This window comes from Dyella lutea (assembly GCF_024158035.1).
In the GTDB taxonomy this organism is placed as follows: domain Bacteria; phylum Pseudomonadota; class Gammaproteobacteria; order Xanthomonadales; family Rhodanobacteraceae; genus Dyella_A; species Dyella_A lutea.
In genome coordinates, this window is sequence record NZ_JAMZEK010000001.1 from 645,344 (window position 1) to 702,294 (window position 56,951).

47 protein-coding genes and 1 riboswitch (2 of these 48 running past the window's edge) are annotated in these 56,951 nt (G+C 68.1%); of the genes, 12 read left to right on the forward strand and 35 right to left on the reverse strand.

Going from position 1 to position 56,951, the window contains the following annotated elements; translation table 11 throughout:
* A protein-coding gene (locus tag NC595_RS02865) for a YbcC family protein (RefSeq protein WP_253564765.1) crosses the window boundary here: on the reverse strand, positions 1-899 show its beginning. The gene continues 1,555 nt to the left of window position 1, outside the view; only the first 899 of its 2,454 coding nucleotides appear in the window; its start codon is at positions 897-899; its stop codon lies beyond the left edge, outside the window.
* Positions 896-2,473 (reverse strand): NADH-quinone oxidoreductase subunit L, encoded by a 1,578-nt coding sequence (locus tag NC595_RS02870; RefSeq protein WP_253564766.1) that lies wholly within the window; start codon positions 2,471-2,473, stop codon positions 896-898. The genes NC595_RS02865 and NC595_RS02870 overlap by 4 nt, the downstream gene beginning before the upstream one ends.
* Before the next feature lie 101 nt (positions 2,474-2,574).
* Here NC595_RS02870 and NC595_RS02875 point away from each other — a divergent pair, with 101 nt between their 5' ends.
* Positions 2,575-3,477, forward strand: coding sequence for a LysR family transcriptional regulator (locus NC595_RS02875; protein ID WP_253564767.1), 903 nt, complete (start codon positions 2,575-2,577; stop codon positions 3,475-3,477).
* A gap of 200 nt (positions 3,478-3,677) precedes the next feature.
* Positions 3,678-3,935, forward strand: coding sequence for a hypothetical protein (locus NC595_RS02880; protein WP_253564768.1), 258 nt, complete (start codon positions 3,678-3,680; stop codon positions 3,933-3,935).
* A gap of 77 nt (positions 3,936-4,012) precedes the next feature.
* Here NC595_RS02880 and NC595_RS02885 read toward each other — a convergent pair whose 3' ends face one another.
* The 5 genes from NC595_RS02885 to NC595_RS02905 all read right to left on the reverse strand — a co-directional run bounded on the left by NC595_RS02885 (position 4,013) and on the right by NC595_RS02905 (position 7,351).
* Positions 4,013-4,186, reverse strand: a complete 174-nt coding sequence (locus NC595_RS02885; protein WP_083966258.1) for a DUF1328 family protein — start codon at positions 4,184-4,186, stop codon at positions 4,013-4,015.
* Between the two features lie 53 nt (positions 4,187-4,239).
* A complete protein-coding gene (locus NC595_RS02890; RefSeq protein ID WP_253564769.1) occupies positions 4,240-4,443 on the reverse strand; it encodes a CsbD family protein in 204 nt (67 codons plus the stop codon).
* Positions 4,444-4,675: 232 nt separating this feature from the next.
* Positions 4,676-5,290 carry a hypothetical protein gene (locus NC595_RS02895; RefSeq protein WP_253564770.1) on the reverse strand — a complete coding sequence of 205 codons (615 nt, stop codon included), beginning with the start codon at positions 5,288-5,290 and terminating at the stop codon, positions 4,676-4,678.
* Positions 5,291-5,450: 160 nt separating this feature from the next.
* Entirely contained in the window at positions 5,451-6,272 is an 822-nt protein-coding gene (gene queF / locus NC595_RS02900) for an NADPH-dependent 7-cyano-7-deazaguanine reductase QueF (protein ID WP_253564771.1), read from the reverse strand.
* Positions 6,273-6,358: 86 nt separating this feature from the next.
* Entirely contained in the window at positions 6,359-7,351 is a 993-nt protein-coding gene (locus NC595_RS02905) for an aldo/keto reductase (RefSeq protein ID WP_253564772.1), read from the reverse strand.
* Between the two features lie 115 nt (positions 7,352-7,466).
* Between NC595_RS02905 and NC595_RS02910 the strand changes: the two genes are divergently transcribed.
* Positions 7,467-8,372: a LysR family transcriptional regulator gene (locus NC595_RS02910; protein WP_253564773.1), complete on the forward strand. Its 906-nt coding sequence runs from the start codon at positions 7,467-7,469 to the stop codon at positions 8,370-8,372.
* 243 nt (positions 8,373-8,615) lie between these two features.
* On the opposite strand, the gene NC595_RS02915 is transcribed toward NC595_RS02910, so the two are convergent.
* Positions 8,616-9,359 (reverse strand): glutathione S-transferase family protein, encoded by a 744-nt coding sequence (locus tag NC595_RS02915; RefSeq protein ID WP_253564774.1) that lies wholly within the window; start codon positions 9,357-9,359, stop codon positions 8,616-8,618.
* Positions 9,360-9,602: 243 nt separating this feature from the next.
* On the opposite strand from NC595_RS02915, the gene NC595_RS02920 reads away from it, so the two are divergent.
* A complete protein-coding gene (locus tag NC595_RS02920) occupies positions 9,603-11,930 on the forward strand; it encodes a S9 family peptidase (RefSeq protein ID WP_253564775.1) in 2,328 nt (775 codons plus the stop codon).
* A gap of 71 nt (positions 11,931-12,001) precedes the next feature.
* Here the strand turns inward: NC595_RS02920 and NC595_RS02925 are convergent, their stop codons facing one another.
* From NC595_RS02925 to NC595_RS02940, 4 genes are all read right to left on the reverse strand, one after another.
* Entirely contained in the window at positions 12,002-13,858 is a 1,857-nt protein-coding gene (locus NC595_RS02925; RefSeq protein ID WP_253564776.1) for a M56 family metallopeptidase, read from the reverse strand.
* A 1-nt stretch (position 13,859) separates the two neighbouring features.
* Positions 13,860-14,246 (reverse strand): BlaI/MecI/CopY family transcriptional regulator, encoded by a 387-nt coding sequence (locus NC595_RS02930; protein WP_253564777.1) that lies wholly within the window; start codon positions 14,244-14,246, stop codon positions 13,860-13,862.
* A 144-nt stretch (positions 14,247-14,390) separates the two neighbouring features.
* A complete protein-coding gene (locus NC595_RS02935) occupies positions 14,391-17,633 on the reverse strand; it encodes a TonB-dependent receptor (RefSeq protein ID WP_253564778.1) in 3,243 nt (1,080 codons plus the stop codon).
* Positions 17,634-17,803: 170 nt separating this feature from the next.
* Positions 17,804-18,829, reverse strand: a complete 1,026-nt coding sequence (locus NC595_RS02940) for a ribonucleotide-diphosphate reductase subunit beta (RefSeq protein WP_253564779.1) — start codon at positions 18,827-18,829, stop codon at positions 17,804-17,806.
* Positions 18,830-19,004: 175 nt separating this feature from the next.
* Between NC595_RS02940 and NC595_RS02945 the strand changes: the two genes are divergently transcribed.
* Positions 19,005-19,301 carry a GIY-YIG nuclease family protein gene (locus tag NC595_RS02945; protein WP_253564780.1) on the forward strand — a complete coding sequence of 99 codons (297 nt, stop codon included), beginning with the start codon at positions 19,005-19,007 and terminating at the stop codon, positions 19,299-19,301.
* A 133-nt stretch (positions 19,302-19,434) separates the two neighbouring features.
* Here NC595_RS02945 and NC595_RS02950 read toward each other — a convergent pair whose 3' ends face one another.
* From NC595_RS02950 to adh, 7 genes are all read right to left on the reverse strand, one after another.
* The gene (locus NC595_RS02950; RefSeq protein WP_253565687.1) at positions 19,435-21,843 is read right to left on the reverse strand and encodes a ribonucleoside-diphosphate reductase subunit alpha; all 2,409 of its coding nucleotides are present in this window, start codon (positions 21,841-21,843) and stop codon (positions 19,435-19,437) included.
* 476 nt (positions 21,844-22,319) lie between these two features.
* A riboswitch (cobalamin riboswitch) is annotated at positions 22,320-22,533 on the reverse strand.
* Positions 22,534-22,641: 108 nt separating this feature from the next.
* Entirely contained in the window at positions 22,642-23,028 is a 387-nt protein-coding gene (locus tag NC595_RS02955; RefSeq protein ID WP_253564781.1) for a DUF779 domain-containing protein, read from the reverse strand.
* 27 nt (positions 23,029-23,055) lie between these two features.
* Complete coding sequence (locus NC595_RS02960; protein WP_253564782.1) at positions 23,056-25,218, reverse strand: TonB-dependent receptor family protein; 2,163 nt, start codon at positions 25,216-25,218, stop codon at positions 23,056-23,058.
* An 87-nt stretch (positions 25,219-25,305) separates the two neighbouring features.
* Positions 25,306-26,535, reverse strand: a complete 1,230-nt coding sequence (locus NC595_RS02965) for a c-type cytochrome (protein WP_253564783.1) — start codon at positions 26,533-26,535, stop codon at positions 25,306-25,308.
* 15 nt (positions 26,536-26,550) lie between these two features.
* Positions 26,551-28,251 (reverse strand): methanol/ethanol family PQQ-dependent dehydrogenase, encoded by a 1,701-nt coding sequence (locus NC595_RS02970; RefSeq protein ID WP_253564784.1) that lies wholly within the window; start codon positions 28,249-28,251, stop codon positions 26,551-26,553.
* Positions 28,252-28,281: 30 nt separating this feature from the next.
* The gene (locus NC595_RS02975) at positions 28,282-29,484 is read right to left on the reverse strand and encodes a porin (protein WP_253564785.1); all 1,203 of its coding nucleotides are present in this window, start codon (positions 29,482-29,484) and stop codon (positions 28,282-28,284) included.
* Between the two features lie 256 nt (positions 29,485-29,740).
* Positions 29,741-31,261, reverse strand: coding sequence for an aldehyde dehydrogenase (adh, locus tag NC595_RS02980; RefSeq protein ID WP_253564786.1), 1,521 nt, complete (start codon positions 31,259-31,261; stop codon positions 29,741-29,743).
* 249 nt (positions 31,262-31,510) lie between these two features.
* Here adh and NC595_RS02985 point away from each other — a divergent pair, with 249 nt between their 5' ends.
* Positions 31,511-33,421 (forward strand): sigma-54-dependent Fis family transcriptional regulator, encoded by a 1,911-nt coding sequence (locus NC595_RS02985; RefSeq protein WP_253564787.1) that lies wholly within the window; start codon positions 31,511-31,513, stop codon positions 33,419-33,421.
* Between the two features lies 1 nt (position 33,422).
* Here NC595_RS02985 and NC595_RS02990 read toward each other — a convergent pair whose 3' ends face one another.
* On the reverse strand, positions 33,423-33,812 hold the full coding sequence (locus NC595_RS02990) for a peptidase C13 (RefSeq protein ID WP_253564788.1): 390 nt from the start codon (positions 33,810-33,812) through the stop codon (positions 33,423-33,425).
* Positions 33,813-33,898: 86 nt separating this feature from the next.
* Between NC595_RS02990 and NC595_RS02995 the strand changes: the two genes are divergently transcribed.
* Positions 33,899-35,575 carry an AMP-binding protein gene (locus NC595_RS02995; RefSeq protein WP_253564789.1) on the forward strand — a complete coding sequence of 559 codons (1,677 nt, stop codon included), beginning with the start codon at positions 33,899-33,901 and terminating at the stop codon, positions 35,573-35,575.
* A gap of 16 nt (positions 35,576-35,591) precedes the next feature.
* On the opposite strand, the gene NC595_RS03000 is transcribed toward NC595_RS02995, so the two are convergent.
* Together NC595_RS03000 and NC595_RS03005 are read right to left on the reverse strand one after the other, a co-directional pair.
* Positions 35,592-36,467, reverse strand: a complete 876-nt coding sequence (locus NC595_RS03000) for a pirin family protein (RefSeq protein ID WP_253564790.1) — start codon at positions 36,465-36,467, stop codon at positions 35,592-35,594.
* A 117-nt stretch (positions 36,468-36,584) separates the two neighbouring features.
* A complete protein-coding gene (locus NC595_RS03005) occupies positions 36,585-38,399 on the reverse strand; it encodes a sensor domain-containing phosphodiesterase (protein ID WP_253564791.1) in 1,815 nt (604 codons plus the stop codon).
* Positions 38,400-38,546: 147 nt separating this feature from the next.
* On the opposite strand from NC595_RS03005, the gene NC595_RS03010 reads away from it, so the two are divergent.
* Positions 38,547-39,173 carry an OmpW/AlkL family protein gene (locus NC595_RS03010; RefSeq protein ID WP_253564792.1) on the forward strand — a complete coding sequence of 209 codons (627 nt, stop codon included), beginning with the start codon at positions 38,547-38,549 and terminating at the stop codon, positions 39,171-39,173.
* A 52-nt stretch (positions 39,174-39,225) separates the two neighbouring features.
* Here NC595_RS03010 and zapE read toward each other — a convergent pair whose 3' ends face one another.
* Complete coding sequence (gene zapE / locus NC595_RS03015; RefSeq protein ID WP_253564793.1) at positions 39,226-40,341, reverse strand: cell division protein ZapE; 1,116 nt, start codon at positions 40,339-40,341, stop codon at positions 39,226-39,228.
* Between the two features lie 12 nt (positions 40,342-40,353).
* Positions 40,354-41,040: an alpha/beta hydrolase gene (locus NC595_RS03020; protein ID WP_253565688.1), complete on the reverse strand. Its 687-nt coding sequence runs from the start codon at positions 41,038-41,040 to the stop codon at positions 40,354-40,356.
* Positions 41,041-41,101: 61 nt separating this feature from the next.
* Between NC595_RS03020 and NC595_RS03025 the strand changes: the two genes are divergently transcribed.
* Positions 41,102-41,701 carry an acyl carrier protein phosphodiesterase gene (locus NC595_RS03025; protein ID WP_253564794.1) on the forward strand — a complete coding sequence of 200 codons (600 nt, stop codon included), beginning with the start codon at positions 41,102-41,104 and terminating at the stop codon, positions 41,699-41,701.
* A 51-nt stretch (positions 41,702-41,752) separates the two neighbouring features.
* Here NC595_RS03025 and NC595_RS03030 read toward each other — a convergent pair whose 3' ends face one another.
* Complete coding sequence (locus NC595_RS03030) at positions 41,753-42,274, reverse strand: c-type cytochrome (RefSeq protein ID WP_425493076.1); 522 nt, start codon at positions 42,272-42,274, stop codon at positions 41,753-41,755.
* Between the two features lie 376 nt (positions 42,275-42,650).
* Here NC595_RS03030 and NC595_RS03035 point away from each other — a divergent pair, with 376 nt between their 5' ends.
* From NC595_RS03035 to NC595_RS03045, 3 genes are all read left to right on the forward strand, one after another.
* The gene (locus NC595_RS03035) at positions 42,651-43,907 is read left to right on the forward strand and encodes an efflux RND transporter periplasmic adaptor subunit (RefSeq protein WP_253564795.1); all 1,257 of its coding nucleotides are present in this window, start codon (positions 42,651-42,653) and stop codon (positions 43,905-43,907) included.
* A 114-nt stretch (positions 43,908-44,021) separates the two neighbouring features.
* Positions 44,022-47,258, forward strand: coding sequence for an efflux RND transporter permease subunit (locus NC595_RS03040; RefSeq protein ID WP_253564796.1), 3,237 nt, complete (start codon positions 44,022-44,024; stop codon positions 47,256-47,258).
* Positions 47,259-47,452: 194 nt separating this feature from the next.
* The gene (locus NC595_RS03045; RefSeq protein WP_253564797.1) at positions 47,453-50,605 is read left to right on the forward strand and encodes an efflux RND transporter permease subunit; all 3,153 of its coding nucleotides are present in this window, start codon (positions 47,453-47,455) and stop codon (positions 50,603-50,605) included.
* 123 nt (positions 50,606-50,728) lie between these two features.
* On the opposite strand, the gene NC595_RS03050 is transcribed toward NC595_RS03045, so the two are convergent.
* The 10 genes in view from NC595_RS03050 to NC595_RS03090 are tightly spaced (at most 50 nt apart) and all read right to left on the reverse strand, a layout consistent with a single transcriptional unit that may run on beyond the window.
* Positions 50,729-51,535 (reverse strand): peptidoglycan-binding domain-containing protein, encoded by an 807-nt coding sequence (locus tag NC595_RS03050; protein ID WP_256488949.1) that lies wholly within the window; start codon positions 51,533-51,535, stop codon positions 50,729-50,731.
* Complete coding sequence (locus NC595_RS03055; protein ID WP_253564798.1) at positions 51,536-51,793, reverse strand: hypothetical protein; 258 nt, start codon at positions 51,791-51,793, stop codon at positions 51,536-51,538.
* 42 nt (positions 51,794-51,835) lie between these two features.
* The gene (locus NC595_RS03060) at positions 51,836-52,117 is read right to left on the reverse strand and encodes a hypothetical protein (protein ID WP_253564799.1); all 282 of its coding nucleotides are present in this window, start codon (positions 52,115-52,117) and stop codon (positions 51,836-51,838) included.
* Positions 52,118-52,166: 49 nt separating this feature from the next.
* Positions 52,167-52,967 (reverse strand): hypothetical protein, encoded by an 801-nt coding sequence (locus tag NC595_RS03065; RefSeq protein ID WP_253564800.1) that lies wholly within the window; start codon positions 52,965-52,967, stop codon positions 52,167-52,169.
* Positions 52,964-53,296: a hypothetical protein gene (locus tag NC595_RS03070; protein WP_253564801.1), complete on the reverse strand. Its 333-nt coding sequence runs from the start codon at positions 53,294-53,296 to the stop codon at positions 52,964-52,966. Before NC595_RS03070 ends, NC595_RS03065 begins: the two co-directional genes overlap by 4 nt.
* A gap of 27 nt (positions 53,297-53,323) precedes the next feature.
* A complete protein-coding gene (locus NC595_RS20535; protein ID WP_425493056.1) occupies positions 53,324-53,824 on the reverse strand; it encodes a DUF4189 domain-containing protein in 501 nt (166 codons plus the stop codon).
* Positions 53,821-54,333: a DUF4189 domain-containing protein gene (locus NC595_RS20540; protein ID WP_425493057.1), complete on the reverse strand. Its 513-nt coding sequence runs from the start codon at positions 54,331-54,333 to the stop codon at positions 53,821-53,823. The genes NC595_RS20535 and NC595_RS20540 overlap by 4 nt, the downstream gene beginning before the upstream one ends.
* 21 nt (positions 54,334-54,354) lie before the next feature.
* A complete protein-coding gene (locus tag NC595_RS03080) occupies positions 54,355-55,461 on the reverse strand; it encodes a TrbL/VirB6 family protein (RefSeq protein WP_253564803.1) in 1,107 nt (368 codons plus the stop codon).
* Positions 55,462-55,511: 50 nt separating this feature from the next.
* Positions 55,512-56,300: a TrbJ/VirB5 family protein gene (locus tag NC595_RS03085; protein WP_253564804.1), complete on the reverse strand. Its 789-nt coding sequence runs from the start codon at positions 56,298-56,300 to the stop codon at positions 55,512-55,514.
* A 30-nt stretch (positions 56,301-56,330) separates the two neighbouring features.
* Positions 56,331-56,951 carry the 3' portion of a VirB4 family type IV secretion/conjugal transfer ATPase gene (locus NC595_RS03090; protein ID WP_253564805.1) on the reverse strand. 1,860 nt of this gene lie beyond the right edge of the window, so the window shows 621 of its 2,481 coding nt (coding positions 1,861-2,481); its start codon lies beyond the right edge, outside the window — the gene reads right to left on this strand; the stop codon is at positions 56,331-56,333.

Consider the following 56,951-nt stretch of genomic DNA (forward strand, 5'->3'; position numbering starts at 1 on the left):
GGGTCGCGACCGTGCTCCACGAACCGTTCGCGGGCACCGGCCCAGGCCGCGGCGAGCCGCGGGCCGCCGAGGCGCAGCGCCAGCAGCTCCCACGCCAGCCGCACGGCAAGCAGTTCGGCCAGCTCGCTGCCGGCTTCGCCGCGCAGCTCGTCCTGCCAGTCGCGGTAGCGCGCATGGCCGGCCCAGCCGCCGAGCGTCGCCAGCAGGCGCTGGAAGTACAGCGGCAGGCCCGGCGCCGGCAGCGCCAGCGCGGCGGCCGCTTCGGCGATCAGCGCGGCGGGATCCGCCGGCAGCGCGCGCACCGCGGCGCGGAAGCCCGGCCAGCCCTCGATCTCCGGGCGACGGTCGCGCTGCGCCTGCTCGCGCCACGCCGCGTACGGGCGCAGCCCGCGCCAGGGCGAGGCCCACATCGCCTGGCCCTGGTCGTAGTGCGAGGCGGCCCACTGCGCGAGCTGGGCGTCGGCCAGTGCCTCGTCGTCGCGCCGGTGGACTGTCGCGGCCAGCGACAGCACGGTGGGCAGCGCATCACCGGCGGGGTCGTGCGGTTCGGCGAGCTGGCGCTTGAGCGCGGCCACGTCGGCCGGCCGGTGCGGGCCGGGCGCGACCTGGCGCAGCGCCTCGGCGAGGTCGGCGTCGGTGATCTCGCCGCGGGCGATCGCCTCGGCGTGGAGGCGCCGCGCGGGCGTGGCGCGGGCGCCCTCGGTGGCGGCGACCCGCTGCGCCGCTTCGGCGAAGGGCAGGTCGGTCAGGCCGAGGAAGGGATTGACCGCGACGAAGTGGGCGAGCGGCCACAGCGGGGCGACCCGGCGGCAGGCATCCGCGATCGCTGCCTGCAGGAGCGCCGTCGCGTCGGCGGTCGGGGCGGCGTCGGCTTCGGTGGGGCGCAGCATGGCGTTCATCGACGGGCCTCCGCGGCGGCGACGGGGGGAGTGGACACGCGGTTCTCCAGGCGATGCCACAGGAAGGCATCGACGTAGAGGCCCTGCGCGAGATGCACGTAGGCGGTGCGCCAGCCGCGGCGCGCCTGCAGCGTCTCGGGCATCAGCTGCACCAGTGCGATGGCGGCGAAGGCCAGCAGGGTCGGGCCGAGGATCGCCCAGGTGATCCAGTTCGCCGCCGGAGCGGGCGGCACACTGCCGGCCAGCGCGGCGCCGGCGATCGCGTGCAGCGCGGCGTAGGCGAGCATGGCGAAGGCGGCGAGTACGAGTCCGCGCACCAGATTGGCGGCCGGCTGCCGCGCCGGCGTGGCGCGTGCCAGCAGCATGCCGGTGCCGATCGCCAGCAGCAGTCCGAGCGCGCCGATGGCGGCGGGCTCCGGGTCGATGCGCTCCATCAGCGGACGCAGCGCGAGGTAGAGCACGATCGCCAGCACCGGGCCGAGCGCCCGCGCCAGACCGCCCGCGGCCGGTGCGGCAGCGCGGCGGCGGGCCACGGCATCCACCGCGGTGCCGGAGGCGAGGAAGCCGTGTGCCTTGTAGAACGAGTGGGCCAGCAGGTGCAGCAGCGCCAGCGGGAAGGCGCCGAGGCCGCACTCGAGCAGCATCAGGCCCATCTGGGCGATGGTCGACCAGGCCAGCGAGGCCTTGATGCTGGTCTGGGTCATCATCACCAGCGAACCGTAGACCGCGGTGATCGCGCCGATCGCCGCCAGCAGGTGCATCGCCGCTGGCACCGCCACCAGCACCTCGGCAAAGCGGATCGCCAGGAAGCCGCCGCCGTTGATGATGCCGGCGTGCAGCAGCGCCGAGACCGGCGTGGGCGTGTCGATGATGTCCGGCAGCCAGCCGTGCGCGGGGAACTGCGCCGACTTCAGCGCGGCGGCGATCACCAGCAGCACCGCCGCCGCCGGCACCGACGCGCCGGCCGGTGTGCCGTCGCGCACCTGCGCCAGCACCGTGGCGAGGTCGGCGCTGCGGCAGGTCCAGGCGAGCAGGGCGAAGGCGCCGAGCAGGCAGACGTCGCCGATGCGCGCGACGATGAACTTGCGGCCGGCCGCGCGCACCGCGGCGGCGCGCTCGGGATAGAACAGCAGCAGCCGGTGCAGTGCCAGGCTGGTGGCGATCCACGCCGCGGCGAGCAGGGCGAGGTTGCCGGCCAGCACCAGGGTCATCACCGCGGCCAAGGTCAGGCACAGCTCGGCGGCGAACAGGCCGCGGCGCGGATCGCCGTCGAGGTAGTTGCGGCTGTAGCGCAGCACGATCATCCCGATGAACCCGACCAGCAGGAACAGGCTGGTACCCAGCGCGTCCAGCCGCACCGACACGCCGGCGCCGTGCCAGCCCAGCATCGAGGCGGACAGCGGCCCGCGCATCACCGCCGCCGCCAGGGCCCCCAGCGCCAGTCCCACCGAGAGCGCGCCGGCCGCCTGGATCACCGCCCAGGAGAAGCGACGACGCCCTCCGGCATCGGCCATCGCCACCAGCGCGGCGAGGACGAACGAGGCGGGAGCGAGCAGCACGAGAGGGATGGGCATGGACGGGTCCGGACATATGAAAACCATGTCACCTTATCGCAGTGCGTTCATTCCATAAAATTCATAATATGAAGCACATGGTTCTATGAAAACGAACGATCATGGCCGCGCTCAACTACAACCACCTGCGCTACTTCTGGGCCGTTGCCCACGAGGGAAACCTCACCCGTACCGCCGAGAAGCTGCACGTGTCGCAGTCGGCGCTGTCGATCCAGATCCGCAAGCTGGAGGAGCAGCTCGGCCATGCGCTGTTCGATCGCAACGGCAAGCAGCTGCTGCTGACCGAGGCCGGGCGGATCGCGCTGGAGCACGCCGACACCATCTTCAGCGCCGGCGGCGAGCTGCTGAGCATCCTCGGCGACCGGCCCGGCGCGCGCCGGCAGATCCTGCGCGTGGGCGCGCTGGCCACGTTGTCGCGCAATTTCCAGATGGCGTTCCTGCGCCCGCTGCTGGCGCGCGAGGACGTGGAGCTGGTGCTGCGCTCGGGCACCACCGCCGAGCTGCTGCACGCGCTGGAGTCGCACCGGCTCGACGTGGTGCTGATCAACCTGCCGCCGGTCCACGACGCCGCCACGTCGTGGATTTCCCACCCGATCGCCGAGCAGCCGGTGAGCCTGATCGGCACGCCCGCCCACGCCGACCACGGGCTCGCGCTCAAGGACCTGCTGGCGCGCGAGCCGCTGGTGCTGCCGACGCTGGAAAGCAGTATCCGCATCGGCTTCGATGCGCTGGTCGACCGGCTCGGCGTGCGTGTGCGCATTGCCGCCGAGGTGGAGGACATGGCGATGATGCGACTGCTCGCACGGGAGGGCATCGGGCTGGCGGTGGTGCCGCCGATCGTGGTGCGCGACGAGCTGGCCAACGACAGCCTGGTGGAACTGGCGCAGTTGCCGGAACTGAGCGAGACCTTCGTCGCCGTGACGCTGTCGCGGCGTTTTCCCAACCCGCTGGCGCGCGAACTGATCGCCTCGTTCGCGCCCGCGGCGCACGATCCGGCCGGTTGAGGCGCCGTCGGCAGGGGGCGGGCGAGGGCGAGGCATCCGATCGATCCGGATCTGCGTAACAACAGCACCGTTGCAGCCCGGGCCGGGACCCGCGCCCCCCCTCCCGCACTTCCGGTCCGGGCTGCGCCGGTTCCCTGCCCTCCGACGGAACGCCGACGGCGCCCGCCGACCTGCGCGAGGCAATCGCCATGATGCCGAGGATGCCGTCTCCCGCGATCGCACCGAACGTGGCTCCTGCCCGGCTCGCGCGCGTCCACGCCGGCCAGGCCAGGACCCGCCGCTCGGTGCTGTCGCTGGCGCGGGCGGTCGAACCTGATGCGTGTGCGGTGCTGTTCTGGTACGACACGGTCGGCATCGACGAGCTGTGGGGTCGCACGGCCCGCGAGCTGGTCGATGCCGGGCAGGGGCGGCGCGTGCTCGGGTTCCTCGCCGAGGTGGCCAGCGGTCGCCGCGACTGAACAGCGCTCCTCCGGCGCGAAAAAAAGAGCGGCGTCCAGCGACGCCGCCCCGGGGAGAATCACGATCCGCCGATGAGCTACACGCGCGGCCCCCGTCGTATCCCGCCGAAGATCAGCGAGAGCACGAACAGCACCAGGAACACCACGAACAGGATCTTGGCGATGCTGGCCGCGCCGGCGGCAATGCCGGTGAAACCGAACAGGGCGGCGATCAGCGCGATCACCAGAAACACGATGGCGTAATGAAGCATGGGGAGGTCTCCTGCTTGGGCGGGTGGCGCGACGTTGGCGGTCGCGCTCTTGCTCAGTGGCGCAGCTGCTTTTCGAGAGCGCGGACCTGGGCCTCGGCCTCGTCGCGGGCCATGCCGTAGCGCTGCTGCAGCTTGCCAGCCAGGTACTCGGCGTTGCCTGAAGCAACGGTGAGATCGTCATCGGTCAGCTTGCCCCACTTCTGCTTGAGGGTGCCGGCGAGCTGCTTCCACTGGCCTTCGATGGTGTCCTGGTTCATGGCGGTCTCCTGTGGGTCGGGGGATGACGGGGCGACGACGCCCCGCGTGGGTCCATTCGATCCGGGTTGCCGTGAACGAGTCGTGCGTTTTCCGCAACCGCCGCGGGCGGCGTTCATCGCCGTGCAGGGACGATCACCGACCGTTCGCGGTGCCTCCACGCGAGTGTGAACGCCACGAAAAAAAGAGGCGCCCGGTGGGCGCCTCGGATCGCTAGCCGACGAAGCATGCAGGTCAGCCGGGACTCTTCACTTCGAAGGCGCGGGTCGACACCGGCTTGCCGTCGAGCGCGATCTCGACCTGGTACTTGCCGGCCGGCCACAGGTGCGGGTTCTGGATCTTGAAGGTGGTCACCGCCGGGCCGTCGGTGGCGATCGACTGGCTGATCGCGCTGACCAGCTGGCCCTTGCCCTCGAGGTAGCTCCAGCGCGCGCTGAGCGTGACGCCGTCGGTCTTGCCGCGGGTTTCCACGCTGGCATAGATCGCCTTGTGGTCGGCGGCGATGCTGTCCTTCGGCGCGGTCACGGCATGGCCGGAGTTCACCGCATCGCCGATCACCACCTGGTCGATGCCGAAGGCATTGTCGACGGCGGGCGTGGCGGCGGCTGTGGTGCCGGCATTCGCCGGGGCGCTGCTGCCGGCCGGAGCCGGCGCCGCTGTGGAGGCAGGAGCGGGCGCGGTGGCAGCCGGGACCGGCAACGGGCTCATCGGTGTCATCGGCGCAGTGGCCGCGGTGCTGGCGGGCGCCGGGGCCGGGGTAGTGTTGTCGTGCTTGCCGCAGGCGCCGAGCAGGAGCGCGCCGCTGGCTGCGAGACTGCATAACAGGAGATGGCGAGCGGACGTTTTCATGGCAGGTCTTCCGTCTTCGACTTGGGGAGTGGGAGGTGCCGTCCATGGCCGCACGGCGCGCTCGGCGCCGCAGGGTCGAGGAGGCTAGTCCGCCCGGTCTGAAGCGTCGGTTACCGTGGCGCTCGCCGGTTCATCTTGCAGTGAGGCAGGCCGCCCGCGGTTACTGCCGCGCACCGCGCAGATTGACCGGCACCTGCTCGCCGCTGCTGCGGAACGGATTGATGTCCAGCCCGCCGCGTCGCGTGTAGCGCGCGTACACGCTGAGGGTGTCCGGGGCACAGCGCGCCATCAGGTCGACATAGATCCGCTCCACGCACTGTTCGTGGAACTCGTTGTGGGTGCGGAACGAGATCAGGTAGCGCAACAGGCCCTCGCGATCGATCGGCCGGCCGCGGTAGCGGATCTGCACGCTGCCCCAATCCGGCTGCCCGGTGACCGGGCAGTTCGAACGCAGCAGGTCGGACACCAGTTCCTCCTCGACCACGTCCGTGCCGGCCACGCGCAGGTAGTCGGCCTTGGGCGGGCCGTAGTCGTCGATCTCCAGCGGCTGGTCGTCGATGTACTCGCCCTCGAGGTCGCGGATGGTGTGCACGATGGCCGCGGGCAGGCTCAGCTCCACTTTCACCGTCGCACCGGCGGCCGCGGAGAGGTCGCGTTCGAGCACACCGATCAGGTGCGGCGCATCGGGCATGCGTTCCTGCGAGAAGCCATTGAGATACAGCTTGAGCGACTTCGACTCGATGATGTTCGGCGAGGTCGCCGGCACGCGGATCTCGACGATCGCCACCATCGGCTTGCCGCGCGCGTCCAGCCACGAGAACTCGTAGGCGTTCCAGATATCCACGCCGTGGAAGGGCAACCGACCGGTGACGCCGATCTCCGCGCGCTTGGCGGCGCGGGCGATCGGAAAGAGCAGGGTCGGGTCGTAGCGGTCGGCGTAGACGGTGGTCTTGCCGAGCTGGGAGTCTTCGGGCGTGTTCATCGCACCAGTTTACCGGCGATGCGTGAACCGGCTGCGACGCCGGCCACGGCAGCGACAAGCCGCCGCGGCCGGCCGGGGCCGGGCAATCAGGCGTTCACGGCGCTCATCATCGCCTCGGGATAGCGGGTGCCGGCGGCGGCATCCGGTGGGAATACCGCATCGATCGCAGCCCGCTCGGCGGCGTCCAGCTGGACGTCGAGCGCGTCGAGGTTCTCGTCCAGCCGCGTGCGGCGCTTGGTGCCGGGAATCGGCACGATGTCCTCGCCCTGTGCCAGCACCCAGGCCAGCGCCAGCTGTGCCGGCGTGCAGCCCTTGCGGGCGGCCAGCGCCTTCACCTGGTCCACCAGTGCCAGGTTGCGGGCGAAGTTGTCGCCCTGGAAGCGCGGGCTGTGGCGGCGGTAGTCGTCGGCGTCGAAATCCCCGGGCTTGCTGATCGCGCCAGTGAGGAAGCCGCGACCCAGCGGCGAGTAGGCCACCAGTGCCACGCCGAGCCGGCGGCAGGCGGCGAGCATGCCGTTGGTCTCCGGGTCGCGCGTCCACAGCGAGAACTCGCTCTGCAGCGCGGCGATCGGGTGCACCTTGCAGGCGCGCTCGAGCGTGGCGCCGGAGGCTTCAGACAGGCCGAGATGACGCACCTTGCCGGCCTGCACCAGCTCGGCCATCGCGCCCACGGTTTCCTCGATCGGCACGCTCTTGTCCACGCGGTGCTGGTAGTACAGGTCGATCGTCTCCACACCGAGCCGCTTCAGGCTCGCGTCGCAGGCCGCGTGCACGTATTCCGGCCGGCCGTTGATGCCGCGCACGGTAGGGTCGTTCGGGTCGCGCAGGACACCGAACTTGGTGGCCAGGAACACCTCGTCGCGGCGGCCCTTGATCGCCTGGCCGACCAGCCGTTCGTTGGTGTGCGGGCCGTACATGTCGGCGGTGTCCAGCAGAGTGAGGCCGCGGTCCAGGGCGTGGCGGATGGTGGCGATCGACTCGGCGTCGTCACGGCCGCTGTAGAAATCGCTCATGCCCATGCAGCCCAGGCCGAGGGCAGAGACCTGGGGGCCGTTCCGGCCGAGGGTACGCATCTGCATCGTGATCGCTCCTTTGAGGGGGATGTGGGGTGCCGCAGGGAGCCAGTGTGCCGTCGGTCCGGAGGTGGATAAATGCTCAATAATGGCCAACACCATTTCAATGAAATAAACAATCATGGACCGCATCGAGGCCATGCGCCTGTTCACCCGCATCGTCGATCTGGGCAGCTTCACCGCGGCGGCGGATGACCTCAGCCTGCCGCGCGCCACCGTCACCCACGCGGTCAAGCGGCTGGAGGCACGGCTCGGCGCGCAGTTGCTCCAGCGCACCACCCGGCGCGTGCGCACCACCCGCGACGGCGAGGTCTACTACGGCCACTGCCAACGCCTGCTGGCCGACCTGGACGAGGTGGAGGCGGACTTCCGCGAGGCCGCCACGCAGCCGCGCGGGCGCCTGCGGGTGGACCTGCCTGGCGCGTTCGCGCGCAGCCGGATCATTCCGCACCTGCCCGGGTTCTGCGCCCGCTACCCTGGCATCGAGCTGGACATCGGCACCGGCGACCGTTTCGTCGACCTGCTGCGCGAGGGCGTGGACTGCGTGCTGCGCGCCGGCGAGTTGCCCGACTCGGGCATGGTCGGACGCCGGCTCGCCGTGCTCGAGCAGGTCACCGTGGCCAGTGCCGGCTACGTGCGCGAACACGGCATGCCGCGGACGCCGACCGATCTGGCGCAGGGCCATGTCGCGGTGAACTGGGCCTCGCCCACCACGCGCCGGGTCGAGCCGCTGGAGTTCATGGTCGGTCGCCACCGTCGCACCGTGCTGTTGCCCTCGCGAGTGGTGGTCAGCGGGGTGGACGCCTACCACGGCTGCTGCGAGGCCGGCCTGGGCATCGCGCAGTTTCCGCGCTACCACGTGGCCGAGGCGCTGGCGGCAGGCCGGCTGGTCGAGCTGCTGCCGGATACGCCACCGCCGGGCCTGCCCCTGACCGTGCTGTACCCGCCGCAGCGGCAGATGCCGGCGCGGCTGCGGGTGTTCGTCGACTGGCTGGCCGGTTTGTTTACCGCGCACGGGTTGGCATGAGGCAAGGCGCTCACGGGACGCGAGGCATTCGCGGCGATCGAGGGGCCTCTTCAGCTGGGGCCGGTCGGGGCTGAAGCCCCTCCTACAGGAGCAGGTGCGACTCCGCTCCGCCTTTTGTGGGAGCGGCTTCAGCCGCGACGAGTTGCATCTTCAGCTGGGGCCGGTCGGGGCTGAAGCCCCTCCTGCAGGGACAGGTGCGACTCCGCTCCGCTTTTGTGGGAGCGGCTTCAGCCGCGACGGTGTTCAGCGAAAGCCGCGCCGCGCAGGGGCGTCGCCCAGTGTCGCCTCGGTGAGCGCCACACCCATCGCCGCCAGTGCGGGGCGCTGCTCGGCCAGCGGCATGCGCACGATGCGGTCTTCGATCGTGCCGAGCTTCTGCATCGCCGGTAGCGCCATCACCGCAGCGACCAGCGCCGCCATGCGCGGCCAGCGTGCCGCATCGATCGCGTACTTCACGAACCCGGCGGTGCGGAAGAAGCTGGCGAGCGTGATGTCGGCGATGGACAGCTCGCCGAACGCGAATCCCGAAGTCGGCAGCTGCGCCTCCAGGTACTCCAGCGCGGCAGGGATCTCCTCCTCGCGCGCCCTGCGCACCATCGCCTCGTCGGCCTCCTCGCGAAACAGGAAACGCTTGGCACCGAGCTGGAAGAACAGCTTCCAGATCAGCACGTCGCCCAGGTGGGTGTCGGCGTACTCTTCCAGCCAGCGCGCCCGGGCGCGCTGGCCCGGATCGGCCGGGTACAGCGACGGCGTCGGGTGGCAGTCCTCCAGGTACTGGCAGATCACGCTGGAGTCGTTGAGCACCAGCTCGCCATCGATCAGCACCGGGATCCGGCGCAGCGGGCTGAGCCGGGTAAACGCCTCGTTGCCGACGAACGGGGCGATCGGGTCGATCCGGTAGGCGATGCCCTTCAGCTCCAGGCATGCGAGCACCTTGCGCACGTAGGGCGAGATGTAGCTGCCGATCACGCTGACGGCTTCGGCCATGGCCGGACTCCGAGGGGCGGGAGAGCCGGCAGGGTGCGATGGGGCCGTGCGCAGCGTCAAGGCGGGTTTGTCGACAGGACTTCTGGCAGGGGTACCCCCGTGGCTGGCGGGACTAGCATCCGGGATCGGGCAGCGACAGGGGCGCTGCGGGCTTCCGCGATGCGGGCACGCCGCGAATCAGGGATGCTGTCCGGATTATCGCCGGAGCCTTCCGGCGCACGTTCCCACGCAGCGGAGTCCCTCATGCGATCCATCCCCGCGACATCGCGCCTGCTCGGCGCGCTGGTCCTCGCCGGCCTTGCCGCCGGCGTCCATGCCGAAGGCCCCGTGCTCACCGATGCGGACTACGCCCGCGCCGAGCAGATGGTCGGCTACAAGGCGATCCCGCTGGTCAATCACGCGGTCACCCGCGTCTCCTGGCTGGACGATACGCACTTCGCCTACGACGACCACGACGCCAGCGGCGACCACTACCGCCGCATGGACACTGCCACCGGCCGCAGCGAACCGCTGTTCGACCAGGCCAGGCTGGCCCAATCGCTGAGCAAGCTGGCCGGCGGCAAGCCGATCGAGGCGGACAGGCTCGGCCTGCGCGGCATCGCCGTGGCGCCGGACGGCCGTTACCAGCTGGAAGTCCGCGGCAAGACCTACCTGTGCAGCGCCGACGCGGTGTGCGCCGAGCCGGCCAGGGGCGAAGCGAAGGGCGACGAGCCGGGCGTGCTGTCGCCGGACAAGAAGTCCGAGGCCTTCATCCGCGACTGGAACCTGTGGATCCGCGACGTCGCCACGGGCAAGGAGACCCAGCTCACCACCGACGGCGTGAAGAACTTCGGCTACGCCACCGACAACGCCGGCTGGAAGCACACCGACCATGCCATCCTGGAGTGGTCGCCGGACTCGAAAAGGATCGCGACCTTCCAGCAGGACCAGCGCAAGACCGGTGACATGTACATGTTCACCACCAACGTCGGCCATCCGAAGCTGGAGGCGTGGAAGTACCCGCTGGCCGGCGACAAGGACATCACCATGATCGAGCGCGTCGTCATCGACGTGCCGACGAAGAAGGTGGTGCGGCTGGACATGCCGGCCGACCAGCACCGCTCGACCCTGTGCGACGACGTCAGCTGCGGTCCGGACGGTGGCTGGGACGACGTGAAGTGGGCGCCGGACAGCAAGACCATTGCCTTCGTCTCCACTTCGCGTCATCACAAGCACGAGTGGTTCCGGATCGCCGACGCGGCCACCGGCAAGGTGCGCACGGTGTTCGAGGAGTCGGCCAAGACCTACTACGAGAGCGGCATCGGCAAGGCCAACTGGGCCTATCTGCCGGCCACCCACGAGGCGGTGTGGTACTCCGAGCGCAGCAACTGGGGCCAGCTGTACCTGTACGACCTGACCACCGGCAAGCTCAAGCACGCGATCACCACCGGCGACAGCGTGGTGACCGAGATGCTGAAGGTGGACCCGAAGACCCGCACCGTGTGGTTCGAGGCGGTGGGCCGCACCAAGGGGCTGGATCCGTACTTCACCCAGTTCTACAAAATCAGCCTCGACGGCGGCAAGCCGACCCTGCTCACGCCCGAGCCGTCCGATCACCAGATCAGCCTGTCCCCGGACGGCGACACCTTCGTCGACGCGTATTCCACCCCGACCGTGCCGCCGGTGACGGTGCTGCGCTCCAGCGGCGATGGCCACACCCTGGCCACCGTGGCCAAGGCCGACATCAGCCGCCTGCGGGCCGTGGGCTGGGTGCCGCCGGTGCCGATCACGGTGAAGGCGCGCGACGGCAAGACCGAGCTGTACGGCCTGATGTTCAAGCCGTCCAACTTCGACCCGCACAAGAAGTACCCGATCGTCGACTACGTGTACCCGGGTCCGCAGATCGGTTCGGTCGGATCGCGCGCGTTCTCGGCGGCGCGGGTCGACCACCAGGCGCTGGCCGAGCTGGGCTTCATCGTGGTGGCGATCGACGGCATGGGCACGCCCTACCGTTCCAAGGCCTTCCACGATGCGTGGTACGGCAACATGGGCGACAACACGCTGCCCGACCAGGTCGCCGGCATCAGGGAACTGGCCAAGCGCTATCCGTGGATCGACGCGACCCGCGTCGGCATCTGGGGCCACTCCGGCGGCGGCAACGCGTCCACCGACGCGATGTTCCGCTATCCCGACTTCTTCAAGGTCGGCTGGTCCGAGAGCGGCAACCACGACAACCGCAACTACGAGGACGACTGGGCCGAGAAGTACCAGGGCAAGCTGGTCACCGACAAGGACGGCAAGAGCAACTACGACGACCAGGCCAACCAGAACCACGCGGCCAACCTCAAGGGCCACCTGATGCTGGTGCACGGCACGATGGACGACAACGTGCCGGTGACCAACACGCTGCTGGTGGCGCAGGCGCTGATCAAGGCCAACAAGGACTTCGACATGCTGCTGCTGCCGAACATGCACCACGGCTACGCCGAGGACGCGCCGTACGTGATGCGCCGGCGCTGGGACTACTTTGTGCGCTACCTGATGGGCGGCACCCCGCCGAAGGAATACCCGATGCACCCGACGATGCCCTGAGCGGCGCGGGGTTTCAGACGAAAAAGGCCGGCCCCGCGGGGCCGGCCTTTTTGCTGCGCGACACGTGTGGGTCAGCGCACCGGCACAGCCTCGGCCAGGCCTTTGGCCAGCGCACCGTCGATCAGCGCGGAGAGCTCGCGGTCGGCGCGGGCGGAGGCCGCCTGCTGACGCTTGCCCAGCTCGGCCTGTTGCTTGCCGAGTTCGGCCTGCTGCCGGCCCAGTTCGGCCTGGCGCTTGCCGAGTTCGGCCTGGCGGGCCTGTAGGTCCTGCTCGCGGGCCTCCAGCGTGGCCGCGCGCGAGGCCGCGTCGTTCTGGCCGATCAGCGCCGCCCGTTGCATCGCCAGCTCGGCCTGCTGCTGGCCGAGTGCGCCCTGCTGCGCGCCCAGGCCACCCTGGCGTCCGCCTAGCTCGCCCTGTTTGCCACCGAGCTCGCCCTGCTTGCGGGCAAGCGCGGTGACCGGTGCATAGATCGCCCTGGCGTGGGCGACGGTGGCGGCATCGCGGATCACGTAGGACTTGTCGCCACGGCGCACCCATAGCAGCGGCTCGCTGCCCTTGCGCAGGCGACGTGCGATGGCGACGTCGCCGTCGGTACCACTCATCGTGACCGAGTCGCCGTCGAACAGCGCGAATCCGTTCTGCGCGTGGTCGTCGGTATCGATGTCGATGTGGCTGTAGCCGCTGAAGGCGATGTTGTGCGCGGGAGGCGCCGGCGGTGCGGGTGGGGCGGGCGGCGCCACCGGTGGCGGGGGCGGTGGCATCGATGCGGCGACCGGCGGAGTCGGGGGAGGCGCCGGCAGTGCGGGCGGCACCGGCATCGGCGCGGCATCCTGTCCGGCCGTGGCGGCGGCTGGTGCCGCGGCACTGGCCGGGCGGGCGGAGACGGCGGCGCCGGTCAGCGAGGGCTCGGCCGCGGTGACGCGGTAGGGCACCACGCCGACGGCGGCGATCAGCGCCACCAGCAGCCACCCGCGCAGGCGGGAGGAGGGATCGGTCTGTTGCAGCATGGTCAGTCGCCTCTTCAGGTTCTCGAACGTGGGGGATGCGCCGGCCAGGCCGGCGTGCAGGGGGTGGCCCACGCCCAGGCGCAGCAGCAGTCGGCCGTAGGCCTGTGGGGCCGAGCCGGAATGCCGAAGCACCTGCGCATCGCAGGCCGCTTCGCGGTGCAGGGCGTACTCGCGCATCGCCCAGCGCACCAGCGGATGGAAGAAGAACAACCGCAGCGCCAGCGCCGGGACCCAGGCCAGCCACAGGTCGCCGCGCTGCAGGTGGGCCAGTTCGTGGTCCAGCGCCATCGCTGTCTCGTCCGGCGAGAGCGAGTGTTCGGCAGGCAGCAGGATCGCCGGCCGCCAGGGTCCGACCACCTGCGGCGAGACGACCTGCGTGCTGGCGCGCAAGTCGGGAGCGCGGCGCAGCCCGAGTTCGCGGGCCCGTCGGGTGCACAGGGCCTGCAGGGCGGCATCGTCGAGCGGCGTCGAATCGCGGCGCAGCGACCATGCCTCGTGCTGCTGGCGCATAGCGCGGACCAGCAACAGCAGCAGGCCCGCGATCCAGCAGGCGGCGAGTTCCGCATGCCAGTGGCCACGCCCCGCATCATCCGGGGAACCCACCAGCACCGGGCTGTCCGTCGTAGCAGACACCATCAGCGGCGGCCCCTCGGTGTTGACCGCGGACCGCACCACCGAGACGTGTGCCGGAACTTCCGCCGGCGCAGCGGCCAGCCATCGCAGCGGCACCGGGTTGAGCCACAGCAGGCCCACCAGCAACTGCAGGCCGACCAGCCACCACAGCTGGCAGCGCACGGCTGCCGGCAGTCGCGGTCGCAGGCGGATCACCAGGGCAACCGCGCCGATCAGCACGCAGGCCTGCAGCGAGCTCCAGACCAGGCGCTCCAGCAGGGCGGTCGCGAGACTCTCGAGGGGGGCCATGTCAGCGCTCCTTGCGCTGCGACTGCAACTGGGCGACCAGCGATTCCAGCTCGGCCAGCTCGGCGTCGCTGACTTCGGCGCGTTCGGACAGGTAGGCCACGAACGGGGACACCGAGCCGCGCAGGGTCTTCTCCACGAAGCTGCCGACCGCGCTGCGCATCGCCTCGGCCGGGCCGGTGGCGGCGTCGTAGCGGTACACGCCCTTGAGCTGCCGGCGCTTGAGGTAACCCTTGCCGCGCAGACGCTCCATCATCGTCAGCACGGTGGAGCGGGCGAGGGCCCGCGCCTCGCCGAAGTCGGCCGCGACCTCGCCGACGGAGGCGGCGGGGTGCTCGGCCAGATAGTGCAGCAGCGCCAGTTCCTGGTCGCCGATCGTGGGCTTGCCCATGGCGGGGCTCCGTATGACTACAGGTGTAGTCAAGCTACGCCATGACTACACCTGTAGTCAACAGGCCTTCTGGCAGCCGATCCGGCAAAGAAAAACGGGCGCCCCGAGGGGCGCCCGTTTCCGGTACGACGGTGGTGCGATGGATCAGAACGTGTACTTCAGCGTCAGCATGGCCGACCACCGCGACACCACGCGGCTCGGGTCATAGAAGCCGCCGTCATATACCTGCAGCGGCTGCGGCTGGTAGTTGCCGTTCTTGTCGGTCGGCAGGTTGTAGACGTACTGGCCCTGCGCGTTCACGCCGCCGTAGTTGACCAGCGTGCGGGTCGGGTAGATGCCGGTGATGCGCTGCTGGCCCCAGTTCTTGTTCATCAGGTTGAGGAAGTTGTAGACGTCCAGACGGACCTCACCCTTGTTGCCCTTGAACAGACCCGGGATCTCCTGCGAGAAGCTCATGTCCAGCGTGGTCACCCACGGCGTGTGCGCGCCGTTGCGGGACGCGATCTGGCCGCGATGGTCCTTCAGGTACTTGTCGCTGGCGAGGAAATCCTGGAACTGCTGGATCTGCTGCGCGGTGGCGTTGCCGTAGCTGACCTTCGGATCGTTCGCGGTCGGGATGTACGCCGGATCCCAGCCGGAGATGCTGTCGCCGTTGGCGTCGTTGCCGAACACCCAGGTGTACGGGTTGCCGGTGCGGCCGTTGTAGAACATCGACACCTGCGTGGCGTAGTCGCCGAAGAAGTTGTGCCTCCAGTTCAGCGCCAGCTTGATGCTCTTGGCGGTGTTGTAGTTCGAGGTGGCCGCCACGTCGCTGTTCGGGTTCAGGCGCGCAATGCGCGAGTAGCCGGAGTAGGCGATGGTGTCGGCGCCCGGATCGACGTCGGTGGCGTGGTTGAGCGTCACGCTCGCGGTGCCGGACAGGCCGTCGGTGAACGGCTTGCTGACCGCCAGGGTGAAGCTGTCGGACTTGCCCTTGTGGGTGTTGGTCAGCAGCGTCGAGGCCGAGCTGAAGGCCAGGTTGCGGTTGGCCAGCGCGTCCTTCGAGGTGGGCGCCTCGCCCGGGGTCTTCCAGAACTGCTCGCGGCCGTCGGGCAGCACGCCGGTCGGCGCACCGAAGTTCACGACCTGGTACAGGATGCCGTCGCGCACCTGGATGTGCTGGTACTCGGCCGATGCGACCAGGCCCCACCACGGCAGCTCGCGGTCGAGCGCCAGGCTCGCCTTCCACACGGTCGGCAGCTTGAAGTTCTTGTCGATGGTGTCGATCGAGCCGGCGCCACCGCCGGCCGGGATGTTCTGGTTGAACGGATCGGCGCTGAACGCGGCGGTCGACGGATCGAACGAGGTATACGACAGCAGGGTGACGCCGTTGTTCTGGTACGGGTTGGTCATCCACACCGTCGGCGGCGAGGTCTGGAACAGGCCCACGCCACCGCGCAGCTGCGTGCGGTAGTCGCTGTCGAACGAGTAGTTGAAGCTCAGGCGCGGCTCGACCACGCGGTTGTGCGAACCGATGGTGTAGTTGTTCGGATAGCCGAACGCCTGCTCGAACGCGGCGTTGTACACCGGCGCGTTGCTGGAGTGCGGGATGTCCACGCGCACGCCGTACTGCACCGACAGCTGCTCGTTGACCTGCCAGGTGTCCTGCAGGAACGGGCTGTACTGGCTGTAGGTCCACTTGCCGGCGATGTCGTTGAGCGTGTAGCCCGGCGCCGGGTGATAGAGCTCGTACTTGTTGTAGTTGCCGGCAGCGAAGTTGGCCAGGCCCCAGAACGTGTACACGCCAAACTCGGCCTGGCCGAACAGGTTGTTGATCTTGTTGCGCTGGTAGTCGATACCGCCCTTGATGGTGTGGTCGCCGACGTAGTACGTGCCGGCCAGGAACACGCTGAGCTTCTTGGTATCGATGTGGTTGTAGTGGCGGTAGCGCTCCTCGCCCAGGTTCACCGACGGGCCCTTGCCGTCCGGCGACAGGTTCACCGTCACCGACGGCTGCTGGTACGGCGCGGTGGTGTCCTGCACGTACTTCTGGAAGCCGACCTTCGCTTCGGTGGAGAAGCTGTCCGACCAGTCGTCGAACAGGTGCGCGACGTAATTGTTGGTGGTGATCTTCTTGGTGTAGGTGTAGCTGGACAGGCCGACGCTGCTGGCGCCGTTGCCGCCGACGGCCGGCAGCAGCTCGCGCGTGTTCTGGTAGGTGAAGCTGGCGCGGTGGTTGTCGGTGATGTTCCAGTCGATCTTGCCCAGATAGCGCTTGTCGTCGTAGGTCAGGCCGGTGGAGCCGCCGAAGTTGCCGGGGGTCAGGCCCAGCGCGGTGGCGGTGTCGATCACCTTCTGCAGGTCGCCCGGCGACACCTTGTTGCTGGTCGACGCGCCGTCACCCAGCGAGGCGTCCAGGCCGTTGGCCGAATCGGCGCCGATGCCGGTGGTCTTCTCGTGCTCGGCCGAGACGAAGAAGAACAGCTTGTCCTTGATGATCGGGCCGCCGAAGGTCGCGCCGTAGGTCGCGTCCTTGTCGTAGCCGTTGTACTTGTAGCCCGGGTTGCTCGACGGCAGCCAGCCGGCGTCGCCGACCAGGTGGTTGGCGTTGCGGTACGAGTAGTACAGCGAGCCGTGGTACTGGTTGGTGCCGGACTTGGTCACCGCGTTGACGTCGGCGCCGACGGTGTCCGAGCTCACGTCGTAGTTGGCGGTGGAGATGTTGTACTCGGCGATGGTCTCCGGCGAGATCGCCGCCTTCTGGTACGGCAGGCCGTTGGCATTCAGGCCGAACGGGTCGCCCTGGGTCACGCCGTCCACCGCGATGTTGTTGTAGCGGTTGTTCATGCCGTTGGCGGAGATCGAACCCACGCCCTGGTCCAGCACGGTGATGCGCGGGTCGAGGCGGGCGACGTCGTCCACCGAGCGATTGCCCTGCGGGGTGGCGGCCAGCTGCTGCTGCGAGATGTTGGTCGACAGGCCCTTGTTCTCGCTGGAGAAGGTTTGCGCCAGCGCCGAGGCGCTCACGGTCACGGCCGAGAGATTGCGGGCCTGGGCGGCGCTCGGCGCCATGCTCAGATTGATCGACGAGGTCTGACCCAGCTGCAGGAACACGTTGTCCTGCTCGGCGGCGGTCGAACCACCCTTGTTCACCGTGATGTCGAACGGACCGCCTACGCGCAGGCCCTGCGCGGCGTAGCGCCCGTCGGCGTCGGTGGTCACGGTCTTGGTGGTGCCGGACGGACGGTGGACGATGGTCACCGTGGCGTTGGCGACCGGCTGGCCGGCGGTGTCGAGCACGCGGCCGGCGACGCCGGAGGTGGTCACGTTCTGCGCCGAGGCGGTGCCGACGGCGAGCAGAGTGGCGATGGCGACGGGCAGCAGCCGGCCGCGAAGGGTGGATTTCATCGGAAAGACCTCGGGTAGTGGGAAAACCGATGCGCCTCAGGCCCTTATCGGAGCCCAAGACGCGCAAACGCCGGGCCCCGGGGAGGGACTCGGCGTCTGTAACCACACAATTTTAACGATCTTTGTTACGCCCGGATATCACCCAGGTGTCGAAACATGCTGCTATCCGTTCAGAATGCCATGTCGAACGCCACCTCGCCCGACACGCCGACCTGGTAGGCCGACACGCGCCGTTCGAAGAAGTTGGTCACTTCCTGCACGTCCTGCAGGTCCATGAAGTCGAACGGGTTGGTCGCGCCGTACTTCTTCGGCAGGTCGAGCTGGGCCAGGCGCTGGTCGGCACAGTACTCCAGGTACTGGCGCATGTCCTTTACCGACAGGCCGGCGACGCCTCCGGACAGCACATCCTCGGCGAACTGGGTCTCGCAGGCGATCGCCTCTTCCAGCATCTGCTCGACCTGCATGCGCATGGCATCGTCGAACAGCTCGGGCTCTTCGGCGCGGACGGTGCGCACCACATCGAACGCGAAGGCCATGTGGCAACTCTCGTCGCGGAACACCCAGTTGGTGCCCGAAGCCAGCCCGTGCAGCAGGCCGCGCGAGCGCAGGAAGTAGACGTAGGCAAACGCCGCGAAGAAGAACAGCCCCTCGATGCAGGCCGCGAAGCAGATCAGGTTGAGCAGGAACTGCCGCCGCTGTTCGCGCGTATCCAGGCGGTCGAGCTGCTGGATCGAGTCGATCCACTTGAAGCAGAACGCGCCCTTGGCGCGGATCGAAGGGATGTTCTCGATCGCCGCGAACGCCCGATTGCGCTCGACCGGATCGGGGATGTAGGTGTCCAGCAGGGTCAGGTAGAACTGCACGTGCAGCGCTTCCTCGTAGAGCTGGCGCGACAGGTACATGCGCGCTTCCGGCGCGTTGACGTGCCGGTACAGGTTCAGCACCAGGTTGTTCGCCACGATGGTGTCGCCGGTGGCGAAGAACGCCACCAGCCGATGGATCAGGTGGCGATCGGCCGCCGACATCTTGCTGTTGAGGTCGCTGGTATCGAGCGAGAAATCCACCTCGTCCACCGTCCAGGTGTTCTTGATCGCGTTCCTGTACATCTCGTAGAACGCCGGGTAGCGCATGGGGCGCAGGGTGAGCTCGAAGCCGGGGTCGAGGAGGTGTGGGGGGTGCTCGGGTTGGGCGGACATGAGACTTCCTTATGAAGCGCTGCGGGCTGCGCGCGCAGGGTTGGTCTTGCCGTCATCCCAGCGAACGCTGGGATCCAGTGCCTTGCGCCTACGTGGTGTGGCGGTCAAATCCGAAGGCGCTGGATTCCAGCGTCCGCTGGAATGACGGGGTTGGGTTTTCTGGATCTATGGCGTCATGCGCGAACGTCAACCGTGCGTCTATCTGCTCGCGAGTGGCCGCAACGGCACGCTCTACATCGGTGTCGCCTCGAACCTCCCGGCGCGCATCTGGCAACACCGAAACGACGTCATCGAAGGATTCGGCAGCCGGCATCGTGTTCATGACCTTGTCTGGTTCGAGCTGCACGAAACCATGGAATCGGCGATAGCCCGCGAGAAGGCGCTGAAGGCGTGGAAGCGGACGTGGAAGATCGAACTCATCGAGGCGTCGAATCCCTACTGGCGTGATCTCTACCCGGAAATCTGCGGGTAGCCGTCCATGGCTCCCAGCAGAATGTTTTCCCTCGCCGTCATTCCAGCGAACGCTGGAATCCAGCGTCTTCCACGCTACGGACCACGTCACTGGATCCCAGCGTTCGCTGGGATGACGGTGAGGTACGTCAGGCTTACTGGCAGGCCTCGCAGTACTCGGGGTTTTCCAGCGAGCAGAACACCGCCGCGGTGGCCTGGTCCTGTTCTGCAGCAGGTTCGGCCACCGCCTTCCCCGCACTCACCGTCGCCTTGGCGATCTTCGTCGCCGGTCGCGAGCGCAGGTAGTAGGTGGTCTTGATGCCGGCCTTCCATGCGTACATGTACATCGAGCTGAGCTGACCGATGTTCGGGTTCTCCATGAACAGGTTCAGCGACTGGCTCTGGTCGATGTATGCACCGCGCGCGGCGGCCAGGTCGATCAGGGCCTTCTGCGGCAGTTCCCACACGGTGCGGTAGATCGCGCGCAGCCGTTCGGGGATAGCGGCTATGCCCTGGATCGAGCCCTCGGCCAGCTTGATCTGGTCGCGCACCTCGGCGGTCCACAGGCCCAGCGTCTTCAGTTCGTCGACCAGGTAGCGGTTCACCACCAGGAAATCGCCGGACAGCGTCTCGCGCTTGAACAGGTTGGACACCTGCGGCTCGATGCATTCGTAGCAGCCGGCGATCGAGGCGATCGTCGCGGTCGGTGCGATCGCGATGAGCAGCGAGTTGCGCAGGCCGTGCGACTTGATGCTTTCGCGCAGCGCCGCCCAGCGCGTCGGCTCGTGCGGCTGTGCGTTCGGCCAGTAGCCGAACTGCAGTTCGCCATTCGCAGCCCGGCTTTCGGCGAAGCCGGCGTGCGCGCCGTGCTCCATCGCCAGCTCGTTCGACTGGCCGAGCGCGTGGAAGTAGATCTCCTCGGCGATGCGCGTGGACAGCGCCAGCGCCTCGGCCGAGTCGAACGGCAGGCGCAGCTTGAAGAACACGTCCTGCAGGCCCATCACGCCCAGCCCGACCGGGCGCCACTTCATGTTGGCGCTGCGCGCGGTGGCGATCGGGTAGAAGTTGAGGTCGATCACGCGGTCGAGCTGGCGTACTGCGGTACGCACGGTGGCGGCGAGTTGGTCGAAGTCGAACGCGCCGTCGGCCACGTGCCGCGCCAGGTTCACCGAACCCAGGTTGCACACGGCGGTCTCGCCGGCCGAGGTCACCTCCAGGATCTCGGTGCACAGGTTGGACAGGTGGATCACGTTGTGCGGCTGGGCGGTCTGGTTGCTGGTGGCGTTGCAGCGGTCCTTGAAGGTCATCCAGCCGTTGCCGGTCTGCGCCAGCGTGCGCAGCATGCGGGCATAGAGCTCGCGCGCCTTTACCGTCTTCGCGGCGAGGCCGTCTGCCTCGGCCCGGCGATACGCGGTTTCGAAGGTTTCGCCCCAGCTGTCGACGAAATGCGGCACGACCTTGGGATCGAACAGCGACCACTCGCCGTCGCGCTCGACCCGGCGCATGAACTCGTCGGGAATCCAATTGGCCAGGTTCAGGTTGTGCGTGCGGCGCGCCTCGTCGCCGGTGTTGTCGCGCAGCTCGAGGAACTCCTCGATGTCGGCGTGCCAGGGCTCGAGGTACACGCAGGCGGCGCCCTTGCGCTTGCCGCCCTGGTTCACCGCGGCGACCGAGGCATCCAGCGTCTTCAGCCACGGCACCAGGCCGTTGGAGTGGCCGTTGGTGCCGCGGATCAGCGAGCCGCGCGAACGCACGCGCGACCAGGCGATGCCGATGCCGCCGGCGAACTTGGACAGCTTGGCCACGTCGGCATACTTGTCGTAGATCGACTCCAGCGAATCGACCGGCGAGTCGAGCAGGAAGCACGAGGACAGCTGCTCGTGCGTGGTGCCGGCGTTGAACAGCGTCGGCGAGCTGGGGATGTATTCCAGCGAAGAGAGCAGTCGGTACAGCTCCAGCGTCTCGCTGATCTGATGGGCGCCGCCGTCGTTGCCGCCCAGCGCGCAGGCGATGCGCATGAAGAAGTACTGCGGCGTCTCGATCACGTAGCGCTTCGTGGGGTGCCGCAAGAGATACCGGTCGTACACCGTGCGCAGGCCGAAGTACTCGAAGCGGCGCGATGCCAGCGGATCGATCGCGTCGTTGAGCTTGCGCGCATTGAGCGCCACGAAATCGCGCAGCCGCGCGTTGAGGAGGCCGACCTCGGCACCGTGGGCGATCGACTGCGAGAAGCTCTGGATCTCCTGTCCGGCCACTTCCTTGTCGATGAAGGCGGACAGCAGGCGCGCGGCGAGCTGGCCGTATTCGGGCTCCTCCGCGGTGAGCGCGGCGGCGGTGCGGATCGAGAGCTGATCCAGCTCGGCCGTGGTGGCGCCGTCGTACAGGCCGCCGATGGTCTTCAGCGCCACGCGCAGCGGATCGACCGCGTGCAGACCGTCGGCGCTGCGGGTGACCGCCCGGACGATCTTGTTGACGTCGACGATCTCCTGGCCACCGTTGCGCTTGGTCACGCGCATCTGGCCGGGGTTGTGCGGCGGGGTGAGGGTGAAGTCCGACGGCGGCATGCCGTCGGCGAGGGTGGGCGACGGGACCGCAGCCGGTGCGCGGTCGAGGGTGTCCAGCGATTCCATGGTGGAAGCTCCCGAAGGGGAATCCGCCGCGCCGGCCCGGGAGGGGTAAGGAGCCTCGACGGTAGAAACTCGAGGGGCTGCGGCTTCGCGCTTTTGGCCGGCTTTTTCGCTCCTTTTCGTCAGATAGCTACGGCTATCTTCCTCAAACGATCAAAAAATCCGACTCAAAATCGCTTTGCCTCGCTCCCTTGATTTCCACCGCCGAGGCCCCTGGGACGACGCGACGGTTCCGAAACTCAAACGCCTGCTCCCGCGCGCAGGGCCTGAGGCTTGGCTTCCATGGAAAAACGCGTCGACACGCAGGCGCATGAAGGCCTGCCATGCGACGCGTCTCCCCGCGGAAACGGTCACCTGCGCCGGGTCGCGAGAGCATCGGCGCACCGCGTCTCACCGGACGCGACCGCCGGCCCATGGGGCCCGACGTGCTGGCAGGTCTTCGGACTTGCGGACATGGACCTGGCAGTCCTCCTACTCGCGAAGGCTTCCCAGGCGCAGAGACCCAGTGCCATTGATCGCTTTCGTTTCCACTTACCGCTGCGGGGCAGTTCCGGATTCGCACCGGATTCCCTTTTAAGCCCGACCGACGATCACGTCTGGGCGGGCACCAACGAGCGCAACATAGTGGGCCGATCCGGGGCGGTCAACCCCAGATATTGTGGACAATCCTGTGGAAAAGCCCGGCTGGCCCAGCGCCTGCGCGGGCTGCGGCGTATCCGAAAAAAAACCGGTGGCTCAGAACCGCCCGGCCGCCTTGAGCGCCTCGACTTCCTCGTCGGTGAACAGCCGCGAGCGGGTCAGGAAGCGCACGCCCTCGCCGTTCTCCAGCGAGAACATGCCGCCGCGACCCTCGACCACGTCGATGATCAGTTGGGTGTGCTTCCAGTATTCGTACTGCGAGGGACTCATGTAGAACGGCGCGCCGGCGATCTCGCCCAGGCGCACGTCGCGGTCGCCGACGATGAAGTCGTCCTGCGGATAGCACATCGGCGAGGAGCCGTCGCAGCAGCCGCCGGACTGGTGGAACAGCAATGAGCCGTGCCGCTCGCGCAAACGCTCGATCAGCGCTTCGGCGGCGGGTGTGGCGAGCACCTTGGCGATGTCGGTGGCGGGGGCGGACATGGTGTTTCCTCCTCTTGAAGCGCGACCTCAGAAGGTCAGCCGCGCACCCAGCATGTAACTGCGGTCGGGGCCGGGTTCGAAGTAGCGGCCGTTGCCGTCGTTGACGATCACCGAGCCGACGTAGCGGCGGTCGGCCAGGTTGCTGATGCGCGCCGAGAGGTCGAGCCGGGTGGTTTCTCCCAGCGCGAAGGTGTAGCCGGCGTCGACGTCGACCAGCGCGTAGCCGGCAGCACGATCGGTGCCGAAGTCGTTCACCACGACTGAGCCGACGCCAGTGAGCGTGATGCCCTCGCGCCAGCCGTTGCCGTTGCCGTGTTCCAGCCGCAGCGAGCCGTAGTCCTGCGGCACGCCGGGGATGCGCGAGCCGGCGGCGACCGGCGTGGTCGGCACCGTGCACGGCGAGCCGGTGCAGGCGAGATAGCTGTCCTGGAAGCGTGCACGCAGGTGGGTGACGCCGGCGCTGAGGCGCCAGTCCGGCGCCAGCTCGCCGGTGGCGGACAGCTCCACGCCCTCGCGGCGGGTGTGGCCGGCATTGCGGTAGGTGGCGCGACCGTTGGTGTTGCTCGCTACCGCCAGTTCGTTGCGGGTATCGGCGCGGAACAGCGCAGCATCGACTTCAAGCCCTTTTGTCGCCTGCCACTTCGCACCCAGCTCGTAGTTGTTGCTGCGTGCGGGTTTGAGGTCGAAGGCGAGGCCGGCCTGGCCGTCGGCGCGGTAGCCCAGCTCGTTGTAGCTGGGTGTCTCGAAGCCGCGGCCGTAGCTGGCGTAGACGCGCAGCGCATCGCTGGCGCGGTACTGCAGGCCGACCACCGGCGTGGTGGCGCTGTAGGTGACGTGGCCGCTGTCGTCCGGGTTGTTCGGGGTGATGTAGAAGTCGTGCTCGGTGAAGCGCACGGTGTCGTGGCGCAGCCCAAGCAGCAGCGCCCACTGCGGCACGAAGTGCCAGTAGAACTGCGCGTACCCGGCCACGTTGTTGACGTTGTCGTGCTCGTTGCGGCGCAGCGTTCCCTTCACCCCCAGCGTGCTGCCGATGAAGTTCTCGTAGCCGGTACGACGCTGGATCTGGTAGTCGCCGCTGGCGCCGAGCACCGCCTCGTAGCTGCCGCTGCCGAGCTGGCCGCGGTGGGTCCAGCGCAGGTCGGCGCCGCCGTAGTTGGTGGCCGGCGCCACCACGCCGCCGGACTGCAGCGGGTTCTTCTGTACGAAGGTGGGGATCGACAAGTACTGGATGATGCTGCGGTAGCCGTAGTACGCCATCGCGCGCCACTGGTCGCTGGCGCTGAGGGTCTGGTCGTAGATCAGGCCGACCTGGTTCTGCTTCGCGCTCTTGCGGGTGTTGTAGGTCGCTGCCACCGCGGTGGCCTGGCGGGGATCCTGCTCCATCTGCGCGCGGGTCAGGCCGAGCGGGTCCTGGGTATCGGGCTGGTTGATCCGGTTCAGCACAACGGTGAGCTTGCGCTGTTGCCCAAGGTCGATGCCGAACTTGGCGTTGTCCGATTCGCGGCGCACGCGACTGTGCGCGCGGTAGCCGCCGGAGAGGAATTCCGACGCGGCGATGTTGTAGTCGACCGGGCCGACCGTGCCGCGGGTATCGGCCATGTAGCGGAAGCTGTCGTAGCTGCCGCCGTACACGCCCAGCGTGGTCTGCGGGGTGGGCGTGCCGTCGGCGGTGTAGAGCTGGATCACGCCACCGGCGGCGTTGCCGTAGAGCACCGAGAACGGACCGCGCAGCACCTCGATGCGGTCGGCCGAGTCCAGGTTGAACGCCGATACCTGGCCCTGGCCGTCCGGCAGCGTGGCCGGGATGCCGTCCATGTAGACGCGGATGCTGCGCACGCCGAAGGTGGTGCGCGAACCGAAGCCGCGGATCGAGATCTGTTCGTCCTGCGCGTAGTTCTGCCGGTCGCGGGCGAGGATGCCGGGTACGCCGGCGAGCGCTTCGGAGAAATTCACACCGGGCAGGCCGGCGTTGCCCGGATCGACATGGATCACGCTCAGCGCGGCCGGTACGTCGAACGGCGGGATATCCAGCCGGCTGGCGTTGACCTGGATCGCCGGCAGCGACGTGGCGTCATCGGTCGGAGCGGTCTGGGCAGCAGCTGGCGTGATCAGCGCGAGCGCGAGGGCGCTGGCCAGCGGCACCATCGCGAGGCGGTACCGCGAGCCGACAGTCCCGGTCGGACGGCCCATCGATCCATGCATCACATCCATCTCCTCGTCTCGTACGGAAAAGGGCGGGCCGGGGGAGCATGCGCCTCCGGCCCGCCCTTCGGCCAGTCATTCGCCGTGATAGAGCAGCTTCACCTTCGAGCTCAGCGCCTCGTCGTAGGTCAGTTGCTTGCCGCCGGCGGGGTAGCCATTCTGCTGCAGCAGGAACGCCATGATCTGCACGTAATCGTCGTGCGCGAGGCTGCCCGGCTCGGTCGCCGGCATGTTGTGCACGAGGATGGTGAAGATGTCCTTGACGTGGAACTGCGCTTCTTCCGAGGCGAAATTGGCGCCCTTCAGGGCCGGGCCGGCGCGGCCTTCCAGGTGCGGGCCGTGGCATACCGCGCAGTTCTCCTTGAACTTGGCCTGGCCGAGCTCCGCCTGGGCTGCGGTGTACAGCGCCGGCAGTGCGTCGTCGTCGTGGTGCGCCTTGCGATCGCCCATGGGCTTGGGTGCGGCACCGGCGCAATGGCGTGCGACACGGCGACCACTTCGTTCCGCCCGGGCGGTGCGGGCCACCGGACGCGAGGGTCCGACCGCCCCGGTGCGGGCGTACGGTGCCAGCAGGTCGGCAAGGCGTCCGGAGGCCTGGATCGCGGCGATCGCCTGCTCGAAGGCGTCGGCCGCGGCCTGGTGCCTGGCGTCATACAACGCCACCAGGTTGAAGTTGGCGTGCGGCTCGTGCAGCGGATGGATCTGCAGCCCGCTGCGCGATCCCGCCCCGGCGAGATAGCGGCGCACCGTTGGCTCCCACAGCATCGCCGCGGGCACCTGGTGCCGGGCCAGCGCACGCAGCGCGTTCTCGTCGCTCAGGTGCACGTCGGCGACCAGCTGGCGATGGTCGATGAAGTACAGGTTCGGCGTGGTCTGGTAGGTCACCGCCACGTTGCTGCCGGCGGCCAGCTGGTCCAGCGTGGCGACGTGGCTGCCGCGCGGGGTCACCAGCACGAAGCCGGTGTGGCCGTAGGGCGTGCTGGCCTTCAGCCCGGGCGGTGCGCCATGCGCGTCGGCATCGATCGGGAAGCCCAGCACCAGATCGCAGCTGTGCCCGGCGAGCTTGTTGAAGTGGTCGAGGTCGAAGCCGTCGTCGTCGCCGCTGCCGTCGAAGCGGTGGATTTGCAGCATGGCGTGCTCATGCTGCGCCACCGCCTGCGCCAGGCGGGTGTCCATGGCGGCGGTGGGACTGGAGCTGTCGATGCAGACCGACAGGTCGGCGGCTGCCGCGGTGCCGCCGTACAGAAGTACGGCGGCGATCGCGACCAGCCACGCACGCGGGCGGGAATGGCAGGTCAGTGTCATCGTCAGGCGCTCCGGTTACAGCGAGAACACATACAGGTGGCCACCGACCGGGATGTTCATCACGGCCGGATCCTTCGCCATGTCGCCACCCCAGATCGGCGTGGCGCCGCCCCAGCCGGCGTACACGCCGACATACTGCTTGCCGTCGACCACCCAGGTGCTCGGCACGCCGATCACGCCGGAAGTCATCTCCGGGCTCTTCCACAGCACCTTGCCGGTCTTGGCGTCGAACGCCACCAGGTGGCCGTCGGCACTGCCGGAGAACACCAGGCCGCCGGCGGTGCTGAGCATGCCGCTGTTCCACGGCAGCGCGGACGGGTAGCTCCACACCTGGTTGCCGGTGTTCACGTCGATCGCCTGCACCGAGCCCCACTGGCCCTTGTGCGCCGGATCGGCGACCACCTTGAAGGTCTCGCCGAGGAACGGCAGGCCCGCCTTGTAGGCCACCGTGGCGCCCTTGATGGTCATGCAGGTGTGCATGGTCGGCACGTAGGCGAGGTGGGTCTGCGGGTCGACCGAGATCGGCCACCAGTTCTTGCCGCCGAGGAAGCTGGGGCAGGTGAACACTTCCTTGTCGATGGTCGGGCGCAGCGCCGGGTCGGTCTGCGGCTTGCCGTCCTTGAAGCCGCTGACCGAGGTGGCGGTGGCGAACTTCTTGGCGTAGATCAGCTTGCCGTCGGTGCGGTCGATCGCATAGAACCAGCCGTTGCGGCTGGCGGTGACCAGCGCCTTGTGCTGCTTGCCCTCGTAGTCGATGTCGGTGAGCACCGTCTCGTTGGTGCCGTCGTAGTCCCAGGTGTCGTTCGGCGTGTACTGGTAGTGCCACTTGATCTTGCCGGTGGCCGGGTTCATCGCGATCACCGAGTCGGTGTACAGGTTGTCACCCGGGCGCAGCGTCGCCAGCCACGGGCCGGGGTTGCCCACGCCCCACAGCAGGGTGTCGGTATCGGCGTCGTAGGTGCCGGTCAGCCAGGCGCCGCCGCCGCCGGTCTTGTAGGCGCCCTTCGGCCAGGTGTCGCCGCCCGGCTCGTTCGGTGCCGGAATCGTGTACTGCTTCCACACCGGCTTGCCGGTCTTCGCGTCCAGCGCCTCGATGAAGCCGCGCGCGCCGTACTCGCCGCCGGACAGGCCGACCACCACCTTGCCCTTGACCACCAGCGGCGCCAGCGTCATCGCCGTGCCCTTGTCGGCCGGGGCGAGCTGGTGCTTCCACACGGTCCTGCCGGTGCGGCCGTCCAGCGCGACGACGTAGTTGTCCAGTGTGGCCATGTAGACGTCGTCGCCGTACAGCGCCACGCCGCGGTTCACCACGTCGCAGCACACGGTGCGCAGGCCGACGTGGGAGAGGTCGTGCTGGTACTTCCACAACAGCTTGCCGGTGCTCGCCTGGAAGGCCAGCAGCTCGTCCTTCGGCGTGGTGATGAACATGAAGTCGCCGTTGACCACCGGCGGTGCCTCATGGCCCTGGTCGAAGCCGGTCTTGTAGTCCCAGACCGGCTTCAGGTGGGCGACGTTGGCCGTGTCGATCTGGGTGAACGGAGCGTAGCCGGAGCTGGTGTAGTCGCGGCGGTACATCAGCCAGCCATTGTCGCTGGCTGCCGCCTTGAGTCGCGCGTCGGTGACGGGTGCGTAGTGCTCGGCGGCCATGGCCCCCGCGCTCGTGGCCAGCAGGGCGGCGATCAGGGCGGTGCGGCGAAGGTGTGCGATTCGCTTCATGTCGTGGGTCCTCGTGGCGGATGGTGCGGGTCAGAAAAAGACGATGCCGCCGACCGAGCCGCCATTGAGGCGGGCGGTATGGCCGGCGAAATCCTTCGATCGGGTCTGGCCGAGTTCGAAGGCCAGCGTCACGCTCTTGGTCAGCGCGTAGTACGCGCCGGCGGTGACGTTGCTGTTGGACTTGAAGTCGGCGGTGCTGGCGAGGTCGTCGCGGTTGCGGCTGAGGCCGTCGCTGAGGCCGAGCTTGAGCTTGTCGGTGACGGCATAGGTGGCCTGCACCAGGTAGTTCACGCCCTTGGCGTTGCCCTGGTCGCCGTCGGTGAGGATGCCGATGCCATGCCCGGCCTGGACGTTGCCGAGCAGGCTGAAGTCGCCGATGGCATAGGAGGCACCGATCTCCGCGGCCGTCATGGTGAACTGTGCCGGCATCGCGCCGGTACCGTCCTTGGCGTAGAAGCGCTGCGTCTTGCCGCCGATCCACGCCTTGAAGCCGCCGCTGGCATAGCCGAGCTGCAGCTGCACCTGCGGCGCCGAACGCGAGTCGTAGTTGCCGGTGTTGTCGACCGGGCTGAACACGCCGCCGGTGAAGGTGAAGCCGCTGGTGGTCGGCGAGGTGTAGACGATCTGGCCGTAGCTGCCCAGGTAGGTGTAGCCGGCGCCGATGTGGCCGAGCGTGACGCGGCCGCGCTGGGTGGCCTGGGTCGGTGCGCCGGCGCCCACCAGGGTCATGTCCGAGAGGATCGCGTTGGATCCGAACACGCCGTAGTCGCGGCCGAGCTTGACCGTGCCGAACTCCGGCGTGCCCAGGGTGAAGAATGCCTGGCGCACGTCCACGCCGCTGTTCGCGGACAGTGCGTCGCCGGTGGCGGTGTGCGCCATGATGCCGATCTGCGCGCCGACATCGATGCCCTCCTGCTGCGTGGTGAACTTGGTCACCAGTGCGTTCGGCAGCAGGCCGTTGCCGATCGTGGTGCGGTTCGGCTGGCCGCCGCAGCCCAGCGCGCGACCGGCCAGCGCGGTACCGCCGACGGCGTCGCCCGAGCAGCTCACGGTGGTGTAGTACGCGTTGACGTAGCCGCTGATGTCGACGGTCCAGCTGTCGCCCTTGAACTCGGTTGCACCGGCCGCCGCCGGTGCCGCGGCCAGGCCCAGCGCCAGCCAGGCGGCAAGCCGCCCGCGACGCGGCGCGGATCGACGCTGTCGGGCGTCGTGTTGCGGTGAACGTGCCTTCATTGCCCCTCTCCCCTCGGTTGGTCGGCGGCGCGGTCGTGGCCGTCCGCCGTGATGCGGAGCCGGCGGATGCCGTGCCCCGTGCTTGCCGCCGCATCGGCCAGGGACAGGGCGCACGCTCCGGGCACGCCCGCGCGAAGCGGGCATGGCGTGGCGAAAACCCTTTGGTGCAGTCCCCTCAGATGGCGGCCGCTCCCCAGCGACCACCGGACCGACAAGGCGGCTGGGGACGGCCGTTACGGCCGTCCCCGGTGCTGCGTCAGAAGAAGCCGAGCTTCTTCGGCGAGTAGCTCACCAGCATGTTCTTGGTCTGCTGGTAGTGGTCGAGCATCATCCGATGCGTCTCGCGACCGATGCCGGACTGCTTGTAGCCGCCGAACGCCGCGTGCGCGGGGTAGGCGTGGTAGCAGTTGGTCCACACGCGGCCGGCCTGGATCTCGCGGCCGAAGCGGTAGCAGCGATTGGCGTCGCGGCTCCATACGCCGGCGCCCAGCCCGTACAGCGTGTCGTTGGCGATCTCCAGCGCCTCGGCCTCGGTCTTGAACGTGGTCACCGACACCACCGGGCCGAAGATCTCCTCTTGGAACACGCGCATCTTGTTGTGGCCGTGGAACACGGTCGGCTGCACGTAGTAGCCGTCCTTCAACTCGCCGCCATGCTCGGCGCGCGCGCCGCCGGTGAGCACCTTGGCGCCTTCCTGCCGACCGATGTCGATGTAGGACAGGATCTTCTCCATCTGCTCGCCGGAGGCCTGCGCGCCGACCATCGTCGACGGGTCGAGCGGGTTGCCCAGCTTGATCGCCTGCACGCGCTTGACCGCGCGCTCCATGAAGCGGTCGAAGATCGACTCCTGCACCAGCGCACGGCTCGGGCAGGTGCACACCTCGCCCTGGTTGAGGGCGAACATGGTGAAGCCTTCCAGCGCCTTGTCGAAGAAGTCGTCGTCCTCGCGCGCCACGTCGTCGAAGAAAATGTTCGGCGACTTGCCGCCCAGCTCCAGCGTCACCGGGATCAGGTTCTGGCTGGCGTACTGCATGATCAGCCGGCCGGTGGTGGTCTCGCCGGTGAAGGCGATCTTGGCGATGCGCGGGTTGGAGGCCAGCGGCTTGCCCGCTTCCAGGCCGAAGCCGTTGACGATGTTGAGCACGCCAGCCGGCAGCAGGTCGCCGACCAGTTCGGCCCACACCAGGATGCTGGCCGGGGTCTGCTCGGCCGGCTTGAGCACCACGCAGTTGCCCGCGGCCAGCGCCGGGGCGAGTTTCCACGCGGCCATCAGCAGCGGGAAGTTCCACGGGATGATCTGGCCGACCACGCCCAGCGGTTCGTGGAAGTGGTAGGCGACGGTGTCGTGGTCGATCTCGCCGATGCTTCCTTCCTGCGCGCGGATGCAGCCGGCGAAGTAGCGGAAGTGGTCGATCGCCAGCGGCAGGTCGGCGGCCATCGTCTCGCGGATCGGCTTGCCGTTGTCCCAGGTCTCGGCGTGGGCGAGCAGGGCGAGGTTCTGCTCCATGCGGTCGGCGATGCGGTTGAGGATCAGCGCGCGCTCGGCCACAGGGGTACGGCCCCAGGCGGTCTTGGCCGCGTGCGCGGCATCGAGCGCGGCCTCGATGTCCGACGCGTCGGAGCGGGCGATCTCGCAGAACGCCTTGCCGGTGATCGGGGTGATGTTCTCGAAGTAGCGCCCGGCCTTCGGCGCCACCCACTGGCCGCCGATGAAGTTGTCGTAACGCTGCTTGAAGGGGACCTGCACGGCGAGGTGCTGTTGTTCGAGCTTGGTCATGGCGTGGCTCCGCGACTGGTGGAAGGTGGGTACAGCACAGCGAAAGCCGTGCCAGCCACCGGCCGCATGCGATCGATGTTGCGCCGTGCCAACCAGCCGGAAGGCGCGCACGCTCGCGAAAATTTCCCGGTCGCTGCATCGCAGCAGCGCCGTTCACCAAGGTCGCGTTGCGCTCCGCAAGAGCGTGTGCTTTGTATCGGAACACACCTCGCAACAGGTGTCGCAGATTGCGACACACCGGAGTGTTCCATGCGACACAACGTGATGTCCGAATCGATCGATACCGCCCGGCGCCGCTTCTTCGACGATGGCGCCGCTCCGCGCGGACTGGTCTCCGACACCATCCTCGCCTCGTGGCGCCGCTGCCTGGAGCAGGGGCTGGTGGCCAGTGCCAAGCCGAGCCTGATGCCGGTCGAGCGCCGTGCGCTGGGCGAGATGCAGGAGCGCCACGAGGCGCTGCGCCGGTTGTGCCGTCCCGAGCTGGAAGCGCTGTACGCCAGCGCCAACCAGGCCGGCTCGATCGTGGTGCTGACCGCGCCGGACGGCTTCATCCTGGATGCGCTGGGCGACCCGGATTTCCTAGACAAGGCCGCGCGCGTCTCGCTGCGCCCGGGCGTGCCGTGGAGCGAGCAGTCCACCGGCACCAACGCGATCGGCACCGCGCTGGTCGAGCGGCGTTCGGTCGAGGTGCGCGGTGCCGAGCACTACTACGCACCGCATCGTGTGCTGAGCTGCTCGGCCTCGCCGATCTTCGATCCGCAGGGTCGGGTGGTCGGTGTGCTCGACCTGTCCGGCCACGCCTCGGTACATCACCTGCACGCGCTGGGCATGGTGCAGCTGGCGGTGGAGCAGATCGAGCATCGTCTGTTCGAGTGCGCCTTCGACGGCGCCGACATCGTGCGCATCCAGCCGGATCCTGCACTGATCGGCACGGCGCGCGAGGGCATGCTGGTGTTCGAGGGGCATCGCCTCGCCGCGGCCAACCGCCACGCGCTGCGCCTGCTCGGACTGGACTGGAGCGAGCTGGGCAAGCGCCGCTACGACGAGCTGTTCGCCTCGGCCCTGCCGGTGCCAGGCAGCGTCGCCAGCATGCGTTGCCAGACCGGCGACATGGTGCACGCACGGCGTGACCCGCAGCGCTCGCGCATCGTCGTGCCGGGAACCGTGCGCTCTCCCCGCGAGTCCTCGCCGCCGAAGCAGGCGATCCGCCCGTTGCGCGCGCCCGCGACCGTGTTCGATACGCAGCTGGATGCCGCGATCGAACGCCAGGTGCGCCTGCTCGACGCCGACATCACCGTGCTGCTGCAGGGCGAGACCGGCACCGGCAAGGAAGTGGTGGCGCGCGAACTGCATCGCCGCAGCTCACGCGCCGACGCCCCTTTCGTGGCGGTGAACTGCGCCTCGCTGCCGGAGGCGCTGATCGAGTCGGAGCTGTTCGGGCATCTGCCCGGTGCGTTCACCGGCGCTCGCCGCGAGGGCGCGCCAGGCCTGCTGCGCGAGGCGCACGGCGGCGTGCTGTTCCTGGACGAGCTGGGCGACATGCCGCTGTCGCTGCAGAGCCGACTGCTGCGTGTGCTACAGGAGCGCGAGGTAACGCCACTTGGTGGCGGCCGCTCGCATGCCATCGACGTGCGGGTGATCGCCGCCACGCATCGCCAGCTGCAGCAGTCGGTGGACCGCGGCGAATTCCGCGCCGATCTGTACTTCCGCGTGGCGCAGTCGGTGCTGCACCTGCCGCCGCTGCGCGAGCATCCGGACGTGGCCGACACCGTACGCCGCCTGTGGGCCGCGCTGGGCGCCGAGCAGGTGCCGATGTGGCTGGCGCCGGAACTGGTGCGCGAGCTGGCCGCCCGGCGCTGGCCGGGCAACGTGCGCGAGCTGGTCGGCGTGCTGCGCAGCCTGATGGCGCTCGGCACGGTGGGTGCGACGCTGACGGTGGACGACCTGCCCGATGGCTGGCGCCGCCCGGCAGCCAGCGCATCCGCGTCACCTGCGCTCGCCGCCGGTCCGGTCGCCGGCAACCTGCACGATCTGGAGGCCCAGGCGATCGACCAGGTGCTCGCTGCCTGCCGCGGCAACATGGCCGCGGCGGCGCGCAAGCTCGGCATCAGCCGCAGCACGCTGTACCGGCGGCTGGAAGCGCGCCAGCGCGGCGAGTGAGTCAGTGGGTGATGCTGACGTCGATCTCGATCGGGTAGGGCTTCGGGTCCTTCGGCGGCGGCGGCAGCGTCCAGCCCGCGAACTGCCCGGCCAGGCAGGTGGCCAGCACCGTCGCCGGCTGCACGTCCACCCGGACTGGATGACCGTCGGCCTGGATGTCGGCGACCAGGGTGAATGGTGATTTGTCCACGTTGCGGTTGTGCGCGATGCAACCCTTCAGCACATCGGTCATCGGGTCGCCGATCTTGGCCCACAGCGCCTTCTGGTAGGGCGCGCCGGTGGCGGCCGCCTCGGCCAGCCGGCCCTGCACGATGCGGTCGTGGAAATCCTCGGCGGGGGCAGCGGCAGCCGCGGGGGCCATCAGCAACGCGAGGGCAAGCAGGTTTGGCATGATCGGTCCGTGGGTCGACTCGGCCGCCAGACGGTAGCACCGCCGTCGCTTCCGGTGCAGCGCCACGCCATCCGATGGAACCCGCCATGCAAGCCTCGCCCAGTCACATCGCCGGCCCCACCGACCTGCCCCTGCTGGAGGACACCGTCGGTGGCCTGCTGGCGCGTATCGCCACGCGATGGCCGGAGCGCCCGGCGCTGGTGGTGCGCAGCCAGCAGGTGCGGCTGGACTACCGTGACCTGCATGCCGAAGTGGAACGGGTCGCGGCCGCGTTGCTCGCGCTGGGCCTGGCACCGGGCGAGCGCATCGGCATCTGGGCGCCGAACCGGGCGGAATGGGTGGTCCTGCAGTTCGCCGCGCCGATGGCCGGGCTGGTGCTGGTGAACATCAATCCGGCGTACCGCGCGCACGAACTGGCCTACGCGCTCAACCATGTCGACTGCCGCGCGCTGGTGCTGCCGCGCCGGTTCAGGACCTCGCACTACCTCGACGTGCTGATCGAGCTCGCGCCCGAGCTGGGCGATGCGCCCGCCGGCCAGCTGCACGCGGAGCGGCTACCGGGACTGCGCGAGGTGATCGTGCTGGACGACGAGCCCGTCCCCGGCGCGCGTCGCTGGACCGATCTGGCCGCCGACGACGCGGCGATGGCCCCTCTGCGTACCGTACAGGCCACGTTGTCGGCGGACGACGCCGTGAACATCCAGTTCACCTCCGGCACCACCGGCGCACCGAAGGGCGCCACGCTGACCCACCGCAACATCGTCAACAACGGCTGGTTCGTCGGCGAGGCGATGCGGCTGACCGAGCAGGATCGGCTGTGCATCCCGGTGCCGTTCTACCACTGCTTCGGCATGGTGCTGGGCAACCTGGCCTGTGTCACCCACGGCGCCTGCATGGTGATTCCCGGCGAGGGTTTCGATGCGCTGGCCACGCTGGAAACGGTGGCAGAGGAACGCTGCACCGGCCTGCATGGCGTGCCGACCATGTTCATCGCCGAGCTGGCGCATCCGCGCTTCGCCGAGTTCGACCTGTCGACCTTGCGCACCGGCATCATGGCCGGCTCGCCGTGCCCGGTGGAGGTGATGCGCCAGGTGGTCGAGCGCATGCACATGGCCGAGGTGACCATCGCCTACGGGATGACCGAGACCAGCCCGGTGAGCTTCCAGACCGTGCCGGACGATCCGCTGGAGCGGCGCGTGGACAGCGTCGGGCGGATCCATCCGCACCTGGAGGTGAAGCTGGTCGACGAGGCCGGTGCGACCGTGCCGCGCGGTGAGCCGGGCGAGCTGTGCACGCGCGGCTACTCGGTGATGCGCGGCTACTGGAACGACGAGGCGAACACCCGCGAGGCGATCGACGCCGAAGGCTGGATGCACACCGGCGATCTCGCGACGATCGACGATGACGGCTACTGCCGCATCGTCGGCCGGCTCAAGGACATGATCATCCGTGGCGGCGAGAACATCTATCCGCGCGAGATCGAGGAATTCCTCTACACCCATCCCAAGGTGCTGGACGTGCAGGTGTTCGGCGTGCCCGACGCGAAGTTCGGCGAGCAGGCCTGTGCCTGGGTGAAGCTGCGTGAGGGCGAGCACGCCAGCGAGGCGGAGATCCAGGACTACTGCCGCCACCACCTGGCCTACTTCAAGGTGCCGCACTACGTGCGCTTCGTGGACGCGTTCCCGATGACGGTCACCGGCAAGGTGCAGAAGTACCTGATGCGCGAGGCGATGACCGCCGAGCTGGCGGCACGCGAAGTTTGAGCGGAGCGCCGGGGGATCAGAGCTGGCCGAGTCGTCCGGCCTCGTAGTCGCGCACCACGCGCATCACGTCCTGCCGGGTGTTCATCACGAACGGGCCGTGCTGCACCAGCGGCTCGTGGATCGCCATGCCGGCCACCACCACCAGGTGCGAGCGCGTGCCGACGCCAAGGATGCGCAGCACCACGTCGTCGCTGGTTGCCGTGGCGATCACTGCGGTAGTCGCCGGCAGTGCACGAGTCGCGGCGCCGTCGGCGGCGACCGCCAGTTCGCCCGAGACGGCATAGCACCAGGCGTTCCAGCCGGCCGGCAACTCCAGCGGGAAGCTCGCGCCGCCGTCGATGCGGCCGTCCAGGATCAGCATCGGCTGCGGCAGCACCAGCTCCAGCGGAGAGACCTGCTCGCCGAAGCGGCCCGCGAGCAGGCGCATGCGGGTGCCGGGCAGAACCAGTTGCGGCACATCGGCCGCGGCCAGATGGAAGCTGGCCGGCGCCTGCTGCTTGAGCGCCGCGGGCGAGTTCACCAGCAGCTGCAGGGCATCCAGTGAAAGTGTGTCGTCGCCGGCCGACGCGCGGCGCACCAGGCCCCGACCGGCGAAGGTCCAGTGCAGGTCGCCCGGGCGGATCGTCTGGTGTGCCCCGGTGCTGTCCTCGGTCTCGATCGCGCCCTGCGCGTGTTCGAACAGCAGTGTCGCCACCGACAACCCCGCGTGGGGGGCCGGCTGGCTGTCCGGACCGGCCGACTGCACGTGGTCGACCACCAGCAGCGGCGACATGTCGCGATCGAAGGCATCGTGACGGAACTGGCGCAGCCGTCCGCCGGCGCCGGCCGGGTGCACCCGCGGGCGCAGCGGGCGCGAGAACACCTGGTCGCGCGGGGGCGGAGTGTCTGACATGGGGGGGCGGGAGCGTAGGGGGAGGGCGGGCATGCCGCACTTTGACGGGATGGCGGCCTTCGGGCTGTGGCACCGGTCACGCTGGGCAAAGCGTCTCGCTGCCGATTGGGCGCCGATTCACCCGGCCGGGCGGCGAAAGCGGGCGACGTCGTGGCGCGCCAGCCAGTCCGGCAGCTCCGCCGCCGCCATCGGCCTGGCCAGGTGGTAACCCTGCACTTCGTCGCAGGCCATGCCCTGCACGGATGCGAAAATGCTGGCCGTCTCCACCCCCTCGACCACCACGCGGAAGCCCAGCTCACGCGCCAGCTCGGTCATCGAGCGCACGATCGCCCCGTCGTGCGGGCTCGCTTCCATCCCGCGGACGAACGACTGGTCGATCTTCAGGCTGGTCGCGGGCATCTCGCGCAGCGAGGTGAGGTTGCTGTAGCCGGTGCCGAAGTCGTCGATGGCGATGCCCACGCCCAGTGCGCGGATCGCCGCGAGGATCTCGCGGGTGGTGTCCGAATGTTCCAGCAGGGTGCCCTCGGTGACCTCCAGCTCCAGCGCCTCCAGCGCCACCGCATGGCGGCCGGCGGCTTCGCGCAGACGGTCGATCAGCTCGGTGCCCAGGTCGCTGCTGGAAACATTGATCGACAGCTTCAGGTCCAGTCCGGCGCGCTGCCACAGGCCGAGCTGGGCCACGCCGTGATCGAGCACCCATTCGGTGAGGCTGCGCATCAGGCCCGCCTGTTCGGCCAGCTCGATGAAGCGTCCCGGCGGGATCGTTCCCTGGGTCGGGTGCTGCCAGCGCGCCAGCGCCTCCACCGCGATGCAGCGGCCGCTGGCCAGGTCGACCCGCGGCTGGTAATGCAGGTCCAGCTCCGCCCGCTCGTTGAGCGCGGCGGCCAGCTCGGTGACGAGGAAGAATTCCTGCCGGTGGCGCTCGTCGTCGCTCGGTTCGTAGGTTGCCCAGCCGCGCACGCTCTCCTGCGCGGCATGCGAGGCACTCATCACCAGCCGCAGCGGATCGCCGCCCTCCAGCTGATGGATGTCCAGGCTGAGCAGGCCCACGCCCGGCTGGACGCACAGCGGAATGCCGAGGCAGTCGAACGGCTGGCGCAGGCGATGCACCAGCTCGTCCATCCGTGCGGCATCGAGGCCGTCCACCGAACCGGGAAGAATCGCTGCGAAACGGCTGGTACCCACCTGGTAGAGGTGGGTGTGTTCGGGCATCCACACCTGCACGCGAGCCGCCACGTCGCGCATCAGTTCGTCGGCGTAGGCATGACCCATGGCGCGGATGAAGGCGCTGAAACGGCTGACCGGTGCCACGTCGACCGCAATCAGCCAGGCCTGGTGCGCGCCGCCACGCTGGCGTGCCCGCAGATCCTCGAAGAAGGCATTGCGGTGCGGCAGTTGGGTCACCGGATCGATGCGGCCGACGTAGCTGCCCAGCACCAGGCCGGTGCCGGCGAGACGGGCCGCGTCGCGCAGGTCCGCGCACTCGCTCTCGTTGAGCCCGTCCCGCGGCGAGTAATCCATGACGCACAGCGCGCCCACGTGCTGGCCGCTGAGCGTGTATACCGGCTCGCTGGCGAAGAAGCGCATGCGCGTCGGGCCGATGTCGGTGAGCAGTGGCGCCCCGCCGAAGCGCGTGTCGGCCTCGGTGTCGGGCACGACCTGGGTCTGGCCCTGCCGGGTGGCTTCCAGATAGCGCGGATGCAGCGCATGCGGGGAGTCGGGCCGGTGCGCATCGGCGCTGAACCAGAATGCGCTGCCCGTGGAAAGCACCAGCGACACCAGCGGCACATGCAGCGAGTGCGCGGCCAGACGGGCCACCGCGTCGAAACCAGGCACCGCGAACCCTTCGCCGAACGCCTCGCGGGTGGCATCCGACGGAACGTCGAGCGCGCTTCCCGCCAGCCCCATGGATCCCGAATCGTGCACGGTCACTCGTCCATCCTCGCCTGCTCGCCCGCGGCCCCGTATGAGTTGAATTTAGCGCAGGTTCAGTCCTTTGGGCGGGGCGATCCGTAAGCAGGCCGCCGAATCGCAAGGAGATCCGGCGGTCCTTTCCCGCCCCTTCCTTGGAGAGTCCCCATGAAAGTCGCTTCCCCCGCAATCCTCGCCGGTGTCCTGCTGATGGCCGCCACCGGTGTGACCCAGGCGCAGCAGGCCCCGGGCGCAGGCTTCTATGGTGCGATCGGCTATCACTACGTCAACCCGAAAAGCGGCAACGGCACCCTGGCCGGAGTCTTCCGCAGCGACATCAACAGCGACTCCGAGCCGACCCTGACCGTGGGCTACAACTTCGACGCCAACTGGAGCGCCGAAGCCTGGCTGCCGCTGACCAGGTTCAAGCACGACGTCAGCCTCGACGGGGCGAAGTCGGCCAGCATCAAGCACATGCCGTACCTGTTCACGGCGCAGTACCACTTCCTGCCGGATAGCCCGGTGCGCCCATTCATCGGCGCCGGCTACGGCTTCGTCAACGTCAGCGGCGAGCGCACCACCGGCCCGATCGCCGGCACCACGCTCAACGTGAAGGGCGCGGACGGCTTCGTCGGGCAGTTCGGCGCGGACTGGTACGCCAGCGACAACGTGTTCGTGCGGGCAGACGCACGCTACTTCGACTGGAAGAGCAAGGTCGAGCTCAACGGTGCCGGCATCGGCGAAGTGAAGGTAAACCCCTGGATCTATGGCGTGAGCGTGGGCTACCGCTTCTGAGCCCGCCACGCAGGCGTTTCCTGCAGCGGCCGCCAGCATGGCGGCCGTCTTTTTATTCGGGGCGGTGCGGGGCGGCGAGATACTCCTCGCTCTGCATCTCGATCAGCCGCGACTCGGTGCGGCCGAACTCGGCGCGCAGACGCTCGCCGTCGTACAGCTCGGTGATCGGTGCGGCGGCCGACAGCACCAGCTTGACGCGGCGGTCGTAGAACTCGTCCACCAGCTGCACGAAGCGCTTGGCGGCGTCCTCGCTGTAGATGGTGAACTGCGGCACGTTGGACACCAGGATCGTGGCCGAAGACTTCGCCAGCGCGATGTAGTCGGCGACCGCGCGCGGCCCGTCGCACAGCGCGTCGAAGGCGAACCACAGCACGCCCTCGGCACGTCGGCGCACCGGGATCTCGCGGCCGTTGAGCACGATCGGGGTATCTTCCTCGGCGTCTTCCTGCGCCTGGCTGGCGAAGATGCGTGCCAGTGCACGTTCGGCCTCGGGGCCGGGCGGAGTGAGATACACCGCCGCCTGGGTCAGCGCGCGCAGTCGCCAGTCGTGCGGCGACACCATCTCGACCACGTGGCAGTGCTTCTCCAGCAGGGCGATCGCCGGCAGGAAGCGGGCACGTTGCAGGCCGTCGCGGTAGAGCTTCGCCGGCACCGTGTTGGAGGTGGTCACCAGCGTGACGCCGCGGGCGAACAGCGCGTCCAGCAGGTTGGCCAGGATCATCGCGTCGCCGATGTCGCTGACCAGGAATTCGTCCAGACACAGCACCCGGCAGCGTCTGGCGATGCGCGCGGCGACCTCGACCAGCGGGTCGGCCCGCTCGCCCAGCGCGCGCAGCTCCGCGTGCACCTCGCCCATGAAGCGGTGGAAGTGCCGCCGAAGCGCGGTCCCGGCCGGCAGGCTGGCCACGAACAGGTCCATCAGGAAGGTCTTGCCGCGACCCACGCTGCCCCACAGGTACAGGCCCGGCACCGGGGCGGCCGGATCGTTGCCGAGCAGCGTCTTCAGCCGACCGAACAAGCCCGGGGCTTCCGGCACGGCGCTCAGCGCGGTATGCATGCGGTCGAACTCGGGCAGCACGGCGAGCTGCGCCGGGTCGCTTTCCCAGCGGTGCGCGATCACGCCCTCGTGGTAGCGCGCGCTGGGCGCGCCGGCGATGGTCTCAGGCATCGGCGGTCGGACTCAGTGGCGTTCGGGCGGCAGCCAGCGGCGCGCGGCGGCCTTCACCGCACCGCGCAGGTCCATCAGGCGGCGGTGGAAGAAGTGGCCGGTCTCGGGCATGCGCACCAGCTCCGGCTTCACCTCGAGGCCGTCGATCCAGTCGAACACCGCCTGCGGGTCGACCACCTCGTCTTCCTCGCCCATCACCACCAGCCAGGGGCAGCGCGGGATCTCGAAGCCGTCGAACGGCCAGCGCCCGGCCGGCGGCGCGATGCTGATCAGCGCGTGGGCGCCCAGTCGCACCGCATTGCGGATGGTGACGTAGCTGCCGAACGAGAAGCCGGCCAGCCACAGGTCTTCGCCGGGGCGCACGCGGCGCACCCAGTCGACCACCGCGGCCAGGTCGTCGCCTTCGCCGTTGCCTTGGTCGTACTGGCCTTCCGAGGCGCCGGTGCCGCGGAAATTGAAGCGCACCGTGTCCAGGCCGGATTCGCGCAGCGCGCGCTCGACCATGGTCACCACCTTGTTGTGCATGGTGCCGCCCTGCACCGGATTGGGGTGGCAGATCACGGCAACGCCGCGGCGGGCACCCGGGCGCTCGGCCAGGTCGGTGATGGTTTCCAGCTCGCCGGCCGGGCCGGTGAGCATGAAGCTGGCGGCCTCGTCGGGGAACCGGGCCGGATCATGGGGCAGGGCGGCAATGTTCATCTGCAGCATGATAACCGCGCGGCTTGTCCCCCGTCCGCGGCGGCCGCATCTGGGTCAGGCGATGAACCATCTTGCCCACGCCCTGCTGGCCGGTAACGACGAGGCGCTGCGCCTGGGCGGCATGCTCGGCGACTTCGTGCGCGGCGCACCGGAGGCGGACTGGTCGGCCGGGGTCGCGGCCGGCATCCGCCTGCACCGGGCGATCGACGCCTACACCGATGCACACCCGCAGGTGCTGGCGGCCAAGGCGCGGCTGGAACCGCCGTTCCGGCGCTATGCGGGGATCCTGCTGGACGTGTGGTTCGATCATCTGCTGGCGCGCGATTTCGACCGATGGTCGTCGACGTCGCTGGATGCGTTCTCCGGTCACCTGCGCCAGTTGCTGGTCGATCACCGGGCGAGCCTGCCGCCCGGCCTGGCGCGCTTTCTCGCCTATATGCAGGTGAACGATCTGCCGGCCACCTACGCGCGGCCGGAGGTGGTCGGGCGGGCGTTGGCGGGGATCGGCCAGCGACTGCGCCGTGACAATCCGCTCGCCGACGCCCTGCCCGTGCTGCAGGCGAATGCTCCCGTGCTGGCCGGACATTTCGAGGCGTTCTTCCCTGACCTGCTGGATTTCGCGCGGGACTGGCAGGCGACCAGAGGCGTCGACGGCGCATAAAAAAACGCCGCCCGGTCGGGGCGGCGTTCTTCGATCGCGGAAGGGTGCGGCTTACTTGGCCTGGTCGGTGATCCAGGTCACTGCGGCCTTGACCTGCGCGTCGGTCAACGCCGGGTTGCCGCCCTTGGGCGGCATGAAGTTGCCGTCCGGGCCGTGGTAGCCCTCGGTCGCATGCTTGATCAGCGTGGCCATGCCCTGTGCCAGTCGCGGCGCCCAGGCGGCCTTGTCGCCAAGCTTGGGCGCACCGGCGACGCCGGCGGTGTGGCAGCTGTGGCAGAGGTTTCCGTAGATGGTCTTGCCGTCGGTGGTGCCACCGTAGGCCACCTGTGCGGCGGCCGCCTTGGCCGCGGCTTCCGCGGCGGCGGCGATCGCCGCACGGCCGGTGTTGCCCGAGTACACCGCGCCGACCGGCGCAATGCGCGCGGCAAGCTGCTTGGCGGCGACCGGGTTGGTTTCCTTCGGTTCGTGGTTGTAGATCGTCCAGCCCAGGGCGATTAGCAACACGGTCAGCACAGCCAGGCCTGCGATCAGCCAGGAGAACTGGCGCATGAAGCTCTGATCGGATTTGCTCAGGGAACCGCTCACGAACGTACTCCAGTCGATGGGAGGAGCCGCGGGGCCACCATGAATCCCCCGGCGCGACACCGCGGGTCCCCGTCGGACCCGGTTCGGTGGCAACCGCGGGAGTATAGACGAAGCCCCGGCCAACTTTCAGCGCGTCCGCATGGCGGCGGCGGGCGGCGCGCGGTATCTTGCGCCTGCTGCGGCGCGGCGTGGCACTCACCCCGCGAACCCTCCACCCTGCCATCGGTCATAGCTCGACCATGTCAACCGGCAGTGTCCGGTCTCGTTGCAGTGCACCTATCCTTTTCCCAGCCACAACCCAAGGCAGGGCGCGCTCCTTGCGCGCAGGGCCCCCAGCCTCGCCGTCTGAACCCGGGAGTTTCACATGTCGCGTTTTTGGAAGATCGCGCTGATCGTCGTTGCCGTGCTCGTGGTGGGCGCGGTCGGTCTTCGCCTCGTGCACAAGCCTGGCGCCGCGGGGCGCAGCCAAGCCGGCGCGCCGTCCGGCCAGCCGGGTGCGCCGGGCGAGGGCAAGGGCAAGGACGAGCCGGTGCCGGTGACGGTCGAGCCGGTCGCCGTGCAGAACGTGCCGGTCTACCTCACCGCGCTGGGCACGGTGCAGGCGCTCAACACAGTGACCGTCAGCCCGCAGGTCGGCGGCCTGCTGATGAAGCTGAATTTCACCGAGGGCCAGGAAGTGCACAAGGGCGAGGTGCTGGCCGAGATCGATCCGCGCTCGCTGCAGGCCACCTACGACCAGGCGGTGGCCCGCAAGGGACAGGATGCCGCGCAGCTCTCCACGGCGCGCAGCAACCTGGCGCGCAGCCTGGACCTGGCCAAGCAGGGCTACATCTCCAAGCAGGACATGGACACGCTGCGCAACACCGTCAGCCAGTACGAGGCCGCGGTGGCGGCGGACGAGGCCAGCATCAACGATGCCAAGGTGCAGCTGGGCTACACCAAGGTGATCGCGCCGATCACCGGCCTGGCCGGCATCCGCGGCGTGGACCCGGGCAACATCGTCACCACCAGCTCGAGCATCGTCACCTTGACCGAGGTGCACCCGATCAACGTGATCTTCCCGCTGCCGGAGCAGAACGTGGAGCTGGTGCGCAGTTCGCAGGCCCGCGGCGAGCCGCTGGAGGTGGCGGCGCTGGACAGCGCCGGCAGCAAGGTGATCGCCGGCAAGGGCGTGCTGAAGGTGATCAACAACCAGATCGACACCAGTACCGGCACCTTCAACCTGAAGGCCGAGTTCCCCAACGACGAGAACGCCCTGTTCCCGGGCCAGTTCGTCAACGTGCGGCTAAAGGTGAACACGGTGCAGGGCGGCCTGGTGATCCCGTCGCAGGCGGTGCAGCGCGGGCCGGACGGCGACTACGTGTACCTGCTGCAGCCGGACAGCACGGTGAAGATGCAGCCGGTGACCACCGGCCAGGAAGTGGGCGATACCCACGTGATGGTCACCCAGGGCCTGAAGGCCGCCGAGCAGGTGGTCACCGAGGGGCAGTTCCGCCTCAAGCCCGGCAGCAAGGTCAAGGCGCTCAAGCCGGGCGAGGTGCCCGCCGCGCCGACCGAGGCCGAGCTGAAGAAGGCGGCACAGGGCGCGAAGGAAGGTGGTCGCCGCGGTCACCGCGGCTGACGATGATCGATCGCCGTGGCCGGCGGAGCCGGCCCCGGCGTGCGGGTGTCCGGCACCCGCGCATCCACCGAGGGCGGGGCCGGGGCCCCGCCACTGACGGCAGACCAGGACACCATGGGATTCTCATCGCTCTTCATCCGACGCCCGATCGCCACCTCGCTGCTGATGGTGGCGGTGCTGCTGCTGGGCGTGCTCGGCTATCGCCAGCTGCCGGTGTCGGCACTGCCTGAAATCGACGCGCCCAGTCTGGTCGTCACCACGCAGTATCCCGGCGCCAGCGCGGCCACCATGGCGGCCCTGGTCACCACGCCGCTGGAGCGCCAGTTCGGACAGATCTCCGGCCTGGCGATGATGAGCTCGGACTCCTCCGCCGGCCTGTCGACGATCGTGCTGCAGTTCAACATGGACCGCGACATCGACATCGCGGCGCAGGACGTGCAGGCGGCGATCAGCACCTCCAAGGGCACGCTGCCGAACAACCTGCCGTATCCGCCCGTCTACAACCGGGTGAATCCGGCCGACGCGCCGATCCTCACCCTGATGCTCACTTCCGACAGCCGCCAGCTGCGCGAGGTGAACGACCTGGCCGATTCGATCATTGCCCAGAAGCTGTCGCAGGTGCAGGGCGTGGGCCTGGTGTCGATCGCCGGCAACGTGCGCCCGGCGGTGCGCGTGCAGGTGAATCCGGCACAGCTGTCCAACCTCGGCCTGACCATGGAGGACGTGCGCAGCGCGCTCAGCCAGGCCAACGTCAACGCGCCCAAGGGCACGCTCAACGGCAAGACGCAGAGCTACTCGATCGGCACCAACGACCAGCTGGTCGACGCGCAGCAGTACAAGAACACCATCATCAGCTACAGGAACGGCGCGCCGGTGCGTCTGTCCGACGTGGCCAAGGTGGTCGACGGCGTGGAGAACGACCAGCTCGCCGCCTGGGCCAACGGCAAGCCGGCGGTACTGCTGGACATCCGCCGCCAGCCCGGCGCGAACATCGTCAAGACGGTGGAGCAGATCCGCGCGACGCTGCCGTCGCTCAAGGCGGTGCTGCCGGCCGACGTGCACCTGGACGTGTTCGCCGACCGCACCATCACCATCCGCGCCTCGGTGCACGACGTGCAGTTCACCCTGATCCTGACCATCTTCCTGGTGGTGGCGGTGATCTTCGTGTTCCTGCGCCGGCTGTGGGCGACGATCATTCCGTCGGTGGCGGTGCCGCTGTCCTTGATGGGCACGTTCGGCGTGATGTCGTTCGCCGGCATGTCGCTGGACAACCTCTCGCTGATGGCGCTCACCGTGGCCACCGGCTTCGTGGTGGACGATGCGATCGTGATGATCGAGAACATCGTGCGCTACATCGAACAGGGCAAGAGCGGCAAGGAGGCGGCCGAGATCGGCGCCAAGGAGATCGGCTTCACCGTGCTGTCGCTTACCGTGTCGCTGGTCGCGGTATTCCTGCCGCTGCTGCTGATGCCCGGCGTCACCGGCCGCCTGTTCCACGAATTCGCCTGGGTGCTGACCATCGCGGTGGCGATCTCGATGCTCGTGTCGCTGACGCTGACGCCGATGATGTGCGCCTACCTGCTCAAGCCCGACCAGCTGCCGCCGGGCGACGACAGCCACGAGCGCCATGCCGTCGGCGGCAAGCGCGACCTGTGGACGCGTACGGTGGATCTTTATGCCAGCACGCTGGACTGGGTGCTCGACCATCGCCGGCTGACCATGCTGGTGGCCGGTGCGGCGGTGGTGCTCACCGTGTTCCTGTACATCGCCATCCCCAAGGGCCTGCTGCCAGAGCAGGACACCGGCCTGATTACCGGCGTGGTGCAGGCCGACGAGAACGTCGCGTTCCCGCAGATGGAGGCGCGCACCAAGGCGGTCGCCGACGCGCTGCGCAAGAACCCGGCCGTGACCGGCGTGGCCGCGTTCATCGGCGCCGGCTCGATCAACCCCACGCTCAACCAGGGCCAGCTGTCGATCGTGCTGAAGGACCGTTCCGAACGCGGCGGCCTGGACAAGGTGCTGCCCAGCCTGCAGGCCGCCGTGGCCAATATCCCGGGCGTGGCGCTCTACCTCAAGCCGGTGCAGGACGTCACGCTGGACAGCCGCGTTTCGGCCACCGAGTACCAGTACTCGCTGTCCGACGTGAATGCCTCGGAGCTGTCCGGCTACGCCGAGAAACTGACCCAGACGCTGCGCCAGCTGCCTGCGCTGGCCGACGTGGACAACAACCTGGCCGACTCCGGCAATGCGTTGAAGCTCACCATCGACCGCGACAAGGCCAGTCGCCTCGGGGTGCCGGTGCAGACCATCGACGACACGCTGTACGACGCGTTCGGCCAGCGCCAGATCTCGACCATCTTCACCCAGCTCAACCAGTACCGCGTGGTGCTGGAGGTGGCGCCACAGTTCCGCAACACCACCGATCTGCTCAACAAGCTCACCGTGCGCGGCAACGGAAACGGCGCGCTGACCGGCTCCAACGCCACCAGCTTCGGCCAGCTCACCTCTAGCAACTCGGCCACGCCCTCGGGCATCGGCAACACCGGCAACGTCGGCTTCCAGGTCGGCGCCGGCGGCAGCATCCCGATCTCGTCGCTGGCCAGCGCCGAGTACACCAGTGCGCCGCTGGTGGTCAGCCACCAGCAGCAGCTGCCGGCGGTGACCATCTCGTTCAACCTGGCGCCGGGCTATTCGCTGTCGCAGGCGGTCGATGCGATCAACCAGACGGTGAAGCAGCAGAACCTGCCGCCGCAGGTGCGTGGCGAGTTCGTCGGCAAGGCGGCGGAGTTCTCCTCCTCGCTGGGTGACGAGGTGCTGCTGCTGCTCGCCTCGGTAATCGTGATCTACATCGTGCTGGGCGTGCTGTACGAGAGCTACATCCACCCGATCACGATCATTTCCACCCTGCCGCCGGCCGGCGTGGGCGCACTGCTGGCGCTGATCCTGTGCGGCTTCAGCCTGTCGGTGGACGGCATTGTCGGCATCGTGCTGCTGATCGGCATCGTGAAAAAGAACGCGATCATGATGATCGACTTCGCGATCGAGGCGCAGCGCGAGGGGCTGTCGCCGCACGATGCGATCCGCCGTGCCTGCCTGCTGCGCTTCCGCCCGATCATGATGACCACGGCGGCGGCGATGCTCGGCGCATTGCCGCTGGCGCTGGGTACCGGCATCGGTTCGGAGCTGCGCCAGCCGCTGGGCGTGTCGATCGTCGGCGGCCTGTTGCTGTCGCAGTTGGTGACGCTGTACACCACGCCGGTGATCTACCTGTACATGGAGCGCTTCTCCGACTGGCTGAAGCACCGGCGCGAGCAGCGCGAACTGGCGCGGGCCCGCCACGGCACCGCCTGAGCGGGTGTCCGGCCCTTTCCACGGCGCGCCCTTGCGGGCGCGCCGTTCGCGTTTGCGGCGGCCGGCGTGCGGGAAGCCTCCATCGGCCCCGCTCGCGCGTATCAACCGATCTCGCCCCCGTGCGTTAGGGGTGCGATGATCCGTCCACGCGCTGCGTGCCTTGCTTCCCCTTGCGCAATGGCCCCGACCCCTGCATGAACATTTCCGCCCTTTTCGTGCGCCGTCCGATCGGCACCTCGCTGCTGGCGATCGGCCTGTTCCTGGTCGGCACCGTCTGCTACAGCCTGCTCGGCGTGTCGGCGCTGCCGACGATCCAGTTTCCGGCGATCTTCGTGCAGACCTCGCAGCCCGGGGCCGATGCCGGCACCATGGCCGCCACCGTGGCGGCGCCGCTGGAGCGCCACCTGGGCCAGGTGCCGGGCATCGACACGATGCGCTCGAGCAGTTCGGAAGGGCGCACCTTCGTCTTCATGATCTTCGACGGCAGCCGCAACCTGGATGCCGCCGCCCGCGACGTGCAGCAGGCGATCAATGCCGCCGCGCCGGATCTGCCGCCCGGGCTCACCAATGCCCCGTCGCTGCAGAAGGCCAACCCCAACGACGACGCGGTGATCATCCTCGCGCTGACCTCGCAGACGCAGTCGGCCACCGACCTCTACAACGTTGCCGACACCTTCCTGATGCCGCGGCTGACCCAGCTCAAGGGCGTGTCCTCGGTGGAGATCGCCGGCGCGGCGACCCCGGCGGTCCGCGTCGACGTGGACCTGCGCAAGCTCAACGCCATGGGCCTGTCGCCCGACCAGTTGCGCAACGCGCTCAACGCCGCCAATGTCAGCTCGCCGTTGGGCACGCTCAGCAACGGCGTCACCAACCTGCTGGTGACCGCCAACGACGAGCTGCACACCGCTGCCGATTTCGCCGGGCTGGTGGTGGCGGTGAAGAACGGCACCACGATCCGCCTGCGCGACGTGGCCCACGTCTACGACGGTCCCGAGGACGCCTACCAGGCCGGTACCTTCGGGCACCAGCCGGCGATCCTGCTGTACGTGTACAAGAAGCCGGACGCGAACGTGATCGCCACGGTCGACCGGGTGCGCGCGACGCTGCCGGAGCTGCGCAGCTTTCTGCAGCCGGCGACCACACTCACCCCGTATTTCGACGGCACGCCGACCATCCGCGCCTCGCTGCGCGAGGTGCAGGTCACGCTGCTGATCAGCCTGGCGATGGTGGTGCTGACCATGGCGCTGTTCCTGCGCCGGCTCGCGCCGACACTGATCGCCGCGGCCGCGGTGCCGCTGTCGCTGGCCGGTGCATCCATCATGATGTACGTGCTCGGCTACACCCTCAACAACCTCACCCTGCTGGCGCTGGTGATCGCCATCGGCTTCGTGGTGGACGACGCGATCGTGGTGATCGAGAACATCATCCGCCACATCGACGAGGGCGTGCCGCGGCTGGAGGCCGCCCTGCGCGGCGGACGCGAGATCGGCTTCACCATCGTCTCGATCACCGCCTCGCTGATCGCGGTGTTCATCCCGCTGCTGTTCGCCAGCGGCATCGTCGGCATGTTTTTCCGCGAGTTCACCATGACGCTGATCTCGGCGATCGCGGTGTCGGCGGTGGTGTCGTTGACGCTTACGCCCGCGCTGTGCGGGCGTTTCCTGCAGGGGCATGCGGCGGACGATCATGCCGAGCGACGCCCGCGCCGCTTCGCGCGGCTGGGGCAATGGCTGGATCGCGCCCACGAGCGCATGCTCGCGGTCTATGTGCGCGCGCTGAACTTCTCGCTGCGCCACGCGCTGGCGTTCTCGCTCACGCCGCTGGTGCTGATCGTGCTCACCGTGCTGCTGTTCGGCAAGGTCAAGGCCGGCCTGTTTCCGCCGCAGGACACCGGCCTGATCCATGGCTTCGCCACGTCCGGTGCGACCGTATCGTTCCAGGACATGGTCAAGCGCCAGCAGCGGCTGGTCGACATGCTGATGGCCGACAAGGACGTGGCGGTGGTTGGCTCGCGCCTGGGCACCAGCCGCCGCGGCGCGGCCAGTTCGTTCGACATCCAGCTCAAGACCCGCGCCGAAGGTCGCAAGGACGACACCTTCGCCGTGCTCGACCGACTCAGCGCCAAGGCCGCCAGGTACCCGGACCTCAACCTGCGCCTGCGGCCGATCCAGGACCTGCCCAGCGGCGGCGGCAACAGCAATCAGGGCGCGCAGTACGAGATCTCGCTGCAGGGCGACAACCTCGAGGAGCTGGAGGTGTGGCTGCCCAGGCTGGTGAAGGAGCTGGCGAAGAACAAGCTGTTCCGCGACGTGGGTTCCGATGTGGAGGAGGGTGGCCTGCGCCAGAACATCGTGGTGGACCGCGATGCCGCCTCACGCCTGGGCATCTCGATGGGCACCATCGACGGCGCGCTGTACGACGCCTTCGGCCAGCGCCAGGTCTCGACCATCTATTCGGACGTCAACCAGTACAAGGTGGTGGTGAACGCGCTGCCCAGCCAGACCGCCTCGCCCGAGGCGCTCAACCGCATCTACGTGCGCTCCAACACCGGCAAGATGGTGCCGATCACCGCCGTGGCACACCAGGAGCCGGGCCTGGCGCCTTCGCAGATCAGCCACGTGAACCAGATGACCACGATGGACCTGAGCTTCAACCTTGCGCCCGGTGCGTCGATGGGCCAGGCGCTGCAGATCATCAACCAGGTGGTGAAGGACATGCGCATGCCCGGCGACATCCGGGTGGGGCTGGGCGACGACTTCCGCCGCTTCCAGCAGTCGCAGGGCGACATGCTGTGGCTGATGCTGGCGGCCATCGTCACCGTCTACATCGTGCTGGGCATGCTCTACGAGAGCCTGATCCACCCGGTCACCATCCTCTCCACGCTGCCAGCCGCCGGCGTCGGTGCGCTGGCCGCGCTGGTGGTCACCAACACCGAGCTCTCCATCGTGGCGATGATCGCGCTGGTGCTGCTGATCGGCATCGTCAAGAAAAACGCGATCATGATGATCGACTTCGCCCTGGTGGCGCAGCGCGAGCACGGCAAGCCCCCGCTGGAGGCCGTGCGCGAAGCGTGCATCGTGCGCTTCCGCCCGATCATGATGACCTCGATTGTGGCTATTCTTGCCGCGCTGCCGATTGCCATCGGCCTGGGCGAAGGCTCCGAGCTGCGCCGCCCGCTGGGCATCGCGATGATCGGCGGCCTGCTGATCTCGCAGACCCTCACCCTGCTCAGCACTCCGGCGCTGTACGTGATCTTCTCGTGCCTGGCCGAGCGCGCGCGGGTGCGGCGGGAGAAGCGCCGCGAGCGACGCGCGGCGCGGCGGTTGCGCAAGCTGGCGAACGCTTGAGGCGCGTCCCGCCGGAGCCCGGCACGACGATGAACCGGGCGGCCCGGTCGCGGCTCCGTCAGATCGGAGGCCATGCCCGCGCGGCCTGCGCCGCGGGTCGGCCGCTCGCGATGCGTCAGGCCATCAAGGTGGCGGGCGGTGCATCCCCGCCCGGGCGCGCCGGCGTGGCGGTCTGCCCGGGGACCGGATTGGCGGCGGGCGGCGCCACCACCTGCACCTGTCGCACGTCGACGCTGCTCCGCTCGATGGGGGGCGTACCGCTTCGGCGGTTGAGACGTCAGCCATCCGCCGGACCGGCGTCGTTTCCTGTGCGACGAAGGTGCGCGAGCCGTCATCGCTCAGTGCGACGGCATCGATCCGCGTCAGGCCATGGGCCTTGGCCACCGACACCAGTGCGGCGGCCAGCCGCTCGCCGTGCTCGTCGGAGCGACGTCCCATATCGGCATCGATCTTCTGAACCTGTGCGAGTGCCTGCCGGTAGAGCGGGTTGTCCGGGTTCCTGGGGTCGCTCAGAGGCGGGTTCGTCGGCGCAGCGGATGACTGCGCCCGGTGTGTCAGCGCCGCATCGAGCTCACCCTGTGTCCGGGGCGCGACCTTGCCATCGATGCTGAGGTGGTGGTCGCGCTGGAAAGCCTCGACCGCGAAGCGTGTCTGCGCCCCGAAGTCCCCGTCGACCTGCAGGGGCCGCCCGTCGCTGTCGGTGTAGCCGAACCGGTTCAACCCGGACTGGAGCCCGGTGGTCCGGTGCGCGGCAAGCGCTTCGTCAATCGCCGCATCGGTACTTGGGCCCACCTTGCCGTCGACGTCGAGCGCGTGGCCACGCTGGAATGCCTGCACGGCGTGCAGGGTGTTGGCGCAGAACACCCCGTCGGCGGTCAGCGGGGTCTGGCCTGTGCCGCTGTAGCCGAGCTGGCCAAGCGCGCGCTGCAGCTAGGCGACGTCCGTACCGCGACTGCCTTCGCCGAGTAGCGCCTCCATGCCGCCCGGGCTGTTGCGTGGGATGACGCCCGGGCGGATCGTGCCGTTGTTGATGTCGCGGATGTAACGCTCGAACTGCCCGACTTCCAGCTCGACGTGTGCATGGATGGAGCCTGGGCTGCCGGTCTGGCCCATCTCGCCCAGCCGCTGGCCGTAGCGGATGTGGGCGCCTTCGCCGAACGGCGAGCTGCCGGGGACCATGTGCAGCACCTGGCCCTCGCGCTGTGCGCCGGGCGTGCCGTAGGGTTTGTCTTAGATCTGCACGGTGTTCCAGGCGTCGTGCAGGAAGTGCGCAAAGCCAGCGACCGGTGCGGGGATCTCCACCGGGCCGGGGACGTCCTGGGCGAGCACGAAATCCTTCTTCACGAACACCCGGCCGTCGACGCGACGGATCTCCTCCAGCTCCCCGTGCGCCGTGCCGTACTGGCGATTGGGCTCGCGCCCTGAGCTCGGGTGGTGCTTGTGCAGGTCTTCGTACGAATGGACCGGCAGCATGCGGGAGCCGAAGCTCTCGCTGATGGTGTAGCGGGACATAGGGGCCTCCCTCCGTGTAGTGATCCGGGGACTCCGCGTGCGGTGGTGATCAGGGGCCGGTGGGCCGGAGGTTCCCGGTCAGGTACCAGCAGTCCTCGCGTCGGATGAATTCGAAGCTTCGGCCTTCCGACGAGCCATAGACATAAGAGACATCGCGCACGTCGGGCGAAGGCGTGCGGATGTCGAGCGGGAGCGGGTCGGCATCGATGCCGTCGACGCCAACGTGATGAAAGCTGCCCGCGCGATAGGCGACGTTGAACGCATCCGCCCGTTCGCCGCGGATGTACGCCGGCTCCAGTCGATCCCTGTCGGCATCGGACACCAGCACGGTCGCGCGCACCAGTGGCACCACGAACGCCCGCCGCACCGCGGGTGCGCTGGCGAAGACCCGAAGGAATTGCCCGAAATCGGTCGAAGGACAGCGCGCGGCGGCAGGCGAAACCGCCTGCACCGGGCGCTCGGCGGTGTCTTTCACCATCACCTGCGCCTGTCTGGGATCCGCATCGTCGCCGGCGGGCATGCCGGAAACCTCCACCCGCATCACCCTGGCGCCGTCCCCGTCGCCCCATTGCATCAGGCAGCGGCCGTCGCTTCCGCATCGCTGCAGCTCCAGCCAGCGATTGCATGCCTGTGCCCTCCCGGATTCCGCGGTGCACCGGGCGTTCTGCACGGGCAACCATCCATCGAGCAGCAGGCGTTCGCGCAGGAGCGGGTAGGGACGATCCTTCGCAGCATCCACGACCTTGGGCGGCGCGCTACCGGAAGCAGCGACCGACGCAAATACCACGCACACAGATGCAAGCAGTCCCACCAGCACGATGGCAGCCAGCTTACCGTTGGCCATCTTCATGAGATTCCAGACCTTGCGGACTTGCGCTCCTTATCGACCTCACGTCTTGGGCTTTTCACCTGGCCGACGGGGACAAAGGCGTGCGGGCAGACTCGCGCGTATTGCGCGGCTGAAACGGGGTTGAAGCAGTAGTAGTTCCAGACGCCGAAGGTGCCGGTCGCCGGGTTGATGGGAAACCAGCAATCGGTAGGGACCCCGAACGTGCAGAACACGAAGGGATCATTGCCGTAGTAGGGGATCAGCTCGTAGTAGCCCTGTGCCACCACTCCGCCGCTACTTGCCAGCATGAGGACCAAGGCGAGGACTTTCCCGCCGGTGCGCTTCTTCATCAGAATCCCTCCCTGGGTAATCCGGTCTCACTGCCCGGGACTGCAATCCGAATAGATGACCCGGCAATGTTGATTGCCGTTCTTCCTGCAAACCGTGATACCGGTCTGCTGCGCGTGTCGAACCGTGACGTCGGCGAAGCCCTGCCAACCCTTCTCTCCGGCCACCAGAACTCCGCAGCCATTGCCGAAGGCAGTCGCCACTTCGCAATGTGTGCCTCCGGTCTGCCTGCATCGTGTCATGGCCTGTTCCGTTGCGGCCAGCCTGTTCGGCAGGTCACGCGCAGCGCCGAAATTACCTCTCACCTCATCGGCAGCGATTGCTCCCCAGTGCGTTGCGGGCTGTGGTAGATCAAGCCTTACACCCTGCAGATTCCGTGGGACTGGCACGCAACGGCCGGGGCCTGGGGTGCCCGAAGGTAACGCTTGGTATTGCCCTTGGGGGCAATGACCCTGAGCGTGAAGTGCTAGCGGCACGGCAAGCGATATGGCGATAAAACGCAAGAAGTCGGAGCGCAAACGCCGCATCATCTAATCCGCACTGGGAGGCTACAAGCGGTGTAGAAGACCAGACAATGCTTATCTGACTTGTTGCACGTCTCCAAGCCAAGGGCTATCGCTTCGCTGCGTGTTGGGGCGCTGCTCGAATTGTGTTCATCATCACCCAAAATCATTGCTACGCAGGCGTTGACGTAGGTGTTTTCAACTTGGCACCCAAGTCCCCCTTTTTGTTTGCAGTCTGCCAGCGCAATTGCTTCCGCCGTAGCCTTGGTCCAGGCGTCGGTCGATACGCCAAGGTGACCACCTAATCCGTCGGTTGCTATTGCGCCCCAGTGATCCTGCCATTCTGGTGGGGGCGGCAAGGATGGCGATGAGGATGGGTTCGAGTCGCTCGGTATGGGCGCACAACCTTGAGGGCCAGCTTGTCCCTGAGGGGCGCCTGTCGGGTAGTAGCCAGGAGGGCAATTCCCTTCAGCGCGTGCGCTGCTGAACGTCATCGAGAGCGAGAGTATTAATAGGAGGATTCGGCATATCCGCATAATTTTTGCCTTGTCGTAGCTTCAATGACGCCTGTCCGGCATGGACCTTACGGCGTCGGCATCTGATCTTGCAGGTGGGGGCGATCGCATGGTCGAGTGAAGGAACGCTTCGGAGCCGCCCCTCGCCGTGCTGGTTTGTTGCACGGGAACTGTGGGGCCGTATTGACTCTGCCCGAAGTAGCCGAATGATCCGGGTGGTTGGCCCTGAGGACCTAGCCGATTGCCACCCACCATTCCCGTACCAAAGGCTGAGTAAGTCAGGAAGTTCCCAACCGTACCCTGAAAGAACGTCGCCGCGAGCGGCGGAACAGAGATGATCAGGACCGTTAGTAGGAGGCCAATGCCACCCTGCTGCAAGGCCTGGCTCGAAAATCCCTCGGCTCCGAGCCCGGTAATGTTGTTTATCACGTTCGCTCCCCATAGCGCGGCTGCCACATTCACGGTGAGCTTGAGCACGATGCTGGTGACGACGCATAGCACGGCGATCGAAAAAAGTGTGCCGATGCCGTAGAGGAGCCATCGCCGGAACAGTTCCTTGGTTTGATCGAAGATCAGACAGAGGATGAAAAATGGCCCCAGCCCGACGAAGATCGCCATGGTGAATTGATACAGGAGAAGCATGGCGCCCGCGGCCATGGCCGGACTGGCCGCACCGAAGCCGGCGAGCAGCATCGCATGGGCCTTTTGTTCGGCGGTTGCGGTATCGCCTGGGGGGACTTGTACTACATCGATCGCAGCAAGCGTCAGTTGCGTAGCGGCCATGTTCTTGTCGATGGCGGATACCGGGGAATCTTCGCCTGACACCGCCTTGCTGATCTCGGTGCCGAGGGTTCCATTGGCCGACAGCACGCCTTGAAGCGAGCTACCGAAGATGCTCATCGTGGTGGCTGCCGTAACGATGATGACGATGCGGGTCATGTTGACCACCATCGCCATCATCGAGTCGCGTGACTGTCCGGTGATGAGGCGAAAGCCCTGGATCATGATCCAGAGGGTGACCAGCACCAGCGCGATGCCGCTTGCCCACGTCATCATGTTCTCCAGCACGTTGTGCTGGAAGTCGGCGATCTGCTTCTGCAGGTAGTCGTAGACCAGCGCGAAGTAGACATAGTCACCCAAATTGCTCATCGCACATCCCGTGTGTCGCCATGTGGAGGTATCGCCGTCGGATCCACCGGCTAGTCGTTGATGGTGAAGGCGGCTTTAAGCGCAGCTGCCTGCACGACGTTGCCGAGTACGGTGTTGCTCCCGGTAAGCGCGACCTTGGCAAGAATGCCCTGCTGACGCTTCAGGGTCTGGATGACCGCTTCGTCTGCCTCGATCTGCTTCTGCCAGGTCTCGGCAGCAGTCTGGAGTTGGGAGAGGTACTGCTCCGTCTGGGAGGTTGCGCTCGCTGCTTTGCCCATGGAACTGATCGAGTTCACTACTTTGCTCAGCTTTTGAACGGTACTCGCCTGCACCGCAAGTTGCCCCATGGCATCGACTGTCACGTTGTATTCGTCCGCCTGCAGCATCACGATCTGCTGGCAGATCACCTGTTGGCTCTCCGTGATGGGCTTGTTGAACGATGCTTCGTACTCGAGCGTCGAAGTGATCGCTCCGATGACGCCCGTGCCGAGTGAAGGTCCGGGGCAGGCCTGTTCGACGAGTTTCTGGATCTGCGCGTCACTCATGCGTTGCATGGTTTTCGGAAAGAGCGAAATGCCCGTGCCGAGACTCTCGATGGATGTCAGCATGTTCTGATATTGCTGCAGCTGCGTCGCATATTGCTGGGCCTGCATCGCATACTGTTCGATGGTTTTGGCGAGCTGCGATGCGAAGCCGCTCTCGTTGATTACGGCGTTCCCGGGATCGTGGACGATCCACTGGGCGCTCGCCGATCCCGCGAACATGATGACGCTGGCTGTGATCAAGGCACGAGAGATCGCACCAGTGAGCGCACGGGTTCCATTCGATTTCTCATTCATAGAAATGCTCCATCTTCATCGCGATAGCTTTCAGCCCGTCCTGACTTTGGACAGCGAGTTACGGGTCCCTGGGGAAGTTCCGCCTTTCCCGCTTCCCTTGCGGTTCTCATAGAACGTCTCAAGCCACTGCTCAGGCGCGAGGTCGTCCGGTGAGCAGCCCACAGCCTGCGCGCTGGCCTTGAGCACCTCGTGCATGATCTCGATGTTGTCGGTGGAGGCCGATATCACTGCCAGGTGGTCGTCGAGGCCGCGCAGGTTGAGTTGGCAGACGGCGCTGGCGTGGCCCTGCTTGACCAGGAAGCAGCGGGAGCGCTCGTCCAGGCTGACCACTACCTGGTATTCCGCCTCGGTGAGCTTGAGGCCGTCGACGTAGTCCTCGCGGCTGGCGTTGGGATTGGGTAGCAGGATCATCGTGGCGGTCTGCTCGATCAGTGCGGCGGCGATGTCGCTGGCCAGCGCGTCCTCCGGGCTCTGCGTGGCGAAGATGCCCAGGCCGTTCTGCTTGCGGATGGTCTTCTGCTTGTTCTTGGCGAATTCCTTCAGGCCGCCCTTGCCGTCGAGGATCTTCCAGAACTCGTCCATCACGTAGATCAGCGGACGGCCGTCGATCAGTGCCTCCAGTCGGTGCAGCAGGTAATTGATGACCGGCAC

Bases quoted from the DNA above. Each gene is read 5' to 3' on its own strand.
- NC595_RS02870 (WP_253564766.1), bottom strand. From the start codon at position 2,473: ATGCCCATCCCTCTCGTGCTGCTCGCTCCCGCCTCGTTCGTCCTCGCC.
- NC595_RS02875 (WP_253564767.1), top strand. From the start codon at position 2,575: ATGGCCGCGCTCAACTACAACCACCTGCGCTACTTCTGGGCCGTTGCC.
- NC595_RS02880 (WP_253564768.1), top strand. From the start codon at position 3,678: ATGCCGTCTCCCGCGATCGCACCGAACGTGGCTCCTGCCCGGCTCGCG.
- NC595_RS02885 (WP_083966258.1), bottom strand. From the start codon at position 4,186: ATGCTTCATTACGCCATCGTGTTTCTGGTGATCGCGCTGATCGCCGCC.
- NC595_RS02890 (WP_253564769.1), bottom strand. From the start codon at position 4,443: ATGAACCAGGACACCATCGAAGGCCAGTGGAAGCAGCTCGCCGGCACC.
- NC595_RS02895 (WP_253564770.1), bottom strand. From the start codon at position 5,290: ATGAAAACGTCCGCTCGCCATCTCCTGTTATGCAGTCTCGCAGCCAGC.
- queF (WP_253564771.1), bottom strand. From the start codon at position 6,272: ATGAACACGCCCGAAGACTCCCAGCTCGGCAAGACCACCGTCTACGCC.
- NC595_RS02905 (WP_253564772.1), bottom strand. From the start codon at position 7,351: ATGCAGATGCGTACCCTCGGCCGGAACGGCCCCCAGGTCTCTGCCCTC.
- NC595_RS02910 (WP_253564773.1), top strand. From the start codon at position 7,467: ATGGACCGCATCGAGGCCATGCGCCTGTTCACCCGCATCGTCGATCTG.
- NC595_RS02915 (WP_253564774.1), bottom strand. From the start codon at position 9,359: ATGGCCGAAGCCGTCAGCGTGATCGGCAGCTACATCTCGCCCTACGTG.
- NC595_RS02920 (WP_253564775.1), top strand. From the start codon at position 9,603: ATGCGATCCATCCCCGCGACATCGCGCCTGCTCGGCGCGCTGGTCCTC.
- NC595_RS02925 (WP_253564776.1), bottom strand. From the start codon at position 13,858: ATGGCCCCCCTCGAGAGTCTCGCGACCGCCCTGCTGGAGCGCCTGGTC.
- NC595_RS02930 (WP_253564777.1), bottom strand. From the start codon at position 14,246: ATGGGCAAGCCCACGATCGGCGACCAGGAACTGGCGCTGCTGCACTAT.
- NC595_RS02935 (WP_253564778.1), bottom strand. From the start codon at position 17,633: ATGAAATCCACCCTTCGCGGCCGGCTGCTGCCCGTCGCCATCGCCACT.
- NC595_RS02940 (WP_253564779.1), bottom strand. From the start codon at position 18,829: ATGTCCGCCCAACCCGAGCACCCCCCACACCTCCTCGACCCCGGCTTC.
- NC595_RS02945 (WP_253564780.1), top strand. From the start codon at position 19,005: ATGCGCGAACGTCAACCGTGCGTCTATCTGCTCGCGAGTGGCCGCAAC.
- NC595_RS02950 (WP_253565687.1), bottom strand. From the start codon at position 21,843: ATGCCGCCGTCGGACTTCACCCTCACCCCGCCGCACAACCCCGGCCAG.
- NC595_RS02955 (WP_253564781.1), bottom strand. From the start codon at position 23,028: ATGTCCGCCCCCGCCACCGACATCGCCAAGGTGCTCGCCACACCCGCC.
- NC595_RS02960 (WP_253564782.1), bottom strand. From the start codon at position 25,218: ATGGGCCGTCCGACCGGGACTGTCGGCTCGCGGTACCGCCTCGCGATG.
- NC595_RS02965 (WP_253564783.1), bottom strand. From the start codon at position 26,535: ATGACACTGACCTGCCATTCCCGCCCGCGTGCGTGGCTGGTCGCGATC.
- NC595_RS02970 (WP_253564784.1), bottom strand. From the start codon at position 28,251: ATGAAGCGAATCGCACACCTTCGCCGCACCGCCCTGATCGCCGCCCTG.
- NC595_RS02975 (WP_253564785.1), bottom strand. From the start codon at position 29,484: ATGAAGGCACGTTCACCGCAACACGACGCCCGACAGCGTCGATCCGCG.
- adh (WP_253564786.1), bottom strand. From the start codon at position 31,261: ATGACCAAGCTCGAACAACAGCACCTCGCCGTGCAGGTCCCCTTCAAG.
- NC595_RS02985 (WP_253564787.1), top strand. From the start codon at position 31,511: ATGCGACACAACGTGATGTCCGAATCGATCGATACCGCCCGGCGCCGC.
- NC595_RS02990 (WP_253564788.1), bottom strand. From the start codon at position 33,812: ATGCCAAACCTGCTTGCCCTCGCGTTGCTGATGGCCCCCGCGGCTGCC.
- NC595_RS02995 (WP_253564789.1), top strand. From the start codon at position 33,899: ATGCAAGCCTCGCCCAGTCACATCGCCGGCCCCACCGACCTGCCCCTG.
- NC595_RS03000 (WP_253564790.1), bottom strand. From the start codon at position 36,467: ATGTCAGACACTCCGCCCCCGCGCGACCAGGTGTTCTCGCGCCCGCTG.
- NC595_RS03010 (WP_253564792.1), top strand. From the start codon at position 38,547: ATGAAAGTCGCTTCCCCCGCAATCCTCGCCGGTGTCCTGCTGATGGCC.
- zapE (WP_253564793.1), bottom strand. From the start codon at position 40,341: ATGCCTGAGACCATCGCCGGCGCGCCCAGCGCGCGCTACCACGAGGGC.
- NC595_RS03020 (WP_253565688.1), bottom strand. From the start codon at position 41,040: ATGAACATTGCCGCCCTGCCCCATGATCCGGCCCGGTTCCCCGACGAG.
- NC595_RS03025 (WP_253564794.1), top strand. From the start codon at position 41,102: ATGAACCATCTTGCCCACGCCCTGCTGGCCGGTAACGACGAGGCGCTG.
- NC595_RS03035 (WP_253564795.1), top strand. From the start codon at position 42,651: ATGTCGCGTTTTTGGAAGATCGCGCTGATCGTCGTTGCCGTGCTCGTG.
- NC595_RS03040 (WP_253564796.1), top strand. From the start codon at position 44,022: ATGGGATTCTCATCGCTCTTCATCCGACGCCCGATCGCCACCTCGCTG.
- NC595_RS03045 (WP_253564797.1), top strand. From the start codon at position 47,453: ATGAACATTTCCGCCCTTTTCGTGCGCCGTCCGATCGGCACCTCGCTG.
- NC595_RS03060 (WP_253564799.1), bottom strand. From the start codon at position 52,117: ATGTCCCGCTACACCATCAGCGAGAGCTTCGGCTCCCGCATGCTGCCG.
- NC595_RS03065 (WP_253564800.1), bottom strand. From the start codon at position 52,967: ATGAAGATGGCCAACGGTAAGCTGGCTGCCATCGTGCTGGTGGGACTG.
- NC595_RS03070 (WP_253564801.1), bottom strand. From the start codon at position 53,296: ATGAAGAAGCGCACCGGCGGGAAAGTCCTCGCCTTGGTCCTCATGCTG.
- NC595_RS20535 (WP_425493056.1), bottom strand. From the start codon at position 53,824: ATGATGCGGCGTTTGCGCTCCGACTTCTTGCGTTTTATCGCCATATCG.
- NC595_RS20540 (WP_425493057.1), bottom strand. From the start codon at position 54,333: ATGCGGATATGCCGAATCCTCCTATTAATACTCTCGCTCTCGATGACG.
- NC595_RS03080 (WP_253564803.1), bottom strand. From the start codon at position 55,461: ATGAGCAATTTGGGTGACTATGTCTACTTCGCGCTGGTCTACGACTAC.
- NC595_RS03085 (WP_253564804.1), bottom strand. From the start codon at position 56,300: ATGAATGAGAAATCGAATGGAACCCGTGCGCTCACTGGTGCGATCTCT.